Consider the following 56,885-nt stretch of genomic DNA (forward strand, 5'->3'; position numbering starts at 1 on the left):
GCAGGGGCCGTAGTCGATGCCCTCGCCGGACAGCGCCATGTTGTCGGTGTTCATCACGCCGTGGACGAAGCCGGTCAGCATCCATTGCGCGACCAGCTCGGCCTGGGCCCCTGCCACGTGCTCGAGGAGGGCGAGCACCGGGTTCTCGGCGTCGCGGGCGGCAGGGTGGTGGCGATCGATGCTGTGCTCGGCGAGCGCCCGGCGCACGTCGAGGTCGTGGTGCCAGGTGGCGAACTCGAACGTGCCCACGCGCAGATGGCTCGCGGCCACGCGCACCAGCATCGCCCCCGGCTCGGGGGTGACGCCCTGGCGGGGCGCGATGGACTCTCCGGTGGTGAGCACGGCGAGCGCGCGCGTCGTGGGAAGGCCCAGGGCGTGGAGGGATTCGCCGACGACGGCCTCGCGGAGCATCGGGCCGAGCGGGGCCTTGCCGTCCCCGGCGCGCGCGAAGGGCGTGGGTCCGGAGCCCTTGAGATGGAGGTCCCGGCGCCTGCCCGAAGCATCGAGGACGTCGCCGAGCAGCACGGCGCGGCCGTCTCCCAGCTGCGGGTTCGGGGAGCCGAACTGATGACCGGCGTAGGCCTGGGCGGTGGTGAAGGGATGCTCGGGAGCCGGCGCACCGGCGGGCAGGGGCCTTCCGGCCTCATCGAGCTGCCCGGTCAGCAGCCCGATCCCCGCCTCGCCGCGCAGCCAGGCCGGGTCATAGCCGAGGTCTGCGGCGAGGTCCTCGTTCACCCAGGCGATCTCCGGTGACGGCGGCGTCTGCGCCTGCCACGGGACCGACAGGGCGGGCACCGCGGCGGCATAGGCCTGGTGCAGCTGCGGGCCGCGGGGCTGCACGGGCTCCGTGCTCTCCATACCATCGCCTCCTCCCGGTCGACGTCCCCGGCCACGCTACCGCTCCCACCCCCGGCCTTGACAGGAGGGTGATCGAGCGGCGAGGCTTGCCGAACCATTCTGAAACCCGGTTTCACAAGCCTCGCCGGGCCCTCGTCGCAGCCCCGCCCTCGCCGGCGTCGGACCGCGGACGGGTCGGATCACCGAAGGGACGCCGCATGGCACATGCCGACCGCGCCGCGCTCGCGGTGCGCCAGGCCAATTCGCGCGAGTGCCTGCTCGCCCTGCGCGAGGCCGCCGCCCCGCTCGCGCTGGCCGAGATCGCCTCCCGCACGGGCCTGTCCCGCCCCACGGTCGCCAGCGTCCTGCAGGAGCTCGAGGGCGCCGGGTCCGTGCAGCCGGCTGCCCCGGCCGAGCCCGGTCAGCCCGGCCGGCCCGCGCGCCGCTATGCCTTCCGGCCGGCCGCCGCGACCGCCGCCGCGGTCGACATCGGCTCGCACTCGGTCCGCTGCCTGCTGGCAGACGCCTCCGGTCAGATCCTCATGGAGCGCACGGTGGCCGCCGAGGACGGCTCGCGCCTGCCGGCCGCGGTCGAGGCGATCCGTTCCACCGGCCACCGCCCCAGCTCGGTCGCGGTCGCCGTCCCCGGCATCCTCGCCGCCGACGGCCGCCTCGCGCAGAGCCTCGCCCTGCCCGACCTCGTCGGCATCGACGTCGCCGACGAGCTCGAACAGCAGCTGGAGTGCCCGGTGGTGGTCGAGAACGACATCAAGCTCGCCGCGTATGCGGAACGGCATCTCGGCCCGCCGGCGGACAGCATCGCCTTCGTCCAGATCGGGCATCGCATCTCGGTGGCGCTGATCGTCGAGGGAGTGATCCTCCAGGGCAGCCATCGGCTGGCCGGTGAACTCGGCATCCAGCGCGGCATGCGCTGGACCGAGAGCTCCCGCCGCGGCCGGCTGACCTGGTCGACCGGTGAGGACGCCCGGCCCCTGTTCGAGCGCGCCGCGGCGGGAGATGCCGCCGCGGAGCAGGAGATCGACGCCTTCTGCGCCGAGATCGCCCCTCGACTGGTGACCGTTCTGCTCTCGATCGACCCCGAGCTGGTCGTCGTCGGCGGCGGCGTCTCCCGTGCCGGAGACACGCTGCTCGACCCCCTCCGCCGCCACATCCACCACCTGCTCATGGCGCCGGAGCGGCCCGACGTGGTCGCCGCGCGCCTGACCACCGACGGCTCCCTGGTCGGAGCGCTCGGGCGGGCCTTCGAGCACGGCTCGACGCGCCTGGTGGGGGTGCCCGACGTGCCGCCCCCGTGGACCCGCTTCCTCGCCCCAGCTCCTGACACAGCTCCCGCCCCTGCCCCTGCCCCTGCCCCTGCCCCTGCCACTGCCCCGACAGAAGGATGACTCCGTGACCTCCGATCTCACCCTCGGCTTCAGCTCCTACAGCTTCCACGCGAAACTCAGCACCGGGGAGATGACCCTGCCCCAGGTGATCGACTGGGTCGCCGCGAGCGAGGGCGAGCACCTGGAGCTGGCCGCGCTCAGCGACGCCGCAGACTCCCCCATCCCGAGCATCGGGTACGACGGCGCCGCCGTGGATCGGATCCGCACCACCGCGGACGGCGCGGGCGTGACGCTGTCCACCCTGGCGATCGGCGCCGACTTCGTCACCGAGGATCCGGCCGAGCTCGCCACCCGCGTCGCCCGGGTGAAGGCCTACGTCGACCTCGCCGACCGTCTCGGCATCCGCCAGCTGCGCCACGACGTCGCCCCGCACGCCCCGGTTCCGGGCGACGACACGCCCGTCTTCGAGCGGGCTCTCCACTCGATCGTGGCCGCGAGCAAGGAGATCGCGCAGTACGCCGCGGCCAAGGGCATCACCACCAGCCTCGAGAACCACGGCTTCTTCGTGCAGGCCGCCGACCGGGTGCGCCGGATCATCCACGCCGTCGACGAGCCCAACTTCCGCACCACGCTGGATGTGGGCAACTTCGTGTGCGTCGACGAGGCTCCCGAGGTCTCCGTCGCCCAGAACCTGCCCTACGCGATGGTCGTCCACTTCAAGGACTTCTACATCCGCCCGACCGATGCCGATCCCGGCGAGGGCTGGTTCCGCAGCCGCGGCGGCAAGCACCTGCGCGGAGCCGTCGTCGGCAACGGCGACCTCGACCTGCCCGCCATCGCGCGCGCCATCAAGGACTCCGACTACCGCGGCTACGCCTCGATCGAGTTCGAGGGCTGGGAGGACTGCCTGCTCGGCGCCTCCCGCGGGCTCGCCAATGCCCGTCGGCTGCTCGAGAACGCCTGACCTCCTCCCACCCCGCACCACTCATCGGCCCCGGCCAGAAGGACCACCCCACCATGACGAAGTTCCGCATCGGCGTGATCGGCGCCGGCAGCATCGCCCGCTTCCATCTCGACGCGTACGCCGCGAACCCGGACGTCGAACTGATCGCGATCAGCGACGTGAACCTCGAACGCGCTCGCTCCGTCGCCGACCGCTACGGCGCCCCGCGCGCCTACGCCGACCCTCACGAGCTGCTGGCCGACGCCGAGATCGACGGCGTGAGCATCTGCACCTGGAACAACTCCCACGCCACCTGGGCCATCGCCGCGATCGAGGCCGGCAAGCACGTGCTGGTGGAGAAGCCCATCGCCCGCACCCTCGCCGAGGCACTGGAGATCCAGAAGGCCGTCGAGGCCTCCGACCGCGTGGTGCAGGTGGGCTTCGTGCGTCGCCACTCCCCCAACTGCCAGGTGCTGAAGTCCTTCATCGACGCCGGCGAACTGGGCGAGATCTACTACGCCAAGGCCAGCTGCATCCGCCGCATGGGCAACCCCGGCGGCTGGTTCGCGGACAAGGAGATCGCCGGCGGCGGCCCGCTGCTGGACATCGGCATCCACGTGCTGGACCTGTGCTGGTACCTCATGGGCAGCCCCAAGGCGGTCTCCGTCAGCGGCAACACCTACGACCACCTGGGCAACCGGGCCAACATCACCACGATGCCGCGCTACCAGGTCTCCGACTACGACCCGACGAAGAACAGCGTCGAGGACATGGCCAACGCCGTGATCCGCTTCGAGAACGGCTCCTCGCTGCTGCTGGACTGCTCCTACTCGCTGCACGCCACCAAGGACTCCCTGGACGTGTCCGTCTACGGCGACAAGGGCGGCGCCGATCTGGAGCCGGATCTGCACATCGCCACCGAGATGCACGACTCGGTGGTCAACATCGCCCCGCAGATCTCCTCGGGCACGTTCGAGATGGGCCCGGGCTTCGCCCACGAGATCGCGAACTTCGTCGATGCCGGCCTGGGCCGCGCCGAGAGCGTCGCCCCCGCGTGGCACGGCGTGGAGATCGTGCGGATCCTGGAGGCGATCTACGAGTCCGCGCAGTCCGGCCGGGAGGTCTCGCTGGTCTGAGCCGGATTCCGTCGGGTCCCGGCGCACCTGAAGGAGGGCGCCGAGCGGCAGCTGCCGCTCGGTGCCCTCTCTCGTGGCCCGTGCGACGCCCCGACCTCATGAGCGGGCCTGCTCCCAGCCGTTGACAATGTGACCTGCGACACGGAACCTGAGGTGGTGCGGCTCGTCCCCGACGTGACGGAGCGTCGGGAGGCCGCCCACCGGCAAGGAGGCCGTTCATGTCCACCAATCGCGCTGTCGCCTACCAGGGTCCCGGCAAGGTCGAGGTCATCGACACCGAGTACCCCACCTTCGAGCTGAAGGACGGGCCCGGGGTCAACCCCGACAACGTCGGCCGCCAGCTCCCCCATGCGGCGATCCTCAAAGTCGTCACCACCAATATCTGCGGCTCCGATCAGCACATGGTCCGCGGCCGGACCACCGCCCCGGAAGGCCTGGTGCTGGGCCACGAGATCACCGGTGAGGTCGTCGAGACCGGGCCCGGCGTGGAGTTCATCCAGAAGGGCGACCTGGTCTCGGTCCCCTTCAACATCTCCTGCGGGCGCTGCGTGATGTGCAAGACCCAGCGCACCGAGATCTGCCTGAACGTCAATCCCGACCGGCCCGGCAGCGCCTACGGGTATGTCGACATGGGCGGCTGGGTCGGCGGCCAGGCGGAGTACGCACTGGTTCCCTATGCCGACTGGAACCTGCTGAGGTTCCCCGACAAGGACCAGGCGATGGAGAAGATCCTCGACCTGACGATGCTCTCGGACATCTTCCCCACCGGGTACCACGGTGCCGTCACCGCCGGCGTCGGCCCGGGTTCGAGCGTGTACATCGCCGGCGCGGGCCCCGTCGGCACCGCAGCGGCCGTCGGTGCCCAGCTGCTCGGGGCGGCGGTCGTGATCGTCGCCGACATGAACGCGGAGCGACTGGCCAATGCCGCCTCGTTCGGCTGCGAGACCATCGACGTCTCCTCCGAGGATCCGCGCGAGGGGATCGCCCGCGTCCTCGGCCGGGAGGAGGTCGATGCGGGAGTGGACGCCGTGGGATTCGAGGCCCGCGGCCACGGCAAGGACGCCGGCGAGGCCCCGGCGACCGTGCTGAACACACTGATGAATGTGACCCGTGCCGGTGGCAGGCTCGGCATCCCGGGACTGTATGTCACGGGCGACCCCGGCGGCGTGGACGAGGCGGCCCAGGAGGGCTCGCTCTCGCTGCGGCTCGGGCTCGGCTGGGCCAAGGCGCTGTCCTTCACCACCGGCCAGTGCCCGGTGATGAAGTACCACCGTCAGCTCATGGAGGCGATCCTGCACGAGAAGGTGACGATCGCCGACGCCGTCAAGGCCACCGCGATCTCACTGGACGACGCCCCCAAGGGGTACGCCGACTTCGACGCGGGCGCGGCCCGGAAGTACGTCATCGATCCGCACGGGGTCACCGGGAAGGTCGAGTCGATCTGAGGAGTCGTGGGGAAGAACGTCGAGCTGACGTGGGCGGATCGGACTGAAGCGTCGAAAGAGGTTCACCCGCAGTCCACTCGGCGGGGCGACCACGCTCGCTAGCCTCTCGCCATGCCCTCCCCCGAGTCGTACGACGCCCCGCTGCCCTCGTCCCCCGCGTCCTCGTCGGCCCCGTCGTCGAGCGGCCGGTCCTCGCTGGCTCCGTCCTCGCTGCCTCGGTCCTCACGCGCCGGCTCCTCGGCCGTCACGGCGAGGCCGCTCGGCCGCCGCACGGTGCTCGGCGCCGCCGCGGTGTCCGCCGGGGCGGCCGGCTTGGCCTCCGCGGGCCTGACCACGGTCCGAGCCGACGCGGCGGGCCCCGCGCTGCCCGCGACCGGGGCGGGGGCGGAGGGACCGGCCGACGGGGAATCGCAGGTGTTCGCCGCTTTCCTCACCGACGTGCACATCGACTCGATCCCCCAGCAGCAGGAGGAGCACCTGCGCCTCGTGCTGGAGGACATCCGTGCCTCCGGTGCCCCGCTGCTGCTGCACGGCGGCGACCTCACCGAGTTCGGATCGAGCGGCGAGTACGAGACCTACCAGGACCTGCTGGGCCCTGACGCCGCCGAGATCACGCAGCACGTCGCGGGCAACCACGAGCTGCGCTGGGACCCGTCGGCCGGTCAGGAGTACCGCCGGCGGTTCCACGAGGGCTCACGCTCCTTCGATCATCTCGGCGTGCACGTGATCATGCTCGAGGCGGGCGCGCCCCTGCAGGAGGAGGCCCACGTCGATCCGGCCACCCTGGCGTGGCTGCGCGAGGACCTGCAGGCCGCCGGCACGATGCCCAGCATCCTGGTGATGCACTGGCCGCCGGGGGCCGACAACCACTACGTGCGGGCCGGCGATCAGCTGCTCTCGGTGCTCGCTGAGCACCCGGTGCGCCTGGTCCTGGCCGGGCACGTCCACCGCGAGGCCACGGTCACCGACAACGGGACGGTGCTGATCACCGGCCGTGCCATCAAGAACGAGCCCGTCCACTACCTGCTCACGCTGCGCGGCGGTCCCGAGCCGGAGACGCGCGAGATGCTCGTCGAGGCGATCACCCAGCCGGCTCCCGGGGCGGAGGGTGAACGCACCGTGGAGGAGATCGCGTCCATCCCGCTCCACCTCGGCACCGCCCGTGAGTCCGACGCCTTCCTGCAGGACGTCTCGGTGCATGTCTCCGGCGACACCGCGCAGGTCACCGCGCGCCTCGGAGCCCCGCACTCGCTCACCGCGGCGCGGGCACAGCTGCGCGACCAGTCCGTGTACGGCTCGGTCGCCGAAGGCACCTGGAGCGAGCTCGAGCTGCGCGGCCGGCGCGTGCGCGGCGAACTCGACCTCTCGCAGACCCTGCCGGGCCGCTGCACGATGCGGGTGCGCGGTGTGGACGAGGCCGGTGGGCTGTGGGAGGCCTCCGCACCCTTCTCCGTGGAGGGCGGGTCGGTCACCGAGGTGGACGCCCTGGAGCTGGACGGTGCCGTCAGCGGCGCGATCCTGCCGGTGGGCGAGGTCTCTGCGCTGGTCGCGACCGGCTCCGGCACCGTCGCTCGTCTGTCTCTGGACCGCTCGCGCCTGAGCACTGACTGGTCTGTCGGCGTCGGCGGGGTCCACCGCGGCATGGCGCTGTCGGCCGACGGGTCCGTCCTGCACGTGCCCAGCGCGGACCACCACCTGTACGCGCTCTCGGTCACCGACGGCACGGAGCTCTGGCGCGCCGACCTGGGCCTCCCCGTGGCCTCCACCCCGCTGGCCACCGCGGTCGACGGCGCTGCGGCGGTGTTCGTCAGCGCCGGTGACCGGCTCGCCCGCCTGGCGGCGGACGGGAGCACGGTGTGGTCGACCGCGATCCCTCAGCAGTCCAGCGGCCGCCCCGCACTGGTCGGTGACCGCCTCGTGCTCGGCGCTGGCGACGGCACTGCCCGCTGCTACAGCGCCCGGACCGGCGCGGAGATCTGGAGCGCGGAGCTGACCACCCGCACCACCCCGTATCAGCGCCTCCTCTACGGCCCGTGGAACTGCACGGTGCTGGCCGTGGACGAGAGCACCGTCGTGCTCGGGACCGTGACCGACCTGTTCGCGCTCGACGCGGCCACGGGCGAGCAGCGGTGGCGCACGGCCGCCGGTGCCATGTACTCGGCCCCGCAGCTGCTGGAGGACGGACGCATCCTCGCCGTCCAGGAACGCAAGGAACCGTTGCTGATCGACGCGGCCGACGGAGCGGCGACGCCGCTGGATCGGGCGCTGCAGATCTCGCTGGACGCCGATCCGATCCCGGGCCCGTCGGCGGGCACGTGGCTGCAGGTCAGCTTCAGCGCCGTGCTCTCGCTCCTGGACACCGCGGCCGGTACGGTGACGCCGCTGCGCCAGGTGGGCCCCGGCCGGGTCCTGGCCGCCCCCGCACTGCTGGAGGGCCATGGAGTCGTGCTGGTCGGGGACCAGGCAGGCGTCGTGCGGGCGCTCGATGTCCTCGACGTCTCGGCCGTGTGAGCGGCGCGCCCTGAGGCGCCGCCGAGCGCGTAGGGTCACCGTATGAGCGAACGCAGCACCTATCTCCTCGTGGACGGCGAGAACATCGATGCGACCCTCGGTGTCTCCGTCCTGGGGCGTCGCCCCCAGCCCGAGGAGCGGCCGCGGTGGAACAAGCTGCTCCACCACGCCGAGGTCACCTGGGACCAGCCCGCCAAGGGCCTGTTCTTCCTCGCCGTCGGCGACAGCCTGCCCTCGGGGTTCGTCCAGGCGCTGATCGCGCTGGGATACAAGGCGGTTCCGCTGCGCGGGGACGGCAAGGTCGTCGACATCGCGATCCAGCGCACCGCCGAGGCGCTCCAGGACCGTCCGGCCGACGTCATGCTGGTCAGCCACGACAACGACTTCACCCCGCAGATGGAGAACCTGGCCGCGACGCCGGATCGCCGCACGGCGATCATCGGTTTCGGCGAGTTCATGGCCACCGGCCTGCGGGAGATCCCCGGCATCGAGTTCCACGACCTCGAGTACGACGTCGGCGCGTTCACCAGCCGCCTGCCCCGCGTGCGGATCATCGACATCGACGAGTTCGATCCGCTCGAGTTCATCTGAGTTCGGGCCCGGCACTGCCGGGTGCTCTCAGCCGGCTCCGTCCAGTCGAGCGAACTGGTCCGTGGACAGGGGCAGGCCGACGCCCTCCAGCGCCGCCTCGAGCTGTTCCAGCCGACTGCCGCCCAGGATCGGCCGGATGCCGCGGTGGACGAGCCAGGCCAGCACGACCTGCCCACGGCTGGCTCCTGCGTCGGCGGCCACCTCGTCCAGCGCGGCGAGGCGCCGTGCGCTGCCGAGATGCTCGTAGGCCTCCGGGATCGGTTTCGCCGGATTGTCGTATGCCCCGCCGAGCAGCGTGGTGTACCCCCAGACCTCCATCCGGTGCTCGGCGGCGATGTCCATCTGCTCCTCCCCGAGCACACCGAAGGGGTGGATGTTCCCCTCCGGCAGGAGACCCGGGCGGGGTCGGAGATAGCTCGCGTGCAGCTGCAGCGCGTCGACAGGTTTCATGCCCTGGGCGAGCGCTCGCGCCCGGGCACGCTCGACCCGCCAGGCGGGGTGGTTGGAGGCGCCGACGCGACGGACCGACCCGTCGGCCATCAGCTCGCCGAGCGCGTCGACGCTCTCCTCGAGGGGGACGGAGCGGTCCTCCTGGTGCAGCCACAGCAGGTCGACGTGGTCGACCCCGAGACGCTCGAGGCTGCCGGCGAACGCGTCATGGATCGCGCGTCGGCTCAGCCCGGCACGGTGCCGCGGCCAGGAGCCTGCCCACAGCGGTTCGGCGCCGACCTTGGTCGACAGGCGCACGCGTTCGCGCACGCCGGGCCGCGCGGCCAGCCAGCGGCCGAGAACGTGCTCGCTCGCGCCGCCGCGTCCGTCCGGCGAGTCCCAGAAGGCGTAGCAGTCCGCCGTGTCGATCCATTCGCCGCCCTGCTCGACGAACCGGTCCAGCAGGGCGAAGGATTCCTCGTCGCCCACTCGGGTGCCGAAGGCCATGGCTCCGAGCACCAGCGGGGAGACGGGGCGAGCGGAGGGGGTGGGGTGCGTGTGATCGGTTGCAGGGTTCATGGCAGGACCACACACCCTGGAGCGCGCTCCGGGTCAAGGGCTACTGTGTGCGGCATGAGGACGTACTCCACGGCGGAGGCCGCCGAGCGCAGCGGGTTCTCGATCGACACACTGCGCTATTACGAGCGCGAGGGCATCCTCCCTCCCGTCGCGCGCACCCCGGCAGGGCATCGCGCCTATGACGACGGGGATCTCGCCACGCTGGATTTCCTGCACTGCCTGCGCGACTCCGGGATGCCGATCGAGAGGCTGCGCCGTTACGGGGAGCTGTGCCGCGATCCCGCCACCTTTCCCGAGCGGATCGCGCTGCTGCGTGAGCACCAGGCATCGCTCGCGGAGCAGGCCCTGCAGCTTGAGCGGTGGCGCACCCGTCTCGAGGAGAAGCTGCAGTGGTACGAGGAGCAGCCGCAGAGCCACGTCAGCAGGGACGCCGGGAGCACCTGACGAGTAACGGACCTCAGACGGGCACGCTCACTCCGGCCAGCTGCTCGAGCTGCTCCCAGATCGCATAGGCGAGCTGCGGATCGGGGGCAGCGGTGTGAGCCGCCGGGGTCCCCAGCACCGGGAGGCCGCGAAAGCTCCCCGCAGGCCCGTAGTACTGCCCGCCCGCCGCCTCCGGGTCGGCCAGCGCGCGCACTCCCGACCAGGCCGCCGTGTCCTTCCCCTGTGCCCAGGGGGTGAGCGGGTTGCGCTGGTAGCTCACCGAGGAGTCCCGGATCCCCGCGCGCTCCGGTGTCTTGGCATCGACGCCCACCCCGGGCTTGGTGACGATCGAGGCCACGGGCAGCTCCGCGGCCCGAAGTCGCCGGTCCAGCTCGAAGGCGAACACCTCGGTGAGTGTCTTGGCCTTGGTGTAGGCCGCGATGCCCACCCGCGGCGCGGTGCGCGGTGCCGAGACGTCCATGGGGAACCTGGTGACGAAACCGGTGGATGCGTGCACGATGCGCGGGAAGCGATCGGCCGAGGCTCCCTGCCGCACCAGCGCAGGCAGCAGACCCGCGACCAGGGCGAGGTTCGCGACCGTGTGCGCGCCGGTCATCAGCGGCAGCCCGTCCTGCGTCGTGGCGCCGGCGGAGAGCTGCATCGGCCCTCCGTTGAGGAAGATCCCGTCCAGGCGCGGCAGCGACGCGAGCTGCTCGGCCCCCTCGGCCACGGATGCCAGGGACGTGAGATCGACGGCGATGGGGTGCGTCACCGCGTGCGGAGCACGGGCGCGGATCGCCGCCGCGGCCACGTCGAGCTTGGCGCGCGACCGGGAGGCCAGCACGACCTCGGCGCCCGCCGCCGCGAGCTGCTCGGCGGCGAAGTAGCCGATGCCGCCGGTCGCCCCGGTGATGGCGTAGGTGCGACCGCTGAGGTCCGGAAGGTGTGTGGGGTACCAGGGCATGGGAGCTCCTCGATTCGGATAGTTGATCCGCTTCAGCGTACCCCACAAACGGATGGGCTATCCGCATCGCGTAGGATGCCTGCATGCCTGCACTGCGATCGGATGCCGCGAGGTCACGCGCCAAGATTCTGGAAGCCGCCCGCGGCTGCCCCCTCGACGATCTGCGCCTGAACGAGGTTGCGCGAGCCGCGGGAGTCGGGGTGGGGACGGTCTACCGGCACTTCCCCACCGTCACGGCACTCATCGAGGCGCTCTCGTTCGATGCCCTGGAGCAGACCGTGGACCTGGCCCGTACAGCAGCCGAGGAGCCCGACGCGGGCCGGGGATTCGTACGGTTCCTCCGCGGCGCGGTGCGGACGCAGCTCGAGCACGAGGGGCTCCAGCAGATGTGGTTCGCGGACGACGTCTCCGCGGAGGCGCGAGCACTGCGCGCGGAGCTCTTCGACCGTGCCGGCGCGCTGCTCGACGCCGCCGTCGCCGCCGGTGCGGTGCGCCCCGACCTCTCGATCGGCCAGGTCCAGCGGCTGGTCTGCGGCGTGGAGCATGCCGTCCGACTCGGGAACGGCGAGGACCAGGACCTCCTGCTCGACATCATGCTCTCCGGACTGGCACCCCCACGGGACGATCGCCCCGCGCCGTGAGCACCCTGAGGCCCGCGAGATTCGCCAGATCCGTGGGAGCCGTCAGGTGCGGTGAGGCCCGCGAGATCCGCGAGATCCGTGAGATCCGTGAGATCCGTGAGATCCGTGAGCCTGTTGGAATCGCGCGCGCTAAGCAACAGGGTCGCGGATCCAGCGATAGGGGCGGGACACTATGCGGGTGGGGACCGTCCGCCGGTGGGGCGTCTGCGGATGGGGCCCGTCCACGTGTGGGAGCAGTACATGTGGGGCCGCCCGCGGATGGCCCGCGGGTGCGGCTGCCCCCGGACGCGAAAATCCCCGGCCCACCTGGGTGAACCGGGGAAATTCCTGCGGTGCGCGAGGGGGGACTTGAACCCCCACGCTCTTCCGAGCACACGGACCTGAACCGTGCGCGTCTACCAATTCCGCCACTCGCGCGTGCCTTCGGCACCGGGGATCACTCACCGAGACCGAAGATTGCTCTAGGTTACCCCTCGGGTGCCGCCCCGCTCAAAACGACACGGCGCACAGTAACGAACGCCACGCCGCCGGATCGGACGAGGCACGTGCGACGCGCAGGCCCAGGGAGGCCGACCGAGGCCATCCCGGCCCCGGTCATCCGAAGTGGGACCTCAGCGCATCCGCTCCGCCTCGTCGAAGGCGGCCTCCACGTCGTCCGGGTCGATCCGGCGCCGCGCGATGGCGAAGTAGAGGATGGTCGCCACCAGCACCGCCGGGACGCCGACCAGAGCCGCCACCTGCATGCTGGGCCGCACCGCGACCGTGGCGAACACGGCGCCGAGGCCGATCAGTCCCACCACCGCGGTCGCCGTCCCGCCCGGCATGCGGAACGTCGCCCCGGTGGCCCCCGTGCGGCGGAAGGAGATGTAGCTGGCCAGGATCAGTGACCACACCATCAGCACGGCGAAGACGACCAGGCTCATCATGTAGCCGAACACTCCGCCCACACCGCTGAAGGCGAGGGCCGCGGCGGCGATGATGCCGAGCGAGCTGCACGCGATGCCGACGACGGGCACCCGGCTGCGAGTGATCGCCGCGGCGAACCGGGGCGCGAGCCCGTCGGAGGCCAGGGAGTGCAGCATGCGGGAGCCGGCATAGAGGTTCGCGTTGGCCGCCGATAGTGCGGCGATCAGCACCAGCAGGTTGGTGATGTGGGCGGCGCCGGGGATGCCGATGCGGTCGAAGACCATCACGAACGGGGAGGTGGCGACGTCCTCACCGGTGCCGGCGGCCTGCTGCCAGGGCACGAGCGCGACGACGATGCCGATGCAGAGCACGTAGAAGAACGCCAGGCGCACGATGGTGGTGCGGGCGGCGGTGCGGATCGAGCGGGCAGGATCCTTGGCTTCGGCGGCAGTGATGGACAGCAGCTCGATGCCGCCGAAGGAGAACATCACGACCGAGAGGGCGACCCACACGGCGGCCCAGCCCATCGGGGCGAAGCCGCCGTCGGCCGTGAGCTCGCTGAGCCCCGGGGCCGGCGCGCTCGGCATGCCGACGAACACCAGGATCAGGCCGACCAGGATGAATACCACCACGGCGATGACCTTGATCGAAGACAGGAAGAACTCGACCGTCCCGAACGAGCCGACGCTGGCGAGGTTGATCGCGATGATCACCGCGGCGAACAGCAGGATGCCCGCCCAGACGGGGATCGCCGGGACCCAGTACGCGAGGTAGGCGGCACAGGCGACGAGCTCGGCTCCGGTGACCGAGACCGTGACGATCCAGTACAGCCAGCGCGAGAGGTATCCCCAGAACGGGGAGAGGTAGCGCGCCGCGAGCGTGCCGAAGCCGCCGCGCACGGGATGGAGAGAGGCCATCTCCCCCATGGCCAGCGCGATGGTCGCGGCGATCAGGGAACCGATCGCGAAAGAGATGATCACCGCCGGTCCGGCGATGCCGATCGCCTCGCCGGACCCGAGGAAGAGCCCGGTGCCCAGGGCCGAGCCCATGGCGATCATGGCCATCTGGCCATGGCCGAGGGAACGGGCGAGGTGGCCGTCGGTGGAGGAGGCCGGCGAGGCGCCGTCGGTCGCGGGGCCGGGAGAGGAAGCTGGAGAGGTCACCGCACGAGGGTAGCCAGAATCCGGGGTGACTGCGTGCTCACCGGGCGCGCGGCGTGCTCGAAGCCGCCGGGACGTCCCCGAGGACGATCAGGAAGTGCGGCCGCGATAGGCGTCGATGGCGTCCTTGGCCTCCGCCAGTCCGGCGCCGGTCTGCTCGCGGTACACCTTGATGGCCTGGATGATCTTCCCCTCCGCCACGAGTCGGCGGCACTGCTCGGGGATGCTCGGCCCGGCGGTCTCGCGCAGGTGCAGCCGCTCCGTCTCGCTGAGCCCCGCACGTTCAGCCAGATGGCCGACGAGCCCGTCGAGCTCGCGGACCCGTCGCTCGAGCGACTCGATCCGTGCCTGCTGCTGCTTCGCGCGTCCGAACATGGGACGAATCTATCGCGGTCGCACGACGGGGGTCGCACGACGGGGCCTGCCCGCACAGCGCCCGGAGACGAAGATGCCCCGCACCAGAGCGGTGCGGGGCATCCTCAGCGGTCGACGCGGACGTCGAGCGGGTCGTTCAGGCCTTGGCAGACGCCTTGGCGGCGACGACCTGGATGACGAGGTTCGCGAAGATCTCGTCGTGCAGGCGCACCGTGGCCTTGTGCTCGCCGAGCGAGCGGATCGGGGTCGGGAACTCGACGGTGCGACGGTCGATGTCCTTGTCGAAGGTCTCCTTGACGGCCTCGGCGACCTCCTTGGAGGAGACGGCGCCGAACAGGCGGCCGTTCTCGCCGGCGCGCTCGGCGACGACCAGGGGCTTGGACTCGAGGCTGGCCTTGAGAGCCTGGGCCTCCTCCAGGGTCGCGATCGCGCGCTTGCCGCGGGCGGCACGGATCTGGTCGAGCTGACGCTGACCGCCCTTGGTCCACGGGGTCGCGAGACCGCGGGGCAGGAGGAAGTTACGGGCGTAGCCGTCCCGGACATCGACGATGTCCCCGGCGGCTCCGAGGCCCGTGACCTCGTTGGTGAGGATGAGCTTGGTGGTCATGTTCGTCCCTTCCTCGCTCAGCGGCCGGAGGTCGAGTACGGCAGGATCGCGATCTCGCGGGCGTTCTTCACGGCCTTCGCGATCTTGCGCTGTTCCTGGACGGAGACGCCGGTCACCCGACGGGCGCGGATCTTTCCGCGGTCGGAGATGAACTTGCGCAGCAGCGCGGCGTCCTTGTAGTCGACGGTCTCGAGACCGGCGGTCTTCAGGGGGTTCTGCTTCTTCTTCGGCTTGCGAAGAACAGGCTTGGCCATCGTGGTGCTCCTTCTTTCCTGAGGGGAGCCCGGGCATCGACCCGGGATGGAATGGATTCGGTGTGAACGCTGATCGGCACGAGCCGCAGCACCGGGGTGCCGCGCCCGTCGTCCCGATCAGAAGGGCGGGTCGTCGTACCCGCCCTGGTTGCCGCCGGCCCACGGGTCGGCGTCGGGGGCGCCCTGCGGCGCATTGCTGTAACCGCCCTGGCCACCCTGGCCGCCGTAGCCGCCGCCCTGCGGGGCACCGCCCTGGGGGGCGCCACCGCCGAAGCCGCCGCGGCCACCACCGCCGCCTCCGCGCTGGACCTTGTTGGCCTTGGCGGTGGCGTAGCGCAGCGAGGGGCCGATCTCGTCGACGTCCAGCTCGATGCTCGTGCGGTTGTTGCCCTCACGGTCGGTGAAGGAGCGCTGCTTGAGGCGACCCTGCGCGATGACGCGGGTGCCCTTCTCCAGCGACTCCGCGACGTTCTCCGCGGCGTCGCGCCAGATGGAGCAGCGCAGGAACAGAGCCTCGCCGTCCTTCCACTCATTCGCCTGACGGTCGAAGGTGCGGGGGGTGGACGCGATGGTGAACGACGCGACCGCGATGCCGGACTGCGTGAAACGCAGCTCGGGATCAGCGGTGAGGTTGCCGATCACCGTGATGACGGTGTCATTCGCCATGGGTGCTCCTCTGCTCCGGGGTCGGTAAGGGTGGTGCGGGGATCAGTGAGCGCAGATCACTTGCCGTCGAGGCGCATCAGCTTGGTGCGCACGACGGACTCGTTGAGGCCGAGGCGGCGATCGAGCTCCTGAGCGGTCTCGGAGCTGGCCGTGAACGACAGGACGATGTAGATGCCCTCGGACTTCTTGTCGATCTCGTAGGCGAACTTGCGCTTGCCCCAGACGTCGACGTTGTCGATGGTGCCGCCCTCGGTCGGGATGACCTGGACGAGCTTCTCGAAGGTTGCGCTGACGGTCCGCTCATCGATGGACGGGTCGAGGATCACGACCATTTCGTACTTACGCATGTTCTGGTACCCACCTCCTGTGGTCTCTGCGGCCACGGTCTCTCCGTGGCAGGAGGGTTCATGCCGCCCGGAAAGGACATCGGCGATGCACTTCACGGACCGGCACAGACTACCCGCACGCGGGGGTGCGGGCCAGGGATGCTGTGGACGTGCGCGGGGGATCACAGGGCGGGCACGCCGCTGTCCGGGAGCCGGCAGGGGGTTGGCGCGGCGTTGGCAGGGGTTGGCTGGGGGCTGCCAGGTCGGCGGTCCACCGTCGGCAGGCCGCTGGCTGGCCTCGACACGCCCACCATTCCACCGATACGTGGCGACAGTGACACGTATCGGTGGAACGGCCGGGGCCGCGCCGGGATGTCCCCGCTACCAGGGTCCAGCGCGGCGTCCCGGGCAGGCACCGAGAGCCGAGGCCGGAGGGCCGAGCTCAGGCGGCCGAGCGCTGTCCCACCGGGCGGCGGCGCCGCTCGACCTCGGCGAGGGCCGGGGGCACGTAGGCCTGGTCGAGCACGCCGATGTCGGTGCCGGGCGGGACGATCTCGTCGATCCGGTCCAGGACGTCGTCGCTCAGCACGGTATCCAGGCCCTCCAGGAGATCGTCGAGATGGGCCATGGTCCGCGCTCCCACCAGTGCGCTGGTCACGCCCGGGTGCGAGATCGCGAAGGCCATCGCCAGGTGCGGCATCGAGAGCCCTGCCTCGGCCGCCAGCGGGGCGAGCTGCTCGACCACGTCCAGACGCGCCTCGTCGGTGAACGCCCTGGGCAGGAACTTCGCGCGGATCACGTCGGTGTCCTGGCCACGTCGCACCCTGCCGGTGAGCATCCCCTGCCCGAGCGGCCCCCAGGTCAGCACACCCATGCCGCACTCCTGCGCCACCGGCAGCACCTCGCGCTCGATGCCGCGGTTGAGGATTGAGTACGGCGGCTTCTCCGTGCGGGGCCGCTCGAGCCCGCGCCGCTCGGCCGTCCAGTGCGCCTGCACCAGGTCCGAGGCAGGCATGGTCGAGGTGCCGAAGGCGCGGATCTTGCCGGCCCGCACCAGGTCGGTCAGCGCCGAGAGGGTCTCCTCGATGTCGGTGGCGGGGTCGGGACGCTGGAGCTGGTAGACGTCGATGTAGTCGGTCTGCAGGCGGCGCAGGGAGTTCTCGACCGCCCGGGTGATCCAGCGCCGGGAGCCGCCCTGCCGGTTCGGCACGCCGGCCGCGGCCCGGTCGGGGAGGCCGAACTTGGTGGTCAGGACGACGTCGTCGCGTCGGCCCTGGAGCGCCCGGCCGACGACCTCCTCCGAGTCCGCGTAGGCGTCGGCGGTGTCGATGAGGTTGATGCCGGCGTCCAGCGCCTTGTGGATGATGCGGGCGGACTCCTCGGCGTCGTTGCCCATCTGGGTGGCGAACATGAGGGCTCCCAGCCCGTAGGGGCTGACCTTGATGCCTGTCCTGCCGAGAGTGCGGTACTGCATGGTGTCCTCCGAGTGGTGAGGGGTGCGGGTGGCAGGCTCCGGGACGTAGACTGCGCGAAGCGGAAGCCCTTTCCGGAACAATACGGAACGCCTTTCCACTTAGCAAGGGAAGGGCCCCACGGGAGGACCAGATGTCGCGATCGACCACGCCCGCCGCGGGAGCGCCGGACGGTGCCGGGCCGCCTCGGCGTCAGCGCTCGGATGCGAAGCGCAGCGCCGCGGCGCTGCTCGATGCCGCCAAGACGGCGTTCGCCCAGAGCGGGGTCGACGTGCCGGCCAAGCAGATCACCGACCTCGCCGGGGTGGGAGTGGGAACCCTCTACCGGCACTATCCGCGCCGGTCGGACCTCATCGTCGCCGTGCTCCAGCATGAGATCGACGAGTGCGTCACCGCGGCCGACGAGCTCAGCAGCGGCGCCGGACCGCGCGCTGCCCTGGTGGCCTGGATCGGTCGTTTCACGGAGTTCGTCGGCACCAAACAGGGGCTGGCCTCAGCGCTGCACTCCGGCGATCCGGCCTACGAGGGACTGCCGGACCAACTGCTGGAACAGCTGGTCCCGGCGCTCCAGGGCCTGCTGGACCGGGCGGCCGCGGCCGGCGAGGCGCGGGATGACGTCAGCGCCCGCGAGGTGCTGACGGCGATCGCGCTGCTGTCCCAGCCGGTGCCCGGTGGTGCCGACGGTTTCTCCGAGCGGATGATCGCGATCTTCCTGGACGGGCTCTCGGTGACGGGCTGAGCCCGTTCCTCCCACGAGATCGGCTCCGACGCGCGCATCGATTCCACGGATACGTGGCCCCGGCGACACGGAACGGTGGCATGGCCGCGACCGCCCCGGCATGTCACCGCTGCGAGGGGTCCGTCTCGCGGCGGCGCGGGATCACCATCGGGCTCCCGCTCTGGGGGTCGAGCGTGACCTCCGCGCGGAGGGAGAACACCTCCCGGACCAGGTCGGCCCGCAGCACCTGCGCGGGCGGGCCGGTGGCCACGATCCGGCCGGCATCCATCACCACGAGGTGGTCGGCGTAGCGCGCGGCCTGGTTCAGGTCGTGCAGGACGCCGACGACGGTGCGGCCCTGCTCCCGCATGTCCTGGCACAGGTGCAGCACGTCGATCTGATGGGAGATGTCCAGGAACGACGTGGGCTCGTCCAGCAGCACGTACTCGGTGTCCTGGGCGAGGATCATCGCGATCCATGCGCGCTGACGCTGGCCGCCCGAGAGCCCGGCGACCGGATGCTCGGCGATGTCCTCGACCCCGGTGGCGGCCATCGCGGCCGCCACCGCCTCCTCGTCCCCGGGCACCCGCTGCCGCAACGGCGAGTGATACGGGTGCCGTCCGCGTGCGACCAGCGCCCGGACCGTGATGCCGTCGGGGACGACGGGGTCCTGCGGGAGCAGGCCGATGCGCCGGGCGACTGCTCTCGAGCGCCACTGCCCGAGCGGCCGGTCATCGAGCCGGACCGTGCCGGCGCGCGGGCGCAGGGTGCGGGCGAGGGCCTTCAGCATCGTCGACTTCCCGCAGCCGTTGGGGCCGATCACCGCCGTGAACACGCCTCGCGGCACCTCGAAGTCGAGCTGCTCGAGGACGGGCTTCGCGCCGTAGGCGATGGTGGCGGCCTCCAGGCGCAGCGAGGATGCGCCATGGGGATCGGTGCGTCCGGCGCTCATGCGTCGGCCCTCCTCCAGGTGGTGATCAGCAGGTAGCCGAGGTAGATCCCGCCCACACCGGCGGTGATGACGCCGACCGGCAGGTTCTCGACGGGGCCGACGTGCTGGACGGTGAAGTCGGCCAGGACGATGATGAGCGCCCCGACCAGCGCGGAGAGGATGAGGTGCGGCCCGGGGGCGCCGGCCAGCCGGCGGGCGATGTGCGGGGCGGCGAGGGCGACGAAGGCGATCGGTCCCGCGACGGCGACGGCCGCGGCGGCCAGCAGAGCCACCAGGACGATCGCCCAGGTCCGGGTGCGGTGCGCGGAGCCGCCGAGGGCGTCGGCCAGCTGGTCGCCGAGGTCCATCATCCGCAGGTCGTGCGAGAGGACGGCGACCGGCGGGATCAGCACCAGCAGAGCCACGGCGATGAACAGGGCCTGGTCGAGGCTGCGGGAGTTCAGGGTTCCCACCAGGTACCCGGCGAGCTGGGAGGACGCATCGCGCAGCGCCACGGCGACCACGTACTGGGTCACGGCGAGCGCCATCGCGTTGACGCCGATGCCGGTGATGATCACCCGCGCCGGAGAGGTGAAGCCCAGCCCCGTGGAGACGTACACCAGGGTGATGGCGACCCCGGCGCCGAGGACCGCGCCGACGGGGGCGGGCACGAGACCGGGTGCCAGCAGCGTGCCCAGCGCCACGCCGGCCCCGGCGCCGCTGCCCAGCCCGATCACGTCGGGGCTGCCCAGCGGATTGCGGGTGACGGTCTGGAACAGGGCTCCGGCGAGCCCGAACGCGAGGCCCGCGCCGATGCCGACCAGCAGGCGGGGCCCGCGCAGGCGCTCCAGGACGAACATGGCCTTGGTGCCGGCCTCGCCCCGGGCGGCCGCGAACAGATCCGGCGCGGTCACGCCGAGCGGTCCCCAGGCCAGCGTCGCCAAGCCTCCGGCGAGGATCCCGCTGACCAGCAGCACCCCCACCGCCACGGCTCGGGGCAGCTGCGCGCGGCGCGCGGGTGGGCGAGGCGTCGGGGCATGGCCCGCCGGTTCATGGCCCGACGGTTCATGATCTGTCGGGACCTGCCCTGTCGGAGCATGGCCCCTCGTGCCCTGGCCTGCAGGCGCACCGCCGACCAGCGCATGGCTCGTCGGGGCGCTGGGAGTCGTCGCGGGCGTCGTCGGGCCTTCCATCAGGCGTTCACCGTCCCACGGCGCACGGCCAGCAGCAGGAACGGGGCGCCGGCGAAGGCGGTGACCACGCCGACCATCAGCTCGGGATGGGCGAGGCTGCGCGCGAGGACGTCGGACCCCAGCAGCAGCGCCCCGCCGAGGACGAGGCACAGGGGCAGCTGCCACCGGTGCTCGCTGCCCACCATGGCGCGCACGAGATGGGGAACGGCGAGGCCGACGAAGGCGATCGGTCCGACCGCGGCGGTCGCAGCCGCCGCCAGCAGAGTGGCGGCCAGCAGGGCACCGGCGCGCAGCAGGCTCACGGGGGTGCCCAGGGCGGTGGCGACGTCGTCCCCGAGGGCCAGGGTGTTCAGTCCGGGCACGACCATGATCGCGAGCGCCAGGCCGATCACCAGCGCCGGCGCGACTGCGGCGAGCGTGTCGTACGAGGCCCCGGCCAGGGACCCGACCACCCAGTACCGGTAGGAGTCGAACACGGCGGGGCGCGTGAGGATCATGGCCTGGATGTACGCGTACAGCACCGCGGAGATCACCGCGCCGGCGAGGATCAGCGGCACCACCGAGTGAGTGCCGGCCGGGCGGCCCAGCAGGTGGACCACGGCCACGGCGAGCAGGGCGCCGGGCAGCGCGACCCACACCATGGCGGTGCCGCCGGAGAACCCGAGGAACGCGGTGGCGGTGACCACGGCGGCCGAGGCACCCGAGGTGACCCCGAGCAGACCGGGCTCGCCGAGGGGATTGCGGGTGACGCCCTGGATGAGCATGCCCGAGGCGGCGAGAGCCGCACCCACCACGGCGCCGAGCACGGTTCGGGGTTCGCGGGCCGCGACCACCTCCCGCATGTAGTCGCTGCCCTGCCCGCGCAGCACCGCCCACACCGCCTCGAGATCAGTCTCCCGCGTCCCGAGGAACAGGCTCGCCACCGCGGCGAGCGCGAGCAGGACGGTGGCCAGCCCGAGGGCGAGCCACGGCGATATGCGCCTGCGCGCAGGTCGATCGGCCGACGGGAGGCTCGCCCCGTCGCCGGGGTCGTCGGCCCGGGGTCGGCGGGTCGCAAGTGTCCGGCTCACGTGGATGCGGCCCGGCTCAGGCCGAGGCGACCTTGGCGATCGCCTCGTCGATCATCGGGATGTACCGCTCGAGCGCCCAGGGCACCGTCAGCGGCGTGATGATCGAGGAGCCGGTGACGAAGGACTGGTCCGTGGGGGCCACGATCGCGCCGCTGGCGACCGCGGGGATGGACGCGTAGAGCTCCTGCGCCTCCGTCTCCTTGCGGTTGGCCTCGTCGGAGTAGAAGGTGAAGATGAGGTCGGACCCGGCGAGCTTGTCCGCGTTCTCGAGCCCGATCATGGCCGAGTCCGTGCCGGGCACATCCCATTCGTCGAGCTCCTGGTTGACCGGGTCGACGGTGAGGCCGAGACCGCGGACCATGGCGACACGCTGCTCGTTCTCGTAGAACACCCCGAGGGTGCCGGGACCGTCGTTGTAGATGAAGGAGAAGGTGTAGTCCGCGTAGCCGGGCTGGGCGGACTCCTCGAAGGTCGCCGTGATCTCGTCGATCAGGCCCGCGGCGGCCTCGTCCTCACCGAGGGCCTTGCCGATGGTGGTGATCTGCTCCTCCCAGGTGATCACCCAGGGCTGCTCCGCGTAGGCGACGGTGGGGGCGATGTCGGTGAGCACGTCGAACTGCTCCTGGGTGAGCCCGGACCACGGCGCCAGGATCACGTCGGGGCTGAGCTCGAGGATCGCCTCGACGTCGAGCTCGGTGGCGCCGGTGAACTGGGTCGGCAGCTCGCCGCCGGCTTCGGTGACGGCTTCGTGGATCCACGGCAGGTATCCGGTCTCGTCCGCTCCCCACGGGTACTCCTCGACGCCGACGGGGATGATGCCCAGGGCGATCGCGGTCTCGGCGGAGCCCTGGCCGAGCGTCACGATGCGCTCGGGCTTGGCGGTGATCTCCGCGGTTCCCAGGGCGTGCTCGATCGTGACGGGGCTGAAGTCGCCGGCGCCGCCGCCGTCGGAGCCGTTCGAGCCGGATTCCTGCCCGCCGCCGCTGCATGCGGCCAGGGCCAGGGGCGCGGCGAGCGCTCCGGCGATCCACGAACGACGGGTCGGGCGGGCGGGGACGGGGCTCATGGCTCTCCTGCGTACGAGGACGGGACGGGCCACCGGGGACCTCCCAGCGACTTAGGCAAGCCTAGCCTCACGTAATTGACGGGGAAACAGGCGTCCACGAGCGATTCAGTGATCTGGACAACAGCGATCCCCGGCGCCCCGGCACCGTGTACGACCGAGCGGTCCGGGCATCTGCGCCGGTCATAGCTATCTTTGCGGGATGACCAGCACCGAGAGCAGCTCCAGCACCACAGCCGCCGACCGCACCAGCCTGCGTCGCGCGGTGACCACCACGGGGCTGTTCCTGTTCATCCTCGGAGACGTGCTCGGCGCCGGTGTCTACGTGCTGGCCGGAGAGGTGGCCGCCCTGGCCGGCGGAGCGGTCTGGGTCCCGCTGGTCGTCGCACTCCTGATGGCTCTGCTGACCGCCGGCTCGTATGCGGAGCTGGCCACGAAGTATCCGCAGGCCGGCGGTTCCTCCCACTACGCGACCCGGGCGTTCGGTCCGTTCGCCGGCTTCCTGGTGGGCTTCTGCATGCTGGCCGCCGGCGTCGTCTCCGTCGGGGCCCTCTCCCTGGGCTTCGCCGGGGACTATCTCGCGGAGTTCGTCTCCCTGCCGACCTTCCTCGTGGTGATCGTGTTCCTGGCCCTGCTCGCGCTGCTGAACGCCCGCGGCATCTCCGAGTCGCTCGGCGCGAACCGGGTGGCGACGATCATCGAGGTCAGTGGGCTGCTGGCAGTGATCGTGCTGGGCGCGATCGTCGTGGGCCGCGGGGACGGCGACCTGGGGCGGCTCACCGAGCTGGGCACCCCGGAGAACGGGCCGGTCGCCGCGGTGCTGGCCGGCAGCATCCTCGCCTTCTACTCCTACGTCGGCTTCGAGACCAGCGTGAACATCGCCGAGGAGACCAAGGACCCCGCCCGCTCCTACCCGCGCGCACTGTTCGGCGCGCTGATCGTCGCCGGCCTCATCTACGCCCTGGTGGGCGCCGCGGCCGCGGCCGTGGTCCCCACCGCCGAGCTCGCCGACTCCAGCGCTCCGCTGCTGCAGGTGGTCTCCGCCGCCGGCATCATCCCGCCCGTCGTGTTCAGCGTGGTCGCCCTGGTCGCCGTCGCCAACGGCGCGCTGCTGACCGGGATCATGTCCTCCCGCCTGGCTTACGGGATGGCGCGGGACGGGCTGCTGCCGCGGCCCCTGACCCGCGTCCTGCCCCGCCGGCGGACTCCCTGGGTCGCGATCATCGCCACCACCGCACTCTCGCTGCTCCTGGCGCTGACCGGCACCATCGACGTGCTCGCCAGCACCATGGTGCTGCTGCTCCTGGTGGTGTTCGTCGCCGTGAACGCCGCGGTGCTGGTGCTGCGCCGTGACCGGGTCGACCAGCGCCATTTCCGCGTGCCCGCGGTGCTGCCCATCGCCGGCCTGCTCTCGTGCGTGCTGCTGATGACGCAGGTCGAGGCCGCCGTGTGGAAGCTCGGGCTGCCGATCCTGGCGGTCGGGGCGCTGCTCGCACTGTTCGCGGCCTGGCGACGCCGCCGCACGACCACGGCCTGAGCGGCACGACCCGGGAGTCAGCTGCCCACCACCGGCGCTCGTGAGCTGACCACCGGTGGGCGGTCATCCGAGGGCGGCCTGCATGTGACGGGCCACCCTCGAATGACGTCCCGTCTCTGGTCAGAGCCCTGGCAGAGAGGGCCCGCCCTGGTGATCGGGCCTCAGACGCCGGCGGGGAACCGCTCCCACACGCGGTGGTTCTCCAGCAGCCGCTGGACCTCGCCGAACACGGTGGTGGCGTCCTCACCGGTGACCAGACCCGGCGCGCCCGGCGTGCAGCGGGCCTCGAGCGCCTCACGGCCGCGACCCCAGGTGCCGATGGCCTTGGCGTGCCGCCAGCACTCGTCGATCAGCAGGCCCACGCGAGGCTCCACCTCGGTCGCCGGAGCCCCGGCCTTCGGGTCCACCGACGGCTGCGAATCCGGGGCGCTGAGCGGATTGCCGGCCAGCAGCAGGGCGTCGAACTCCACCGAGCGCGCGGTGGCGAAGGTCCTGCCGACGGGCACACCGGCGACCTCGCCGCCGCGCGGCGCGATCACCACGGGCGTCATGGAGGCACCGACGATCGTCTCGTGCAGGTCGAGCAAGCTGTCGTCGGCGTCGGCGGGGTCCACGACGATGCCGATCATGCGGCCCTCGGTGGGCCACTGCCCGCCCAGCTGCGACAGCGGTGAGCTGGCGGTGACCTCGCCGTCGGCCGGGGAGGCGGGAGCGGGCTCGGTCGGCTCCGGGGCCGGCAGGCCGAGCGCCGCCGCGACCCGTGCGCACAGTTCGCTGTCGATGTTCGCCAGGCACTGCAGCTGCCGCTCGCGGATCGTCGGTTCGTAGCACTTGCCGAGCTCGAAGGAGTAGGCGTCGACGATGTGGTCCTGCTCGACGGGGCTCATGCTGCGCCAGAACAGGCGGGCCTGGCTGAAGTGGTCCTCGAAGGATGCCGACAGCTCGCGCTCCTTGACCCCTTCCGGGATCCGCACGGGCACGTCCTCCAGCGCCCCCTCGGCGTGACCGGCGATGAACGGACAGCCGCCGTCCAGGGAGTTCGGCTGGTACGGGGCCACTCCGGCGTGATCGCCCTGCTGCCCGTAGCCGTCCCGCAGCATGTCGTTGACCGGGGCGTGGGCGCGGTTGATCGGGAGCTGCGTGAAGTTCGGCCCGCCCAGGCGAGTCAGCTGCGTGTCGACATACGAGAACAGGCGCACCTGCAGCAGCGGATCGTCGGTGACGTCGATGCCGGGCACCAGGTGGCCGGGATGGAAGGCAACCTGCTCGGTCTCGGCGAAGTAGTTGCTGGGGTTGCGGTTCAGCGTGAGGCGTCCGATGGGCTGGACGGGGGCGAGCTCCTCGGGCACGATCTTCGTCGGATCGAGCAGGTCGATGCCCTCGAAGGTCTGCTCCTCGGTGTCCGGGAACACCTGTATGCCCAGCTCCCACTGCGGGTGCGCTCCGGATTCGATGGCGTCGGCCAGGTCCCGACGGTGGAAGTCCGGATCGGCGCCGCCGAGCAGCTGGGCCTCCTCCCAGGTCAGCGAATGCACCCCCAGCTTCGGCTTCCAGTGGAACTTCACCAGCGACGTCGCGCCTTCGGCGTTGGTGAGGCGGAAGGTGTGGATGCCGAACCCCTCCATCATCCGGTACGAGCGCGGGATGCCGCGGTCACCCATGAACCAGATCGTGTGGTGCTGCGCCTCGGTGTGCAGGGAGACGAAGTCCCAGAAGGTGTCGTGAGCGCTCTGGGCCTGCGGGATCTCCCGGTCCGGATGCGGTTTGACCGCGTGGACGACGTCGGGGAACTTGATGCCGTCCTGGATGAAGAACACCGGGATGTTGTTGGCCACCAGGTCGAACGTGCCCTCGTCGGTGTAGAACTTGGTGGCGAAGCCGCGGGTGTCGCGGGCGGTGTCCATCGAGCCGCGGGATCCGACGACGGTGGAGAACCGTGTGAAGACCTCGGTGGTCTTCCCCTTGGCGAGGAATCCGGCACGGGTGACGGACTCGGCGGTGCCGTAGCCCTCGAACACGCCGTGGGCGGCCGCGCCTCGGGCGTGGACCACTCGCTCGGGGATGCGCTCGTGGTCGAAGTGGGTGATCTTCTCGCGCAGATGATGGTCTTGCAGCAGCACGGGTCCGCGCCGGCCCGCCTTGAGCGAGTGGTCGGTGTCGCGCAGCCTCGCGCCCTGCGACGTGGTCAGGAACTCGCCCTGCTGCGCCCTCGTGGCGGGCTCCGGGCCCGGCTCGGCCCCGGTGGCGGTGCGGGGCTCGACGCCTCGCTGGTCAGGCTTCGGGGGAAGCGGCTCGACCGGTTCCGTGGGCTCCTCGAACGACGGCGGGCGGCTGCTGGGGCGGCCGGGCGGCGGGGTCGGGCTGTTCTTCGTGGGTGCCATGACATGCTCCTTCCACACGGCGGACTTCCGCACGACGGACCGGTACGTGGTGACGCCGCTCACCGTACGGCCGGGACCGGCGGCCGGGAACCCGGGGCTCCCGTGACCACCCGCCCCGCGAATGGACCGACCGGTTCGTCCGGTGATGCCGCGCAGGGCCTCCCGTACCGTGGAGCCTTAACCTGGGGCGTGCCTGCCGGGACCCCACCACCCCAGCGACCAGGGAGCGCCGCATGAACGACCCACGGGATGGACAGGACGAGGGGATCAACGTCCTGATCCTTGCCGACCCCGGCCTGTGCGCCCGCCGGGCGGAGGCCGCCCGCGAGCTGTTCGAGGAGGAGCTGACCCAGGTCTACGGGAACGCGACGGTGACGGTGCAGACCCAGTTCCTGGGCATCAGCGACCACAACACGATCGATATGGGCTCCGTCGATGCCGTGCGCGAGGACTTCGAACCGATCGACGTGGCCCTGATGCTCACCGAGATGCCGCGCCGCTCGGAGGGCCGCCCGCTGATCGCCGAGCTTCATCCGGAGAAGTCCGCGGCCACGCTGTCCTACCCCACGATCGGGCTGTTCGCCCCTCGCCAGCGCCTGGTCAACGCCTTCATGGCCTGCGTGCTGCGCCTGACGGCCGGCGGCACCGAGGAGGACCGGGACCGCGTCGCAGCGAGTTGGAACCAGTGGTCCGAGCCCTCGGAAGGTCCTCCTCGGCTGCGCTCGCGAGCTGTCACCGGAGCCGTCCGCACGGTCACGGGCATGGTGGCCACGAACGCGCCCTGGCGCGCCTTCCCGAAGCTCTCCAGCGCGCTGGCCGCCGCCTCGGGCGCCGGCGCCTTCGGCATCTTCTACAACTCCATCTGGACGATGTCCGCGGCCCTGTCGCCCGTGCGACTGCTCCTGATCGGTCTGCTCGCGATCATCCTGATGACGGGATGGCTGATCTTCCGCAACAGCCTGTGGGAGAGGCCCTCGACCAAGGACCGCACCATGGTCCTGCTCTACTACAACCTCTCCACGGTGCTGACGATCTTCCTCTGCGTGCTCGGCCTGTACCTGTCGCTGGTCGTGCTGATCCTGTGCGCGAGCCTGGTGATCATCAGCCCGGACTTCATGGCGACGATCCTTCAGGAACCGGCGAAGTTCGCCCGCTACGTCGACATCGCCTGGCTCAGCGCCGCGATGGGCGTCGTCGCCGGCGGCCTGGGCTCCGGCTTCGACGACGAGACCGATCTGGAGCAGCTCACGCACAGTCGCCGCGAGCAGTTGCGTCGCCTCTCCCGCGAGGACGAGGAGCACTGACCGGTCCCGACGGAACTGCTCAGGTTCGTGGTCCGGGACGAGGCCGAGGACTGCCGACAGCTCAGCCGAGCCCGGGATTCAGGTGTCGGAGTCCGGAACCCGGTCCAGATCCTTCACCGCCGGCCCTTCCAGCAGCCCGCCGTCGGGGGCGAAACGCGAGCCGTGCAGGGGGCAGTCCCAGGACGGCTCCGCGTCGTTCCAGCGCAGCACGCCGCCCATATGGGTGCAGACGCCGGAGACGGCGCAGGTCCGTCCCTCCACGGTGGAGACCCCCACCGGCCTGCCGCGCCACCGGCCGACGACACCCCGCCCCTCGGGCGGCGTCGCGGCCGCCCCGGTGACGTCCGCCTCGGTCGCGTCCGCCCCGGGCACATCGGCCTCGGTCACGTCGGCCCCGGGGTCGTCCGCCCCAGGCACGTCCGTGGGCTCGACGGCTCGGGCCGGTGCTGCCGGCTGCAACGGGCCCGACGGGCCCGTCGGGAGCTGAGTCAGCTCCGCGCCGACCCAGCCCTGCACGAGCTCCTTGCCCACCTGCGCGCCCATCGACGCCTCGGCGGCCAGGGCGCCGAACCCGCCGCCCGCGGACCGCAGGACCTCGAACCACACGGGGGTGCGCCCCTCGATGACCCCGGTCATGGCCAGAGCCGCCGCGGCGGCATTGGTCATCCCCCACTTGGCGTACCCGGTGGCGGCCAGGATGGTGCCGTCGCTGCCGGGCAGGGCACCGATCAGCGGCAGACCGCTCGCGGATTCGTAGTCCTGCGCCGCCCAGGTGTGGGTGCGCTGCGCCCCGGGGACCAGGCGGAGCGCCCACTCGTCCAGCTCGGCGATCCGGGCCGCGTGGGAGTCGGTGCGGCCGGTGACGTGCCCGTTGCCGCCCACCAGCAGCAATTCCTCGCCGCCGTGGGGCGCCGACCGGATGCTGCGGGTGGGGCCGTCCACGGAGATGTACATGCCCGACGGCACCTGCCTGTGCTCGGGGACCCGGTAGGCCAGGGCGTACGAGCGCTGGGGGACCATCCGCAGCGAGTGGCCGCCGCGGTCCAGGACCGGACTGCCGGTGGCCAGCACGAGACGGTCGGCGCGGACCTCCCCGCCGGTGGTGCTCAGCCTCAGCGGCCCCCGGCGGGAGGCGCCGGTCAGCCGCACCCCCTCGACGATGACGCCGCCGAGCCCGCGCAGCTCCCGCGCGAGCGCGGTGAGCACATCCATCGCGTCGAACTGCGCCTGGTCCGCGAGGGCGACCGCGCCGGCCATCGGCAGCGCCAGCTCGCTGGTCTCCTGCCATTGCAGATCCAGGCCCAGCTCCTGCGCGGTCTCCAGCTCCTCGCGCAGCTGCGCCGTGCCGGCATCGGTGCTCGCGTAGCTGTAGGCGGTGCGGCGCTGGAAGGGCACGTCGTGCTGCGCGCACAGCTCCAGGAGCCAGTTCTGCCCGTCCCGATTCGCCGCCAGGTACGCCGCGGCGGCCTCCAGCGAGGTCCGTCGGCGGATCCGGGACAGTCGGGTGCTCTGCAGCAGCGAGACCTTTCCGGTGGTGTTGCCGGTGGCGACCGCCCCGACCGTGCGGGCCTCCAGCACGATCACCCGCCGCCCGGTGCGGGCGAGGGCCACCGCCGTGGCGAGCCCGGTCAGCCCAGCGCCCGCGACGGCCACGTCGTACGAGATCCCGGCCGGCATGGCCGAGACGGGGACGCGCGAGGGGTCGTGGGTGTCCAGCCAGAGTGAGGTCATGGCGTCTGCTCTCCATCGGTCGCTGATGGGTCGGGATCGGAGCGGGTCCGGGCTGATCGGGGCGGATCGGAGGCTGATCGGAGCGCCCGACGGCGGAACCGACCCGCTGGGCCCACTGTAGGGAGTGAGTGCGTGGCGCGGCCCGACACAGCGGGGATGGACCGACTGGTCGCGCCCCGCCGCGGGCATCACTGTCCTGCCCCGTACGGCACCCCCGCAGGGGCAGCCCACGAGGCGGCCGGCCCGCGCAGTTCGTCGCTCCCGGGCGCCCGGAGAGTACGGAGAAGTCGTCGGCTGATCAGGGAGAACGGTGCTCTTCTCGGACGGACCGGCCGGAGTGGGCGTCGGGCAGCGACCGGCGGATCCCGACGTCTCGTCGGTCATCGCGGGCCCCCTACCACCGCGGATACCGGGCCTGCGCGAGCCGTCTCTCCGGGGCGGCAGACCGCTCGCCGACTTGTCGCACTGCAGAAGCACTTCTACTGTCAGCCGAGAAGCGCTGCCGGGCCGAGCCTCTCCGACTCCGTGCCTCGACCTCAGTGCCTCGGCGCGGGCGAAGCGGGAGGTCACAGCGCTGCCGGAGATCATCTCGCCGGCGCCGCCGCCGGGTCCGTGGGAACGACTTCTTCGAGAGGACGTGACATGACGACAGCCGACCGCACCGCAGTGCCGGTCCCGGCTCCTGCCGCCTCCGGCCCGCCGCGACGCAGACGCCGCCGCTTCACCCGGGAGGCCCTGGCCGGCTACGCGTTCATCTCTCCGTGGATCATCGGGTTCCTCATCTTCACCGTGATCTCGATGAGCTACAGCGCGTTCCTCTCGATGACCGACTACGACCTGGCCACCAACGAGGCTCCGTGGGTGGGAGGCGCCAACTACGCCCAGCTCATCGACGACCCCAAGGTGCTGCAGTCACTGGGCAACACCTTCACCTTCGCGCTGATGTCGGTGCCGCTGGAGACGGCGTTCGCGCTCATGCTGGCGCTGCTGCTGATGTCGATCCCTCGCGGGCAGGGCTTCTTCCGGGTCCTGTACTACCTGCCGAAGATGACTCCTGCCGTCGCGACGGCGGCGGTGTTCCTGCTGCTGCTGAACGGCAACCGCGGAGCCGTCAACCAGTTCCTGGCGATCTTCAACATCCCCGGGCCTCAGTGGCTGATCGATCCCGACTGGATCATCCCCTCGATCGTGCTGATGTCCGCCTGGGCGGTGGCCGGGTCGATGATCATCTACATGGCGGCGCTGCAGGGGGTCCCGACGGATCTCTACGAGGCGGCGGCGCTGGATGGCGCGGGGCCTGTCCGCCGGTTCTGGAAGATCACGATCCCGCTGATCTCACCGACCACGTTCTTCCTCGTCGTCACGAACACCATCACCTCGCTGCAGGTGTTCGATCAGGCGTATCTGCTGTTCTATCGCGACACCAGCAGCTCGGCGCCGTCGGCCTCCCTCTTCTACGGCATCCACCTCTATCAGCAGGCGTTCCAGCAGTTCAACTTCGGGCTCGCCGCCGCCATGGCCTGGGTGCTCTTCGTGATCATCATGATCATCACCCTGATCCAGATCCGGGTCTCCAAGCGCCTCGTCCACTACCAGGGGGAGTAACCGATGACCACCGCGAAGTCCGTCACCGCCGCTCCGATCCCCGGGACCGACGCGGCGCCGGCGCCCGTTCGGGGCCGCGCACGTCCCCGCGCGCCCCGTCCCGAGGTCGCACTGGAGGGGGCCGTCACCGGTCATGCCGACGGTCCGCGCCGTGTGCTGCGCCGCGTGGTCGTCTTCCTGCGCTGGGCGCTGACCCTCGCCATCGGGGCCCTGTTCCTCTACCCGCTGCTGTGGCTGCTCTCGGCCAGCCTGAAGCCTCGCGGGGAGGTCTTCGACAACCGGCTGATCCCGCACACCTGGTCCCCGGAGAACTACACCGAGGTCTGGTCGCAGCTGCCTCTGGCCAGCTGGTTCATGAACTCCGTGTTCATCGCCGTGGCCGGGGCGACGCTGATGACGGTCTCGAGCTCGATGGTCGCCTTCGGCTTCGCCTACTTCCGGTTCCCCGGTCGCAACGTGCTGTTCGGCCTGGTCCTGGCGACGATGATGCTTCCCGGTGCCGTGACCCTGGTGCCCAACTACCTGATCTGGAAGCACCTCGGGTTCCTGGGCACCTCGGTGCCGCTGTGGGGCGGCGCGCTGTTCGGATCGGCGTTCTACATCTTCCTGATGCGCCAGTTCTACCGAGGGATCTCCCGCGAGCTGTTCGAGGCGGCCAGGGTCGATGGCTGCACCTTCTTCGGGCTCTTCCGGCGCATCGCCTTCCCGCTCGCCCTGCCCTCGGCGGTGATCGTGTGGCTGTTCGAGTTCCAGGCCTCGTGGAACAACTTCCAGGGGGCGCTGATCTATCTCAACTTCGGCTCCCCGGAGGACTACACCGTCCCGCTGGGCATCAACTACGCCATGACCCTGTTCTCGCCCACCGCCGGGGGCCACGGCGACTACCAGTACGTCATGGTCGCCTCCGTGGTGGTGACCCTGCCGATGCTGATCCTGTTCGCCGTCGGCCAGCGGTACTTCGTGGGCGGCCTGGCCGGGGTCGGCGTCAAGGGCTGACCCAGGGCTGAGCGGCGGCGGCCCCGCCCGGCCTGGGCGGGCCCGGCCTCGAACGACACCGCCGAGCGGCGCCGCCGAGCGGTGCCGCGAACGGCGGCCGCTCACCGGCTCAGGAGTTGTTCTCGTACTCCTGCTGGGCGGTCGACTGGGCGTCGGCGAGCGCCTGCTCGACGTCCTTCTCCCCGGTCATCGCGGCGGAGACGGCGTCGTTCAGGGCCTGCTGGATCTGCTGGCCCGCCGGGGACGGACCGGTCGAGCGGGGCTCGGCGAGCACGTCGTAGTAGACGCCGATGGCCTGGTCGAAGTCGGCATCACCGGACTCGGCCACGAACTGCTCGCGGATCTGCTGATCGGCCTCCGGAGACCCCGTGAACACACCGGTGTTGATGCCGCCGGCCTCCTCGACCGCGGCCTCACGGGCCTCACCGGCCTTGAGCCAGGCGTCCGTCGAGGTGACCGCGAGGGCCCAGGCCAGGGCCGCATCCGGGTTGGCGGCGCCGGTGGGCACCGCGAAGGCGGAACCGCCGGCGAAGGCGATGGTGGTGCCGTCGGTGCCCAGGATCGGCACGGCGTGCAGCTCGACCGCGTCGGCGAAATCGGTGAGGACGTTGAGGTACCACTGGGCCCAGGACTGGGAGACCACCTGGTCGCTCACGTACTGGTTCTGCTCGCCGAACACGTCCATGGAGTTCTTCAGCGAGGTGACCTCCTCGTATCCTCCCTGGAGGTCGAGGATCTCCTTGATCCAGGTGAGGGCCTCGATGTTCTCGGCGCTGTCGAGGGTGGGGGCGCCGTCCTCGCCGATGCTGCCGCCGCCGAACACCTGCAGCCACATCTCGGTGGAGCCGGGGATGTCGCCGTCGAACCCGAGGGTCACAGGGGCAGAGCCCTCGAGGGCGGTGGCCTTCTCCACGGTCTTGAGGAACGCGTCGGGGTCCGAGGTGTCGAAGTCCTCGGGAGAGACGCCGGCGGCCTCGGCCGCGCGCGCGTTGACCAGGATCGCGCTGGGCTGGAAGAACTGCGGGATCGCGTACCTGGCGTCCTCGTAGGTGACGTCGTGGACGGCGGGCTCGTAGTACTGCTGCACGGGATCCACGCTGTGCGCCTCGAAGCCCTGGTCGAGAGGCAGGATGAGTCCCTGGGCGGCGAAGGTCGCCACCACCGCCCGGTCGAGCTGGATGAGGTCGGGCACCTGCCCGGATGCTGCCTGCGCGGTGAACTTCTGGGGGTCGAAGTTCGTGGTGTCCATGTCGATCTGGAGATCGGGGAGCTGCTCGGCCGCGTAGTCGGCGCGGGACTGGCCGACCTCGTCCGAGGGGTTGAAGCCCATCGTGGACAGGGCACCGGTCGCCTCGGTCGAGAACTCGTGGTCCTGCTCGCCGCCGCCCCCGCCGGACGTCTCGCCGCCGCCGCTGCACGCGGCGAGCCCGAGAACGCCGGTGGCCGCGCCCGCCTGGAGTACTCCTCGTCTGGTCAGCATGGTGCTCTCCTCCCGGGCGCGCGGTGCGCGCCTCTCGCGACGACGGGGCATCGCCCCTGGTCGGAGAATAGAGCCGCGCTCATCCAGCGGCAATGAACCCGTCCGAACGGTCCGGAGGGGCCCACCGGCCTGCTCGGGCCGGCCGGTCGCATCGCCGCGTCGGCCCCGTGTCGGACCGGTCCCGTCCTCCCGTTACGCGGGCCCGACCCGCCGGGCGTGCTCGACGGCGGAGCGGACCCCGCGGTCCCAGACGTCCCCGTGGCCGGGCAGGACCGTGCGCGCGCCCGTGGCCTCCAGGGCGGCCAGCGACTCGAGTGCCTGGGCGCTGTCGGCCGTAGCGGCCCCGGCGACGATGCGCGGGCCCGTGCTTGCGGTGTACGGGTCCAGCGTGACCAGCGCATCGCCGGTGAGGACCACGTCGCGGTCGGGAAGGTGGAGGGCGACGTGCCCGTCCGTGTGCCCCGGGGTCGCGATCACTCGAGGGCGACCCGGCGCGTGGAGGGTGGTATCCGGAGCCAGGGGCAGGGTGTCGCTGACCCCGCGCACCAGGGCGGCACCCGCCAGCATCATCGAGACCAGCATGGGCACGGCGCGGGGGTGTCGGAGCGGGTACACGGCGCTGGGGTTCTCGTGCGCGTAGCGGTAGGGATGCGCGGCCAGCTCCGCATCCCGGGCGTGGGCGTAGATCGGCAGGCCGAGGCGCTGCACGAGCCGGCGAGCGGTGCCGACGTGGTCGAAGTGAGCGTGGGTGAGGACCAGCGCCCGGAGATCCTCGGGACGGTGCCCGAGGGTGCGGATAGCGGATCCCAGCTCGCGCCAGACACCGGGGAGCCCGGCGTCGACGAGGGTCAGGCCGTTCCCGCCCTCGATGAGATAGCAGTTGACGTGAGCGCGACGAATCAGGTGGACGCCGGTCGCCACATCAGGAACAAACATCACGACTCCCTTGCCGAGGGGACCGGGTGAGCGTTGCCGAGTGTACGAGCGGCTCGGCAGGGAGGTCACGGGCCGAGTGGTAGGGAGAGCCGGTGCCACGGCGCCCGTGGGATCCGGCGGCGACCGTCGGCCACCGGATGTTTCGGCCCGCTCAGCCGCCGCCGCCGTCGCTGGGGCCGGCGCCCTGCTGCTGCTCCTGCTCGTTCTGCTCATTGCGGCCGGCGTCGTTCCCCTGGCCCTGATCAGCCTGGTCGCCTTCACCGGCCGGGTCCTCGCCCTGCTCCGGGGTCGGCTCCTCGGACGGCTCCTCACTCGGCTCGGCGGGCTCCTCCGACGGCTCCTCGGAGGGTTCCTCCGACGGCTCGTCGGCGGGCTCCTCGGGCTCCGCCGGCGGCTGCTCACTCGGCTGCGGCTCCGGCGTGCTGCGGGAGCGCTCCTCGTTGTCCAGCTGGACCTCCTCGGGGAAGTCGAGCTTCTCCTGCCCCTCCAGCGAGCTCGACATGATGTCGCCCCAGATCGCGGTGGGGAACGTGCCGCCGGTGATGTTCCGCTCGCCGCCGAACGCCGTCAGCTGCTCCTCGGAGGTTCCGTCCTCGGAGGGCTGGAACATGCCCACCGAGGTGACCAGCTGCGGGGTGAAGCCGACGAACCACGCCGAGCGGAAGCTCTCCGAGGTGCCCGTCTTCCCGGCCACAGGGCGACCATCCATGATCCCTTGCAGGTCACGGGCGGAGCCTTCCGTCGGCGGGCCCTGCAGGGCGACGGTCGCGTTCGTGGCGACCTCCTCGTCGATCACCCGCTTCTCCTCGCTCTGATGCTCATAGCGCGAGGACCCGTCGGGCCGGGTGACGGACTGGACGATGTAGGACTCCCGGACGACGCCGCCGGAGGCGATCGTCCCGTAGACCTCGGCCATCTCCGTGACCGTCGGCGACGCCGAGCCGAGCACGTTGGAGGCCTCGGCACCCAGGCCCGGCGTCTCCTCCGGCAGCCCGAGGGCGACCGCGGTGTCCCGGGTGCGCTCGGGACCCACCTCGATGTTCGCCTCCGCGTAGGCGGTGTTGATCGAGTGCGTCGTGGCCTCGGCCAGCGAGACCCGCCCGTAGGAGTTGTCGCCGAAGTTCTTGACCGTCCAGCCGGGGAACTCCTTCGGGGAGTTGCCGTCCCAGCGGGAGTCCAGCGGGTAGCCGTCCTCGAGCGCCGAGATCAGGGTGAAGGTCTTGAAGATCGATCCGGCCTGCATGCGGGACTGGGTGGCGTCGTTGACGGACTGGGAGACGAAGTCCGGCCCCCCGTACATGCCGCGGATCGCTCCCGAGGAGGGATCCATCGTCACCGTGCCGACGCGGTTCTGCTCGGGGCGGTCCTCCGGCAGGTTCTCGATCGCCTGGACGGTGTTGTTCTGGATCGAGGGATCGATGGTGGAGACGATCTTGTACCCGCCGGTGTTGATCTCCTCCTCGGTGAAGCCCTGCTCGATCAGCTCGTTGCGGACCTGGGCCAGCAGATACCCGTTGGTGCCGCCCAGGGTGTTCTCGCTCTTGGGCTCGATGGTCTCGGGGAACTGCATCGCGTCGGCCTCGGAGGCCGTCATCTGGCCGGTGTTGACCTGCCGGGAGATGACCCGGTTCCACAGCCTCTGGGCGTCCTCGGGATTCTTGGCGGGATCGTAGGTGGAGGGGCCCGGGATCACCGCGACCAGCAGTGCGGCCTCCTCCTCGGTGAGCTCCGAGGCGTCCTTGCCGTAGTACGCCTGCGAGGCCTCCTGGATGCCGTAGGCGCCTCGCCCGAAGTAGATCGTGTTGAGGTATCTGGAGAGGATCTCGTCCTTGCTCAGCTCCTGGTCGATCTTCAGCGCCATCACCATCTCCTTCACCTTGCCGGCGTAGGAGGTGGTGGTGCCGGTGTAGTACCGCTCCACGTACTGCTGGGTGATGGTCGAACCGCCCTGCCGGGCGCCGCCGGAGAGATTGTTGACCATGGCGCGCACGATGCCGCGCGGGGAGACGCCGCGGTTCTCGTAGAAGCTGGAGTCCTCGCTGGCCACGACGGCGTCCTTGACGTTCTGCGGGATCTCCTCGGCATCGAGCTCGGTGCGGTTGACCTCGCTGAACTCGCCCATCTCGGTCTCGCCGTCGGCGAAGTAGACGCGGGTGGTCTGGGACAGCGCGAAGTCGGAGGGCTCCGGCACCTCGGTGTCGTTGTACAGCCATACGGCGAAGCCGAGGCCTGCGAGCACCATCAGCGCCATCGCGCCCACGATCATGCGCAGCGAGGGGATCCAGCGCCACGGGTTCCGCGCACCGGCCCGCGGGTAGTTCAGGAAGTTGGCCGGGACCGGCTTGCGGGGGCCTCCTCCGCCCCGGCCGCCACCGCCCGTACCGCGCGCTCCGGCTCCGGCCGCGGCGGCACTCGTGGCCGCGCCGCGACGAGCGGCCCGGGGTGCGGTGCCCGCGCTCTTGGACGGACGGGCGTGCCGGGCGGCGACCGAGGTGCGACCGCCCTCGCCGGCACCCGAGGCACCGCCGGCCCGGGAGCCGCCGCCTGCGCCCCGGGCGCTGCCGCCTGCGGCGCCGGCGCTCGCGCCTGCCGCTGCGGCCCCTGCCCCGGCGGCGCGGCCACCCGTGGCGGACGAGCTGCGGCCGGTGCGGCTGGTGCCCTTGGGCGCGGGAGTCTTCGGCGCCGGCTTCGCCGGGGTCGCGCGACGGACTCCAGCGGCACGACGGGCACCACCGCTCGTCGGCTTCTTCGATCGGTTCGATCGGTCCGACGAGCCACGGGACGAGCGTCGGGATTCGCTCATGGCTGCTCCTGGTCCTTCGGGGACACGTCCTTCGGGGGCACGGACGCGTGCACGTGCCACCGGGGCACGCAGCTCCCCAGTATGCGCACGCCGCTGCGCCCGACGGAACGGCCCGGCGTCGAAGCACACAGACTATCCACGTCTCGTGCGGCGCCGCTCACACCCAGCCTGCCCGCCTGCACACGTCCCTCACGAGGAGGCCGCCCGGGACGCCGGTCCCGAGGGTGTCACTCCTGGCCGCGGGCGGCCCACCATGCCTTCAGCTCCTCGATGGCACGCTCCTCGCCGAGGGGGCCGTGCTCCATGCGCAGATCCAGCAGATGCTTGTAGGCCTCGCCGACCGCCGGGCCGGGGCTCATCCCGAGGATCTCGATGATCCGGTTGCCGTCCAGGTCGGGCCGGATCCTCCCGATCTCCTCCTGCTCGGCGAGGTGATCGATCCTCGCCTCGAGCTCGTCGTAGGCCAGCGCCAGCTGGCGCGCCTTGCGCCGGTTGCGGGTGGTGACATCGGCCCGGGTGAGGCGGTGGAGGTGCTGGAGCAGATCACCGGCGTCGGTGACGTAGCGCCGCACCGCCGAGTCGGTCCAGGGCGCGTCGGCGTACCCGTGGAAGCGCAGGTGCAGCTCCACCAGCCGGGCCACCTTCTTGGTGGTGTCCTTGTCGAACGTCAGCGCGCGCATCCGCTTCGCGGTCATCTTCGCGCCCACCGTCTCGTGGAACCGGAAGGTGACCGCACCGCCAGGTTCGAACCGGCGGGTGGCGGGCTTGCCCACGTCGTGCATCAGCGCGGCCATGCGCAGCACCAGGTCGGGTGCCTCGCAGGGCCCGCCGGAGCCCCGAGGGCTCTCGAGATCGATCGCCTGGTCCAGCACCGTCAGCGAGTGCTCGTAGACGTCCTTGTGATGGTGGTGCTCATCGATCTCCAGCCGCAGCCCGGGCAGCTCGGGGAGGACATGGTCGGCCAGGCCCAGCTCCACCATCAGCTCGAGGCCACCGCGGGGATGCGCACCGAGCATCAGCTTGACCAGCTCCTCGCGCACGCGTTCGGCCGAGACGATGGACAGACGCTCCGCGAGCGCCTCGATCGCGTCGGCCGTGGAGTCCTCGATGCGGAATCCGAGCTGGGAGACGAAGCGGACCGCGCGCAGCATGCGCAGCGGGTCGTCGGTGAAGGACTGCTCGGGGCCGACGGGGGTGCGCAGCACCGTGCGGGCGAGGTCGCCGAGCCCGTCGAAGGGATCGACCAGCTCCAGCGAGGGGATGCGCACCGCCATCGCGTTGACCGTGAAGTCGCGGCGGGAGAGGTCCCCGGCCAGGGTGTCCCCGAAGGCAACCTGCGGCTTGCGGCTGGCCGGGTCGTAGGACTCGGTGCGGTAGGTGGTGATCTCCACCTTCACGCCCCCGCGGGCACCGCCCAGGGTGCCGAACTCCCGGCCCATGTCCCACACCGCACCGTCATGGGTCCAGCCGCGCAGGATCGCCTCGGTCTCCTCGGGCCGCGCCGAGGTCGTGAAGTCCAGATCGGCACTGGAGCGGCCCAGCACCGCGTCCCGCACCGGCCCGCCGACGAGGGCGAGCTCGAAGCCGGCCGCCTCGAACCGGCGGCCGAGGTCGTGGATCTCCTCGGGCAGCGCGCGGAACATCGAGGCGGACCGGGTGCGCGCGACGTCGAGCCGCTCAGCGGTCTCAGCGGTCTCAGCGGCATCGCCATCGGCGGGGTCCGGCTCGACGGGGTCGACGGGGTTGGTCACTGCTCGTCCTGTCATGGGGTCGGGAAGCGGGTCGACGCGATGTAGAGGTCTCGTGCACCCGCAGCCCCTCTACGGTAGCGGCCGCTTACAGTGTCACCATGCCGTCGTCCCCGCCACTCGTGCGCCCGATTCTCGCGGCGCTGCTGGCGGTCCTGCTGCTCACGTCATCAGCGCTGGTGAGCGGACCGGCGACGCTGCTTCCGGCGGCCGACGCCGCTGGTCCCGCGGGCACCGGCCCCTCTCCCGAGGCGCCACCGGACCCTCCCGGCGACTCGCCGGTGAGCATGGATCTCGTCTCCCTGGATCCCACGTCGCTCGCTCCGGGCGGGATGGTCCAGGCGGAGGTCGAGGTGACGAACACCTCGTCGCAGCCGCTGAGCGACGTCGAGCTCGAGCTGCGCACCCGCACCTCCCGGGTCACCGACCGCGCGATGGTGGCCGACTGGCAGGCCGACTCCTCACCGGATACCACCGGCCCCGCGCTGACGACCTCGCCGGAGGTGCCCCAGCTGGACCCGGGCGAGTCCGCGACCCTGTCCATCGAGGCCACCGCCGAGGAGCTCGCCTACTCCGAGGAGCCCTACTTCTGGGGCACGCGCCGCATCTCGCTGACCGTCGTCGCCGACGAGGAGCCGCTGGCGGCGATCCGCTCCTTCGTCGTGTGGCGGCCCGCCGGCACCGAGGACTCCATCACCCAGTCCGTGCTGCTGCCGGTGGCCGCCCTCGACGCCTCCGCCCCGGTCACCGCTCCTGAGGCGCATGCGCAGTCGGCGGAGTCCGGCCGCCTGGCCTCGCTGGAGCAGCTCGCGCTGCGCGAGGACGTCGACTGGTGGCTGGACCCGGCACTGCTGGATCCGCCGCAGCTGCCCGTCGAGTCCGAGGAGGGCACACCCGCCCCCGACGACGCAGAGGACGAGGAGGAGGCCCCGGAGTCGCCACGGGAGTACGAGGCCCCGGCGCCCGCTTCCGAGATGGCCGACGCGCTGGGCCAGGGCGTGGGCGACCGCACCGTGCTGGGCATGCCCTACGCGCGCGCCGACCTGGTCAGCCTGCGCGAGGCGGGAGCCGACGGCGTGCGCAGTGCCGCCGAGGAGAGCGCCCGCAGCACGTGGGAGGAGGCGGACATCGCGCCCCGCGCCTCGGCGATGCGCCTGGAGGGGCCGAACACAGACGCCGCCGGCCTGCAGCGCCTGGCCGACGCGGGCGCCACCACCGCGATCGTGCCGTCGACCTCGCTGCGCGCGGATGCCGGCTCGAGCGTGACACCAAGCTCCGTCGGCGTCGTCGAATCCACCGCCGAAGGGGGCGCCGGTTCCGGATCGGAGCTGCCCGTGCTCGCTCCGGATCCCGTGCTGTCCTCCGAATTCTCCCAACTCACCAGCGACTCCGATACGGAGCAGACGCGCCAGCGCCTGCTCGCCGAGACGGCCACCATCGCCTCCGAGTACACCGACGCCCCTCGCCACCTCCTGATCGCTCCGGATCCCGAGGCATCGCTGGATGCCGCGGCCGCCGAAAGCGCCCTGGACGCGCTGGCCGCGGCGCCCTGGGTGGAGCCCGGACGCACCGGCGACCTGCTCGATGCTGCCGACCATCGCTCCTGGACGACCGACCCCCAGAGCGAATCGGGGGAGCCGCTGGCCCTGGGCCGGCTCAGCATGCGCGACGTCCGGCCCTCGGGCCCCGGGCAGAACGGCCGCTGGGGCCACCTGGACGAGGCCGAGTCCCCCCAGCTCCTGGACCCCGACGCGCTGGCGGACCTGGAGGGCACCTGGAACCGGCTGGATGCCCTCGGTGCCGCCATGGAGGACGACACCCCGCTGGAGGCGCCCCGGCTCGAGGTGCTGGCGGGCACGTCGGTGCGATGGCGCGGCTCACCCGAGGTGCCTGCCGAGCGCGCCCAGGACGCCGCCGCAGTCTCCGATGAGCTGCAGGAGAAGATCCAGGTGGTTCCCGCCTCGGGGTACAACCTGATCTCCGATTCCGTCGGTGTGCCCATCACCATCACCAATCAGCTCGACACCCCCATCAGGGTCCGCACGGCCGTCTCCTCGGACCGTCCGCTGGTGCGCATCGGTGAGGCGCCCGTCGTGGAGGTCCCCGCCCAGGGACAGGTCGACGCCACCGTCCCCGTCGAGGCGATCGCCAACGGCACCGTCACCCTGACCACCGTGCTGACCGCCGAGGACGGCCAGCGGTTGACCGAACCGGTCGATGTCCCGCTGACGGTGAACCCGGCGTGGGAGAACTGGACCACGTTGCTGCTGGTGATCGCCATGGGGGTGCTGATGGTCGTCGGCGTGGCCCGGGCCCGGCGCACCGGCTCCGCCACCCGGGCTCCCGCCGTGCACGGCCCCGAGGATCCCGTCGAGCTCTCCCGTACCGGCCGCTCCATGCTCGACACGACGGCGACCGAGGCGGTGGTTGCCGAGGACGACGAGGCCGAGCAGCACAGCGAGGACGAGGAGCGGGACCCGCCCGGGGACTCCGGCCCCCCGGGCGCCGCCGGCGAGCCCCGCCGGGGGCGCCGGAGCGGGCCCGCCACCCATCGCCGTCCCATGAACGACCACGAGCACCACCACGGAGAGGAGGAGACCTGATGAGCACGTCCCTCCGCGTCCAGCATGTCCCGCGCCACCGCCGAGTCGGGGCCGTCCCCTCCAGCAGCACGAAGCTGCTGCAGGCCAGTGTGCTGATGGCCTCCGGCTCGGTGGTCTCGCGCATGCTCGGCTTCGTGCGGAACTTCCTGTTCGGCACCATCTTCACCGGCTCCATGTCTGCCGTCGCCAACGCCTTCAGCGCTGCGAACGTCCTGCCCAACACCATCTGGCTGCTCGTCGGGGGCGGCACCCTGAACGCGATCCTGGTGCCGGCGATCGTGCGCGCCGTCAAGCGTCCCGATCGCGGCAGCGACTACATCTCCCGGCTGATGACGCTGGTGGCCGCCGTCGCCCTGGGGATCACGGCCATCTGCACCCTGCTGGTGCCGCTGCTGCTGACCGTCACCAGCGGCGTGCTGCCCCCGGCGACGTTCGCGCTCGCGGTGCAGCTGGGCTACTGGATGATGCCGCAGATCTTCTTCTCGGCGCTGTACGTCATGTGCGGCCAGCTGCTGAATGCGCACGACTCCTTCGGTCCGTACCAGTGGGCACCCGTGCTCAACAACCTCGTCGCCATCCTCGGCGCCGCGATGTTCCTGGGCGTGTGGGGGAAGGTCGGCTCCCCGGACGAATGGACCATGCCGATGGTCATCGCGATGGCCGCGATCAACGTCGGCGGATCCGCGGCACAGGTGCTGTTCCTGTTCTGGTACGTCAAGAAGCTCGACCTGCGGCTGCGCCCGCGCTGGGGCTTCCGCGGGCTGGGGCTGGGCAAGCTGAGCCGGATCGGGCTGTGGACGCTGGCCATGCTGGGTCTGGGTCAGCTGGGCATCTGGTCCTCGCGATGGGCCACCGGCGACGCGGTGCGGATGACGGAGCAGCTGGCGGACCAGCCGGACCTCGCGGCCCGGTACCCGGCGCTGCTGACCATGGAGTGGGCCTACCTCGCGTTCATGCTGCCGCAGGGCATCATCGCCGTCACCCTGGTCACGGCCACGTTCCCGTCGCTCTCACGGCACGCGGCCGAGGGCGAGCACGCCGGGGCGCTGGACCGCTATGCCGAGACCAACCGGCTGCTGGCGGTGCCGATGGTGCTGTGCACGGCCGTGTTCATCGCCCTGTCGGGGCCGATCATGTGGGTGATCGGCGGCGGCACCGGGGAGATCGGGGCCCGCGCCAACGGCACGGTGCTGATCGGCTACATCCTGGGCCTGGTGCCGTTCGCGTCGCTCTACCTCATCAAGCGCGTCTTCTACGCCTACGAGGACGCACGCACGCCGTTCCTCACGCAGATCCCGATCACGGTGATCTCCTTGCTCTCGGTGCCGATCATCCTCACGACGGTGGACCCGAAGTGGGCGGCATTCTCCGCCGCGGCCTTCACGAGCTTCGGGAACCTGATCGCCTGGATCCTGGCCGCCTGGCAGCTGCGCCGCCACGCGCGCGCCGTGGGCACCACGCCGCCGCAGCTCGCCGTGGGCGCGAGGGTGCTGGGCAAGCTGCTCAGCGCCGCCGTGGTCAGCTGGGCGGTCGGCACGGGACTGGTCGCCCTGGCCGGGGACCTGTTCTGGGTCCACCGGGTCCTGGCAGCGGGGCTCGGCGCGATCGTCGCGGCCGTCATGACGGCCGTGTTCGTGGCCCTGGCGTGGCTGATGAACGTGGCCGAGGTGCGGATGCTCGTGGGCTACGCCCAGCGAGCGACCAATAAGCTGGCCCGCCGTGGTCCGAGAGTGAGCTCGTAGCATGGAAGGCGCTCGTGACGGGCGCACGCCCGCAGGACGAGGAGAAGGACGGTCCGTGAACACGACTGAGCAACAGGACGCGCTGCGTTCCCGGTGGACCCTGGAGGGGACGATCCCTCTGGCCGGTGTCGCCGACGGCGCCGCGTGGCATCGCGCCCGATCGGTGGCCACCGGTGAGAGCGTCACCCTGTTCATCGTGCGCGGCCCGGCCGCTCTCGAGGCCGCCGACGCCGTCCGCCGCGCCTATCTGGTCGAGGACCCGCACCTGGTTCCCGTGCGCGACATCGTGGTGCTCGAGGGCTCGGACGAGAACCCTGGCGATGCCGGCCCCGCCCGCGCCGCCGAGGGTACCGGTGGAGTCGACGGGGAGGCGCGGACCGGGGAGGGGCCGACCGGGGAGGGGCCGATGACGATCGTCGAGTACCCGCCGCCACCCGCGCCGCCGCTCGCTGCCCTGCTGGGCAAGGGGCCGCTGCACCCGGAGACGGCCCGCTCGATCATCGGCGAGGCCGCGACCGGCCTGGAGGTCGCCCGCCGCCGCGGGGTGCGCCACCAGTTCCTGGATTCCAACCGCGTGTTCGTCGACACGGCCTCGGGCGAGGTCTCGGTGCTCGGCGTGGGCGTGGAGGCGGCTGCGCACACCAACCTCGACCGCTCGCGCGAGGTCGCCTCCTTCCAGGACACCGCGGCCCTGGTCGCGCTGCTGTATCGCGCGCTCACCGGCCGCAGTCCGCAGCACGACGCCTCGGGAACCGTGCCGCGACCCTCGTCGATCGTGGACACCGAGATCCCGGCGGATCTCGACCTGCTGTGCGACCTGGTGCTGAACGAGACGGCCGACGACATCCCCGAGACCACCCGCGGGCTGATCGCCGCCCTCGAGCCGTGGCAGTCCATCCCGGTCACGCTCGAGGCGTACCCGCGCGGGAGCCGCCCGGCCGGCCCCTCGCAGCAGCACGGGGAGCCGGGCAGGACGGACGAGCGAGGCGAGCCGGACAAACCGTCCGTGACGGACGAGCGGGGCGAGCCGGTCGAGCCGTCCCACCCGGTCGAACCGTCCGAACCGGTCGAGCCGGACGAGGACACGGTCGTCCGCCCGGCCGGCCCTGGCACGGAGGCCCACTCCGCTGCCGGTCCCACCACCGCTGGAGCGCTGGCAGCGGCCGGCGCCGTCGGTGCGGCGACCTCTCAGACGACTCCGCCCGGCTCGACGCCCGGCCCCGTGCCACCGGTGGATACCGCGCGCGACCAGGCCCCGAGCGCCGCAGCATCCGCGCCGGCAGCTGAGCCTGCGGTGGCAGCGGCCCGCGGGGCCGCGCCGGGCCCTGCAGGTGCTGCGAAGCCGGAGGACACGACCAAGCCGGTGGACACAGCGGAGCCTGCGAAGACCGAGGAGACCGCTCAGACGTCGGCCGAGGCCCGAGGGCTGGTGGAGGATCTCCACCTGGACGAGAAGCGGTCCAGCAGTCCGTTCCCCGGTCAGCTCGACATCACGCCGCCGCGTCCCACCACCCCTGCCGCTCCCGAGCCGCAGGAGGCGCCGGCGGCGTCGGACCGCACGCAGCCGTCGGAGCCGTCGCACTCCGCCCACGCCCCGCAGTCCGGCTCCCCGGAGCAGTCATCGGCCCCTGCCGCAGCGGGAGCGGGCGCCGTCGCCGCCGGAGGTGTGGCCGCCGGCTCGCAATCGGTCGACCCGGGCATCCCCGCGCGCACCGCAGGCACCCAGTGGCCGCTGACTCCGGTCCACGACGCCGAAGCCGCCGATCCGCTCTCGCCGTCACAGGCTCCGGAACACAGCACGGCACCTCCCGAGCAGCCGCGTCGGACCTCGCCCGAGCATCCCGACGCGAGCGGTGTGTCCGATACGCAGACCCCGCAGCAGGATGAGGACGCAGCGGCTGACGAGGCGGCGACTCCCACCTCGGCCGGCCCGGTCCATCACACACCCAGCGCCGGGTCACCGGCACCGATGGCGGTCTCGGGACGCACCGAGTCCCTGGCGCCGGTGGTCAGCGACGGCCCCATCGTGGTGCGCGGTCGCGATCGCTCCGCCCTGGAGGATCCGCCCGAGGAGGCCACGGTGCCGTCGGGCCGCGGCACGCTGTTCCGCGACGTGGTCGGCATCGCTGTCGACGCCGACGACCCCGAAACCTACGCACTGGGCCCGACGCAGGCCGAGGAACGCTCCCGGCAGTCGCAGTGGATCCTCATCGGCGGCGTGCTGGTGGTCATCGTGGCCCTGGTGTTCGCGCTGACCACCGTCACGTCCGGGCTGCGCGAACGCATGGCCAACCCGCTGGACACCTCGCCCGTCGCCTCACCCACGGAGACCGAGACGGACGAGGCGCCGGTCGAGCCCACCCAGGACACCGAGGAACCCGAGCTGCCCGCCGCGCAGATCGGCGACATCGAGCTGTTCGCGCAGGGCACTGATCAGCCGCCGGACAACGCCGACCAGCAGGAGCGGATCACCGACGGGGACCCCGGCACCTTCTGGTCCACCAAGTACTACGCGAGCCCCGACTACGGCGGCCTGAAGGACGGCGTCGGCGTCCGGGTGAATCTGGTGGAGCAGTCGAAGCTCTCGGCGGTGACCGTCACCACCGCCCGCAACAGCGGCGGGACGCTGGAGCTGCGCGCCGTCAACGACGACGGCTCCCCGGGGGACGTCCTGGCCAGCGGCGAGTTCGCCGGAGACGGTGAGGTCCGTCTGGAGCCGGGCGAGCCCGTGGAGACGGACCAGGTCATCCTGTGGCCCAGCGACCTGCCGCCCGACAGCGAGGAGTCCGGCAAGTTCCGGGCCCGCATCGCGGAGATCCGCGTCGAATGAGACGGCTCGGGTTCCGTTCCTCGTCGCGGCGTCACCGGGGCGGGAGCGGTCCGCGCCGCACGTCGGTACTGGGCATCCCGGTCCAGCTGATCCTGGTCGCGATGGTGATCGCCGCTCTCCTGGGAGCACTGCTGGCGGCCGCTCTCGAGCAGTCCACCGCCAGTCGCACCCATTCCGGGTCCTCCGCGGTCGATGCGCCCACGGGCGCCGGGAAGAATTCGTCCGGTCTCCCCGTTATCACGGAGACAACTCTCGGCACCGAGGTCCAGAGGCTCGTCGACGCCGGCATGATCCAGCCGCCGACCAGCTTCGACGCCACCGAGTGCCTGCGGGAACAAGGAATCCAGGACTCGATCCTGATCATGGAGGAGGTGGCGTGGGGCACCGACGAGACGCACGGCTGGCTGCTCGTCCACGGTCCGATGGACCGCGAGACGCTGCGCGCCAACGGCGGCACCGTCTCGGCGACCGTCGTCCTGCCCAACTGCGGATCGGCCGACGGAGGCGACGTGGACCCGCAGCAGTCACGACTGTGGTCCGGAAGCGTGATGATCGGCTCCCTCTGACGTCACCGACGCACCTCGGTCACGACCGGCCACCGGCGTCTCGCCCTCCTCTGCTCCATACTTGATCGCGGTGCTCCCGCTGACCGACCACGACGCATCCCACGGAAGGACATCACCCATGTCGCAGCCCATCCAGGCCCTCAACATCCTCGGGGGCGCCGCCGCCTCGGCGGACACCGCACCGGCGGCCGCACCCGAGCCCACGGGTGACGAGACCATCCACGAGGTGGTCATCGTCGGTTCGGGGCCTGCCGGCTACACCGCCGCGATCTACACCGCGCGCGCCGAGATGAAGCCCATCGTCATCGCGGGCGCGCTCGACGCCGGTGGCGCCCTGATGACCACGACGGACGTCGAGAACTACCCCGGCTTCGTCGACGGCATCCAGGGCCCCGAGCTCATGACCACGATGCAGGAACAGGCTGAGCGCTTCGGTGCCGAGATCGTCTACGAGGACGCCGTCGACCTCCAGGTCGAGGGAGACGTCAAGACGGTCACCCTCGACGACGGCACCGTGTACCGGTCCCGGTCCCTGATCATCTCCACGGGCTCTGCGTACCGCGAACTCGGCGTCGACGGGGAGAAGAAGCTCTCCGGCAAGGGCGTCAGCTGGTGCGCGACCTGCGATGGGTTCTTCTTCAAGGATCAGGACATCGTGGTGATCGGTGGCGGCGACAGCGCCGTGGAGGAGGCGACGTTCCTGACCCGCTTCGGCAAGTCCGTCACCCTGGTCCATCGCCGTGATCAGCTGCGCGCCTCGAAGATCATGGCCCGCCGCGCCGAAGCCGATCCCAAACTCCAGTTCGCGTGGAACAGCGAAGTGGTCAGCATCAACGGGGGCGACAAGGTCGAGTCCGTGACGCTGCGGGACACCGTCACCGGCGAGGAGCGCACCATGGCGACCTCCGCGGTGTTCGAAGCGATCGGCCACCTTCCCCGCACGGAGCTTTTGCGCGGAAAGCTGGAACTCGACGAGCAGGGTTACATCGTGTGCGAGGGCCGTTCCACGTACACGTCCGTCCCGGGGGTGTTCGCGGCGGGGGACGTCGTGGACCACACCTACCGCCAGGCCATCACCGCGGCCGGGACCGGATGCCAGGCGGCGCTGGACGCGGAGCGGTGGTTGACCGATCGCGACGCTCTGGCCGATGCGGAGGCGAAGACGGCGGACCCGGAGGAGACCGTCGTGGTGACTGCCGAGGCGCAGCCCGCCGCTGGCTGAGGTGCCGTGATCGCCCGCACCCATGGTTCACGCACCGTCTCAGGCCGTCGTACTGGTCACGTCTGACTGGGCCGGCCCGGCGAGGCCGGCCCCGACGGTGCTGCGCGAGCTCTCACGACGCTGGGGCAGCACCGTTGCCACGCTCATCATCGACGACCCGCACGAGGACGTGCTGGATCGTCTTGAGGTCGACGTGCTCCCGACGTGGCTGGGGTTCGAGCGGGGGGAGGTTCCCGACGACGGGGTGGCCGGCACGGACGTTCACGCGACGGGTTCCGCGCTCTTGGTCGTCGAGGAACTACGCGGCCTCGGCATGACGGGAGAGGATCTCGTTCTCGCCGGGCCGTGGCGGCTGGTCCACCGCCGCCGCGGTGCGCTTCCGAAGCACGTGGTCGCCTCCGAGTTCGGCCCGCGCTCGGGGCGGGCCGACGCGTAGCTCTGGAGGGGGAGGCGCCACCGGAAGCTCTCCGCGCAGTGGCTGTCAAGTTGTCCGAGAACCACCGCAGTGGCGTGCGCGAATAGGTTGTGCACAGGGTTATCCACACGGCTGTCCACAGGCGCCGGGCGCGTGGTCCACACCGTTGTCCACAACGTGGTGTGGACAAGTCCGGGGTCTCGGTCCGTCCTCAAGGAGAGCGATCGCGGGGCTGACCTGCACAGATGGTCGCTCTAGTGATGTACTTCACTCGTTCCCGGCAGTGTTATCTCCACGCGGACCAACTGTGCTGGAACCCGCTTGGCGCACTTTTCCACATCGTTACGCACACTGTGCACGGTACTCACGTGGATCGGTCCACTGCAGAGCGCGTCAACATCGCACTACTCGGCTACCGACGGAGCCCGCAGCCGTCTACGGGCGTAACTTCCCCGTAGTTTCACGTGGTCCGGGCTCTTGGTTGGCGTGCTCTGGCGTGAGCCCAGCGCCGGGAGTTGAGAGTGCCGAGCGCGCTCGGTCCGCTTCCTTGCCACCCGCCGTCCACCTCGCGTTAACCGCCGGCCCGATTGCAATGTCAGGCACGTACTGTCGGTTCGCCGTGAAACGTCTCGCCTGGGGATGGCGCCGGTCCCGCTGGGTCGTCCTTCCTCGACACCCGCCGCCGACGATATGAGCTCCCAGGTTTCGCGTGAAACCATGCGGAGTCATGCCGACCCGGGCCATCGTGGCGGGCGGAGGCTGGTCTGAATGCGTGCCCATCTGAAAGCGTACCCACGCCCCGGTTGTACCCTCGGGCGCGCAGCCCGAGTTGCACGTGAAACGGAAATAAACGGCGGTAGGAGTCTTTGCGCGTCGGACGCCCACGCTGCACGCCAACGCGAGGACCATTCGCCGCAGCGTATTTCCCGTGAAACTAGGGCAGTTTGTTCCTGTGCGAGCCAGTTGCCGACCGAGCCCGAGGCCTGCTCTGACACATCGACGGCGCATTAGCCCGATACAACACGCACCAATCCGCGGCGATCTCCCCACCGCGCACTCCGCTCCCGCCACACATGGGCCCCTGGCGGCTTCACGTGAAACGGAGAGCCCTGCGTCCTCATGGGAGGGGCCGTCCAGCCTGGGACGCCCGCGGTTCCTCGCGCCAGTCACAGAGCGTTTCACGTGTAACGAGACCTCGAGACCGGTAGGAACTAGGGCGGCGAGGGCCGCTGGCGTTCCGAATCGTCTGGTGGTCGGGTGCCTCATAGCTGCCGACGCCTGGGGCAAATTCGAGAACATCCGGGCATAGGTCGGCAGCTTCCCGTGAAACCTTGCCTGAGAAGGCACAGTTGCCTCCCTCCCTACTACGTGGCCACGCAGCGCGGTGGTGGTGGGAGCTCACTGCGGGTCCCAGAACGACTTCCAGCCGACGACCCGGACAGGTGGAGCGACAGGCGCCGACCGAGGGGTCCAACCAGGACTGTTGCCACTGCCTTGCCGGGTTCACGTGAAACGTAACGCTCGGCGGGGCAAACTGCGTCGCAGGCTCACCCGCCAACATGCCGCACCCGCACTCACTACGACGGTCGGTCTCGTCATGGGCGAGGCGAAGAGCCTTCACGTCCGCAGGATCGGTACCCATGCAGGCCAGTGAGGTCAGACCGATCGTGTCGGACGTCGCGGGTTGCCAGAATGCGATCGGTGGACAATTCACCCGTCGAGACCCGTATCGCGGCCGCGAGCCGCATCGAACTGCAGCCCGGACCCCCTGAGCCCGCCCGAGACGGGTTTCACGGGAAACTGACTATGCGGGGAAGCTGCTGACTGAAGCGGCCGCCCACGTGGATGCAAGGTCGTCGACTATCCGCCACGAAGGAAAGCCACCGCGATGCCCTCGACACGGCCTGCGGCCGATCCCGGTTTCACGTGAACCCACCTGCGAATCACACATGGCGCATCCCGGGCTGAGATCGGCAGAGTTTCACGTGAACCGGCGCGTGCCGGCAAGCAAAGTGCGGCCCTGACCGCGATCGCGCCCCGTGATTGGCGCGCCGGGCTCTTCTGGAGCTTGTCAGCCTACTCAGCGTCCCCGTCTCCCCGTCGGCTGTGGTTTCACAGGAAACGCTCCGAACTCCCTATCAGCTGGGCCCGGTCAGGCGGCCCGCAGCGGCTGCAACGACGCAACGACGCAACGACGCAACGACGCAACGACCGAGTTTCACGGGAAACCCCGAGTGGCACCCTAGTCGCCGTCGGGCCGTCTACTCGTCCTGAGGTACGGATGCGCTCCGTCCTCGCCACGCCACTGACAACAGTACGTTTCACGGGGAACCCAGCGTGACCCTTCGCGACAGCAAAGCGATAAGGCGTTGCTGACCCAAACCCGCCGGCCCGGAGGCTGGGCTTCCAGCGCACCCGCGCCTGACGTTCCACGGGAAACGAGGGAACCGACGATCGCCCGACGGCTCGCCGGCGCGGGGGACCATCCACATTCACCCAAGCAATGTCGCCACCTTGCCTCGGCACCCCTCACCGACGGGCACTATCCACAAAATCATGCACATCGGTGGAAAAGCCAGAAGGGCGCCGCGGACTGCAAAAGGGAGACCGCGGCCCGCGGTACCGCACATGCTCACCGGCGCGCCTGTCCGGGCCGGGGGGTAAGGATCGAGGCGATGGCGAGTTATGCTGACATGCAGAGGCGCTCGCGTCAGCTCCCTGCGGACCATCCCCGGCAGACCGTCTACTTCCGGGCGCAGCAAGAGACTCGCCCGTGGTCGGGGCCCTCCCGACACCAGGCCGAGCCCAGCTGGCACGGGCGCCCTTGAGCTCTAGTCACCTTGTCCGAGGCGCTCATCGCGGATACGACGCCCCGCCCCCGGCCACGGGCAGCGACCATGCACAAGGGGGCCGGCATCACTGCCGACCCCCTCCATGCATTAGTCCAGCGGATTCAGCTCTCGGGCTGGTCCTCCGAGTCCGCGTGCCCGCCTGCTCCGGCTCCGATGTTCTCGACCAGACGTTCCAGGTCATCGAGGTTGGTGAACTCGAGCGTGATCTTGCCCTTGCGCTTGCCGACGTCGATTCGCACCTGGGTCTCCAGGCGGTTCGACAGTCGGCTGGTCAGATCGACCACGTGCGGGTCGTACGTGCTGCGGCGGGGCGTGCGGGTGGTCGCCTGCTGCTGCCCGCCACGGGCCACCAAGCGTTCCACGGCACGAACGGAGAGCCCTTCACTGACGATTCGCTGCGCCAGCTCCTCCATCAGTGAGGGGTCGTCCAGCGACAGGAGCGCGCGGGCGTGACCGGCGCTCAGCGCCCCGCTGGCGAGCCGTCGCTGCACGAGGGCGGGCAGGCGCAACAGACGCATCGTGTTGGTGATCTGAGGCCGTGAGCGACCGATACGCTCGCCGAGCTCATCCTGGGTGCACCCGAAGTCCTCGAGGAGCTGCTGGTAGGCATTGGCCTCTTCCAGCGGATTCAGCTGCGTGCGGTGAAGGTTCTCCAGGAGCGCGTCCCGCAGGAGATCGTCATCGCTGGTCTCCCGGATGATCGCGGGGATAGAGGTGAGTCCCGCACGCTGAGCGGCGCGCCAGCGCCGCTCACCCATGACGAGTTCGAACGACTCCCCATCCTCCGTGACCGGAATCGGGCGCACTACCACGGGCTGGAGGACGCCGACCTCGCGCAACGAGTACGCCAGCTCATCCAGCTCGTCATCGTCGAACATCGTGCGGGGGTTGCGCGGGTTCTCCCGGATCTCGTGGATCGGGACCTCCGCGAACTCCGCACCGGGCACGCTGAGCAGACCCTGACGGTCCTCCTCCGCCGACGGCCCCTGCGCCGCTTCCGGTTCAGCGCCCTCGGCGGCCGGCTCCACGCTGCTCTCGCGCCGCGTCTCCGCGGAGTCGCCCTCCCCGCCATCCCGGCCTCCGGGCGCGCCGTCCTGGCTCTCGCGGACGTCCTCCGGTGATTCCGGCGCGGTCCCATCGACCGCCCCGGCCCCATCGGTGTCGGTGTCGGCGAGCGTGCCCGGCGCAGTCCCCGCCGAGGAGCCGGCAGCCGACTCCTGGCCCGCGGCGGCCTCGGCAGCCTGCGCAGGAGTCAGCTCCACGGCCTCGACGTCGACCGCGGGGCTGTCTTCAGCGGTCGTGGAACGACCCGGGGCGGGCCGCGGGGAAGCGCTTGCCGCTACCGGGTCCGCTTCCTTCGTCGTCGCAGGAGCAGTGGCCGTACCGCTTGCGGCGGCGCTGGCGGAGGAGCCGCGGGAGCGCTTCGAAGTGGTCCCGGTGGAGGCTTTCCGGCTCGATGTCGTGCGGGCGGACGTGCCCGTGCCGCCAGCAGTGCCACGAGATGACGCCGACGAGCTCTCCGTGCTGCTGTCTGCGCTCTGCGCGGCAGACTCCTTGTCGGCGACAGTCTCCTTGTCGCCGGCAGGCTTCTTGGCAGCGGCGGGCTTCTTGGCGGCGACCGGCTTCTTGGCGGCGGTGGTCTTCTTGCCGGCAGCGGGCTTCCTGCCGCCGCTCGATCTCGAGCCGGATGCCGTGCCGGCCGTGCTCGCAGCACCGTCGGGAGCCTGGTCGGCCTGGTCGGACTGCCCGGCCTGGCCGCCGGCCGGGGCTCGCGACGTCGACCGCTTCGCGGCGGAAGCGCCCCGGGAGCCGGCGGAGCGGGATGACGATGTCGACCCGCGGCCGCGGCGCTCGGCAGCGGCGCGCGCCATCGCGTCGGCCAGGTCCTGGCGATCGGCCCGCTCACGCGCGGGGCGGTCCTCGTCGTCCGACGCCTTCTCGCCGGAGAAGAACATGTCCACCGGGCGCTCACTGGCCCCCTGGTCCTCGGCCTCCGACGGCGGGCGCGTGCGAGTACGAAGCTCCTGCTCAGGTGCGGGTGTGGCGCCCGCTCCCGGGATCAGGGCGCCGAGTCCTCGACCCAGTCCTCGCTTCTGCGTCATGGCCGTTGTCCTTCCGGAAAATGTCGTCCACCGTGGGTGGGACCAGGAACGCTCGCGGTCTCACCGCGGCGTCGTTCCGAGGTCGGTGTCATGGAGCGGGGCGAATGGTCAGTTCGTGCGCCGCTGCTCGATACGCGAGAGCGCCGCTGGAACCCGGATCGTACGTCAGCACCGTCTGGCCGTAGCTCGGCGCCTCGGAGATCCGCACGGAACGCGGGATCGTCGTCTCCAGGGTCTGCTCCGGGAAGTGGTCCCGGACGTCCTGGGCGACCTGTGCGGCGAGCCGGGTTCGGGCGTCGTACATGGTCAGCATGATCGAGGAGACCACCAGCTCGGGGTTCAGGTGCTGGCGGATCAGATCGATGTTGTTCAGCAGCAACGTCAGGCCCTCGAGCGCGTAGTACTCGGCCTGGATGGGGATCAGCACTTCGCGGGCCGCGACCAGCGCATTCACGGTCAGCAGGCCCAGCGAGGGCGGGCAGTCGATCAGCACGTAATCCAGCCGGGGCAGGCCCTGCTCCTCCCGGAAGGCCAGATAGTCCCGGATGGCGTTGCGCAGCCGGTTCTCACGGGCCACCAGAGCGACCAGTTCGATCTCGGCGCCGGAGAGGTTGATCGTCGCCGGGGCGCAGTGGAGGCCGGCCATGTCCGGGACGTCCTGGACCACGTCCTGCATCGCCGCCGACTCCACCAGCACCTCGTACATGCTGGGCACCTCGGCGTGGTGCTCGATGTTCAGAGCGGTCGAGGTATTGCCCTGCGGGTCGGAGTCGATGACCAGCACCTGCAGGCCGCCCATGGACAGAGCCGCCGCCAGATTCACGGCGGTCGACGTCTTGCCGACGCCGCCCTTCTGGTTGGCAATGGTGATCACGCGCGTGCTCGCCGGCGCCTCGAACTCGAGGCCCTCGAGCTCCTTGCGGCGAGCGTGATCCCGGGCGAGCTCGCGCATCAGCGGAGTGTCCTCCATCGGCCCACGGCCCGGAGAGGAATCTTCGCGCTGGTCAGCCACGTGGATCTCCCTTCCTGCTCGCCGGCACCCGGCGACGCACTTGGACCACTGTAGTGGGAACCTCGACCTCACCGACCCCGTACTGGGAGATCTGGGCATCGGTGCCGCCGAGCCGGCGCAGCAACTTCTGGGCGGCGTCCAGCTCGTCGGCGGCCGAACTGCCCTTCATCGCCAGCAGCTGGCCGCCCTCGCCGACCAGCGGCAGCGTCCAGCGTGCGAGCTTGTCCAGGGCGGCGACCGCCCGGGCGGTGACGACGTCGAAGCTGCGCGCACCGTGCAGATCCTCCGCGCGGGCGCGCACGACCTCCAGCCCCAGGCCGAGCTCCGCCTCGATCTCCTCGAGCCACGTCGCCCGGCGCTGCATGGTCTCGATGAGCGTGACCCTCACTCCCGGCCGCGCGATCGCAAGCACCACACCGGGCAGTCCCGCACCGGATCCGACGTCGGCCAGCGTCGAGGCGTCGGGGTCGATCGCGTCGGCCATCAGCGCACAGTTGAGGATGTGCCGCTCCCACAGCCGCTCCACCTCGCGCGGGCCGATGAGTCCGCGTTCGGGGCCCTGCTCGGCGAGCATGCCGGTGAAGCGCTCCGCCAGCTCGAGACGGTCCGCGAACAGACGCTCGGCCGACGGGCGCAGCGAGTCGGGCAGGGACAGCATCGGGCGCCTCAGGATCCGGGGTAGATCACGACATGGCGGCTCTTGCCGTCCCCGTCGGACTCCGACCGCAGGCCCTCGCGCTTGGCGACGTCGTGGACGACCTTGCGCTCGAACGGGTTCATCGGTCGCATCGGGACCGGGGCACCGGTCTCCTTCGCCTCGGCGGCCGCCTGGGCGGCGAGGTCCTCGAGGCTGTCCTTGTGCTCGGCGCGGAAGCCGCCGATGTCGAGCATGAGCCGGGAGCGGTTGCCGGTGCGGGTCTGCACGGCCAGCCGCGCGAGCTCCTGCAAAGCGTCGAGCACCTCGCCCTTGGGCCGGTTCACCTTCTCCAGCTGGTGGGCGCCGCGGATCTCGACCGAGGCGCGATCCCCGTCCACGTCGATGTCGATGTCGCCATCGAGATCGGCGATGTCCAGCAGCTCCTCGAGGTAGTCGGCGGCGATATCGCCCTCCTCCTCGAGCCGGCGCAGCCGCTCCTGGGAGGACTCCGTCGGATCGGCCTCGTCCTCCCCGCCGTCCTCCAGGTCGCCGGAGGCACCACGGTCCTCCTCGTCGGCCGACTCGGCAGGTCGGGCCACCTCGGGGCCGGACTGCCCGGCATGCCCGGACTCAGCGGCGGGCTCCGGGGCGGACCGGGCAGAGGCCTCGGACGCGGCGGACTGCTCGGGCGCGGTCACCGGCCGGTCGTCGGCCTCGCCGGCGGTCGGGACATCAGGCGTGGTGTCGTTCATTCGGTCCTCCGAGGAATGCTGGGATGAGTCGGGTGCGCTCCCGGGAGCGTCCGTGCTCCCGGGGTGCGAGGTCACTTCTTGCGCTTGGACTTCTTCTTCGCGCTCTTGTTCAGCGGGGACGTCGACGGGGGCGGCGTCGGGGTCTCGCCGGCCGCCTCCTGGGCCTTGCGCCGCTCCTCGGCGGCCTTCGCACGGGCCGCGCGGGCGCGCTCGAGCTTCTCCTGGTCAGTGAGCTTCTTGCCGCCGCGGTTCTTGCTCACCGGCTGCACGCGGATCTGCGGATCGGGCTCGGGTTCGCTGACCTTCTTGGGCGGGGTGAAGTCGAGCGGCTCGAGGCCCTTGCGCTCGCGCTTGGCGTTGATGCGCGACTGGCGCTCCTTCTCCGCGTCCGATCCCGGGGTGGGGGTGGCGCGGATGACGATGTACTGCTGGCCGAAGGTCCACACGTTGGTGGTCAGCCAGTAGATGAGCACACCGATCGGCATGCCCGGCCCCGTGATCACGTAGATGAACGGGAGCATGTACAGCATCATCTTCTGCGTGTTCGCCATGGGGCCCTCGAGGGCCGCCTTCGGCATGTTCTTCATGGTCAGTTCCTTCTGGGTGAAGAAGGTGACTGCACACATGCACGCGATGATGATGGCGGCGACGATCCGGGTGGTCATGCCACCCTCGCCCGCGTTGAGGAACGAATCGGCGATGGTGACGTCGCCGAAGATGGTGGAGTTGCTGGCACTGCGAGCCAGGTCCGAGGTCAGCGGTCCGAAGCGTTCACCGTCGGCCGCATCGGGGAGCTTGACGTAGAGCACACGGAAGAGGCCGAAGAAGATCGGCATCTGCAGGAGCATCGGCAGGCACGAGGAGAACGGGCTGGCGCCGGCATCCTTGTACAGCGCCATCGTCTCCTCCGCCATCTTCTGGCGGGAGGCCTGGTCCGTCTTGCCCTTGTACTTCTTCTGGACCTCTTTGAGCTCGGGCGAGACCATCTGCATCGCGCGCGAGGCCCGGATCTGCCGGACGAACAGCGGGATGATCAGGGTGCGCA

Annotated in this window: 44 protein-coding genes and 1 tRNA gene (2 of these 45 only partly in view); 19 read left to right on the plus strand and 26 right to left on the minus strand. The window is 71.1% G+C overall.

Going from position 1 to position 56,885, the window contains the following annotated elements; genetic code table 11:
- Nucleotides 1–858, minus strand: partial view of a YdiU family protein gene (locus ACFQS2_RS00655; RefSeq protein WP_377017844.1) — the 5' portion only. Its footprint begins 663 nt before the window's first position; 858 of the gene's 1,521 nt are visible here — the first part of the coding sequence; the start codon lies at nucleotides 856–858; its stop codon lies beyond the left edge, outside the window.
- Nucleotides 859–1,055: 197 nt separating this feature from the next.
- On the opposite strand from ACFQS2_RS00655, the gene ACFQS2_RS00660 reads away from it, so the two are divergent.
- The 6 genes from ACFQS2_RS00660 (at nucleotide 1,056) to ACFQS2_RS00685 (ending at nucleotide 8,809) form a co-directional block, all read left to right on the plus strand.
- Nucleotides 1,056–2,243, plus strand: coding sequence for an ROK family protein (locus tag ACFQS2_RS00660; protein ID WP_377792359.1), 1,188 nt, complete (start codon nucleotides 1,056–1,058; stop codon nucleotides 2,241–2,243).
- Between the two features lie 4 nt (nucleotides 2,244–2,247).
- Nucleotides 2,248–3,147: a sugar phosphate isomerase/epimerase family protein gene (locus tag ACFQS2_RS00665; protein WP_377792360.1), complete on the plus strand. Its 900-nt coding sequence runs from the start codon at nucleotides 2,248–2,250 to the stop codon at nucleotides 3,145–3,147.
- A gap of 53 nt (nucleotides 3,148–3,200) precedes the next feature.
- Nucleotides 3,201–4,262: a Gfo/Idh/MocA family protein gene (locus ACFQS2_RS00670; protein ID WP_377017851.1), complete on the plus strand. Its 1,062-nt coding sequence runs from the start codon at nucleotides 3,201–3,203 to the stop codon at nucleotides 4,260–4,262.
- 218 nt (nucleotides 4,263–4,480) lie between these two features.
- Nucleotides 4,481–5,707: a formaldehyde dehydrogenase, glutathione-independent gene (gene fdhA / locus ACFQS2_RS00675; RefSeq protein WP_377792361.1), complete on the plus strand. Its 1,227-nt coding sequence runs from the start codon at nucleotides 4,481–4,483 to the stop codon at nucleotides 5,705–5,707.
- A gap of 111 nt (nucleotides 5,708–5,818) precedes the next feature.
- A complete protein-coding gene (locus tag ACFQS2_RS00680; RefSeq protein ID WP_377792362.1) occupies nucleotides 5,819–8,218 on the plus strand; it encodes a PQQ-binding-like beta-propeller repeat protein in 2,400 nt (799 codons plus the stop codon).
- Between the two features lie 42 nt (nucleotides 8,219–8,260).
- Nucleotides 8,261–8,809, plus strand: coding sequence for an NYN domain-containing protein (locus ACFQS2_RS00685; RefSeq protein WP_377017857.1), 549 nt, complete (start codon nucleotides 8,261–8,263; stop codon nucleotides 8,807–8,809).
- A gap of 27 nt (nucleotides 8,810–8,836) precedes the next feature.
- Here the strand turns inward: ACFQS2_RS00685 and ACFQS2_RS00690 are convergent, their stop codons facing one another.
- Nucleotides 8,837–9,817: an aldo/keto reductase gene (locus ACFQS2_RS00690; RefSeq protein ID WP_377017859.1), complete on the minus strand. Its 981-nt coding sequence runs from the start codon at nucleotides 9,815–9,817 to the stop codon at nucleotides 8,837–8,839.
- Between the two features lie 54 nt (nucleotides 9,818–9,871).
- Between ACFQS2_RS00690 and ACFQS2_RS00695 the strand changes: the two genes are divergently transcribed.
- Nucleotides 9,872–10,261, plus strand: a complete 390-nt coding sequence (locus tag ACFQS2_RS00695) for a MerR family transcriptional regulator (RefSeq protein ID WP_377792363.1) — start codon at nucleotides 9,872–9,874, stop codon at nucleotides 10,259–10,261.
- A 13-nt stretch (nucleotides 10,262–10,274) separates the two neighbouring features.
- On the opposite strand, the gene ACFQS2_RS00700 is transcribed toward ACFQS2_RS00695, so the two are convergent.
- Nucleotides 10,275–11,204 carry an SDR family NAD(P)-dependent oxidoreductase gene (locus ACFQS2_RS00700; RefSeq protein WP_377792364.1) on the minus strand — a complete coding sequence of 310 codons (930 nt, stop codon included), beginning with the start codon at nucleotides 11,202–11,204 and terminating at the stop codon, nucleotides 10,275–10,277.
- An 83-nt stretch (nucleotides 11,205–11,287) separates the two neighbouring features.
- Between ACFQS2_RS00700 and ACFQS2_RS00705 the strand changes: the two genes are divergently transcribed.
- On the plus strand, nucleotides 11,288–11,845 hold the full coding sequence (locus tag ACFQS2_RS00705; protein ID WP_377792365.1) for a TetR/AcrR family transcriptional regulator: 558 nt from the start codon (nucleotides 11,288–11,290) through the stop codon (nucleotides 11,843–11,845).
- 333 nt (nucleotides 11,846–12,178) lie between these two features.
- Here ACFQS2_RS00705 and ACFQS2_RS00710 read toward each other — a convergent pair.
- The 8 genes from ACFQS2_RS00710 to ACFQS2_RS00745 form a co-directional block, all read right to left on the minus strand.
- A tRNA-Leu gene (locus tag ACFQS2_RS00710) sits at nucleotides 12,179–12,262 on the minus strand.
- 194 nt (nucleotides 12,263–12,456) lie between these two features.
- Entirely contained in the window at nucleotides 12,457–13,815 is a 1,359-nt protein-coding gene (locus ACFQS2_RS00715) for an amino acid permease (protein WP_377018130.1), read from the minus strand.
- Between the two features lie 186 nt (nucleotides 13,816–14,001).
- Entirely contained in the window at nucleotides 14,002–14,286 is a 285-nt protein-coding gene (locus ACFQS2_RS00720) for a hypothetical protein (RefSeq protein ID WP_377017867.1), read from the minus strand.
- Nucleotides 14,287–14,422: 136 nt separating this feature from the next.
- On the minus strand, nucleotides 14,423–14,893 hold the full coding sequence (gene rplI / locus ACFQS2_RS00725; RefSeq protein WP_377017869.1) for a 50S ribosomal protein L9: 471 nt from the start codon (nucleotides 14,891–14,893) through the stop codon (nucleotides 14,423–14,425).
- 17 nt (nucleotides 14,894–14,910) lie between these two features.
- Nucleotides 14,911–15,147 carry a 30S ribosomal protein S18 gene (gene rpsR / locus ACFQS2_RS00730; protein WP_377017871.1) on the minus strand — a complete coding sequence of 79 codons (237 nt, stop codon included), beginning with the start codon at nucleotides 15,145–15,147 and terminating at the stop codon, nucleotides 14,911–14,913.
- A 117-nt stretch (nucleotides 15,148–15,264) separates the two neighbouring features.
- On the minus strand, nucleotides 15,265–15,813 hold the full coding sequence (locus ACFQS2_RS00735) for a single-stranded DNA-binding protein (protein WP_377017873.1): 549 nt from the start codon (nucleotides 15,811–15,813) through the stop codon (nucleotides 15,265–15,267).
- A 56-nt stretch (nucleotides 15,814–15,869) separates the two neighbouring features.
- Nucleotides 15,870–16,160 (minus strand): 30S ribosomal protein S6, encoded by a 291-nt coding sequence (gene rpsF / locus ACFQS2_RS00740; RefSeq protein WP_377017875.1) that lies wholly within the window; start codon nucleotides 16,158–16,160, stop codon nucleotides 15,870–15,872.
- Nucleotides 16,161–16,581: 421 nt separating this feature from the next.
- Nucleotides 16,582–17,613, minus strand: a complete 1,032-nt coding sequence (locus ACFQS2_RS00745; protein ID WP_377792366.1) for an aldo/keto reductase — start codon at nucleotides 17,611–17,613, stop codon at nucleotides 16,582–16,584.
- A gap of 131 nt (nucleotides 17,614–17,744) precedes the next feature.
- Between ACFQS2_RS00745 and ACFQS2_RS00750 the strand changes: the two genes are divergently transcribed.
- Nucleotides 17,745–18,350 (plus strand): TetR/AcrR family transcriptional regulator, encoded by a 606-nt coding sequence (locus tag ACFQS2_RS00750; RefSeq protein ID WP_377792367.1) that lies wholly within the window; start codon nucleotides 17,745–17,747, stop codon nucleotides 18,348–18,350.
- Nucleotides 18,351–18,453: 103 nt separating this feature from the next.
- Here ACFQS2_RS00750 and ACFQS2_RS00755 read toward each other — a convergent pair whose 3' ends face one another.
- The 4 genes from ACFQS2_RS00755 to ACFQS2_RS00770 form a co-directional block, all read right to left on the minus strand.
- Complete coding sequence (locus ACFQS2_RS00755; RefSeq protein ID WP_377792368.1) at nucleotides 18,454–19,281, minus strand: ABC transporter ATP-binding protein; 828 nt, start codon at nucleotides 19,279–19,281, stop codon at nucleotides 18,454–18,456.
- Complete coding sequence (locus tag ACFQS2_RS00760) at nucleotides 19,278–20,249, minus strand: FecCD family ABC transporter permease (RefSeq protein WP_377792369.1); 972 nt, start codon at nucleotides 20,247–20,249, stop codon at nucleotides 19,278–19,280. Before ACFQS2_RS00760 ends, ACFQS2_RS00755 begins: the two co-directional genes overlap by 4 nt.
- A gap of 203 nt (nucleotides 20,250–20,452) precedes the next feature.
- The gene (locus ACFQS2_RS00765) at nucleotides 20,453–21,523 is read right to left on the minus strand and encodes a FecCD family ABC transporter permease (RefSeq protein ID WP_377792370.1); all 1,071 of its coding nucleotides are present in this window, start codon (nucleotides 21,521–21,523) and stop codon (nucleotides 20,453–20,455) included.
- Between the two features lie 16 nt (nucleotides 21,524–21,539).
- Complete coding sequence (locus tag ACFQS2_RS00770) at nucleotides 21,540–22,589, minus strand: iron-siderophore ABC transporter substrate-binding protein (protein WP_377792371.1); 1,050 nt, start codon at nucleotides 22,587–22,589, stop codon at nucleotides 21,540–21,542.
- Nucleotides 22,590–22,788: 199 nt separating this feature from the next.
- Between ACFQS2_RS00770 and ACFQS2_RS00775 the strand changes: the two genes are divergently transcribed.
- A complete protein-coding gene (locus tag ACFQS2_RS00775; protein ID WP_377792372.1) occupies nucleotides 22,789–24,123 on the plus strand; it encodes an APC family permease in 1,335 nt (444 codons plus the stop codon).
- A 161-nt stretch (nucleotides 24,124–24,284) separates the two neighbouring features.
- Here the strand turns inward: ACFQS2_RS00775 and ACFQS2_RS00780 are convergent, their stop codons facing one another.
- Complete coding sequence (locus ACFQS2_RS00780) at nucleotides 24,285–26,504, minus strand: catalase (protein ID WP_377792373.1); 2,220 nt, start codon at nucleotides 26,502–26,504, stop codon at nucleotides 24,285–24,287.
- 233 nt (nucleotides 26,505–26,737) lie between these two features.
- Between ACFQS2_RS00780 and ACFQS2_RS00785 the strand changes: the two genes are divergently transcribed.
- Entirely contained in the window at nucleotides 26,738–27,808 is a 1,071-nt protein-coding gene (locus tag ACFQS2_RS00785; RefSeq protein WP_377792374.1) for a hypothetical protein, read from the plus strand.
- Nucleotides 27,809–27,886: 78 nt separating this feature from the next.
- On the opposite strand, the gene ACFQS2_RS00790 is transcribed toward ACFQS2_RS00785, so the two are convergent.
- Entirely contained in the window at nucleotides 27,887–29,539 is a 1,653-nt protein-coding gene (locus tag ACFQS2_RS00790) for an FAD-dependent oxidoreductase (RefSeq protein WP_377792375.1), read from the minus strand.
- A gap of 642 nt (nucleotides 29,540–30,181) precedes the next feature.
- Between ACFQS2_RS00790 and ACFQS2_RS00795 the strand changes: the two genes are divergently transcribed.
- Both ACFQS2_RS00795 and ACFQS2_RS00800 read left to right on the plus strand, forming a co-directional pair.
- The gene (locus ACFQS2_RS00795) at nucleotides 30,182–31,144 is read left to right on the plus strand and encodes a carbohydrate ABC transporter permease (protein ID WP_377017897.1); all 963 of its coding nucleotides are present in this window, start codon (nucleotides 30,182–30,184) and stop codon (nucleotides 31,142–31,144) included.
- A 3-nt stretch (nucleotides 31,145–31,147) separates the two neighbouring features.
- A complete protein-coding gene (locus tag ACFQS2_RS00800) occupies nucleotides 31,148–32,140 on the plus strand; it encodes a carbohydrate ABC transporter permease (RefSeq protein ID WP_377792376.1) in 993 nt (330 codons plus the stop codon).
- A gap of 109 nt (nucleotides 32,141–32,249) precedes the next feature.
- Here the strand turns inward: ACFQS2_RS00800 and ACFQS2_RS00805 are convergent, their stop codons facing one another.
- The 4 genes from ACFQS2_RS00805 to ACFQS2_RS00820 all read right to left on the minus strand — a co-directional run bounded on the left by ACFQS2_RS00805 (nucleotide 32,250) and on the right by ACFQS2_RS00820 (nucleotide 39,002).
- Nucleotides 32,250–33,620: an ABC transporter substrate-binding protein gene (locus ACFQS2_RS00805; protein WP_377792377.1), complete on the minus strand. Its 1,371-nt coding sequence runs from the start codon at nucleotides 33,618–33,620 to the stop codon at nucleotides 32,250–32,252.
- A gap of 192 nt (nucleotides 33,621–33,812) precedes the next feature.
- A complete protein-coding gene (locus ACFQS2_RS00810) occupies nucleotides 33,813–34,556 on the minus strand; it encodes an MBL fold metallo-hydrolase (protein ID WP_377792378.1) in 744 nt (247 codons plus the stop codon).
- 151 nt (nucleotides 34,557–34,707) lie between these two features.
- Nucleotides 34,708–37,359 (minus strand): transglycosylase domain-containing protein, encoded by a 2,652-nt coding sequence (locus tag ACFQS2_RS00815; RefSeq protein WP_377792379.1) that lies wholly within the window; start codon nucleotides 37,357–37,359, stop codon nucleotides 34,708–34,710.
- A gap of 227 nt (nucleotides 37,360–37,586) precedes the next feature.
- A complete protein-coding gene (locus tag ACFQS2_RS00820; RefSeq protein ID WP_377792620.1) occupies nucleotides 37,587–39,002 on the minus strand; it encodes a CCA tRNA nucleotidyltransferase in 1,416 nt (471 codons plus the stop codon).
- Nucleotides 39,003–39,208: 206 nt separating this feature from the next.
- Here ACFQS2_RS00820 and ACFQS2_RS00825 point away from each other — a divergent pair, with 206 nt between their 5' ends.
- From ACFQS2_RS00825 to ACFQS2_RS00850, 6 genes are all read left to right on the plus strand, one after another.
- Nucleotides 39,209–41,710 (plus strand): DUF6049 family protein, encoded by a 2,502-nt coding sequence (locus ACFQS2_RS00825; protein WP_377792380.1) that lies wholly within the window; start codon nucleotides 39,209–39,211, stop codon nucleotides 41,708–41,710.
- Nucleotides 41,710–43,452, plus strand: coding sequence for a murein biosynthesis integral membrane protein MurJ (gene murJ / locus ACFQS2_RS00830; protein WP_377792381.1), 1,743 nt, complete (start codon nucleotides 41,710–41,712; stop codon nucleotides 43,450–43,452). Before ACFQS2_RS00825 ends, murJ begins: the two co-directional genes overlap by 1 nt.
- Before the next feature lie 55 nt (nucleotides 43,453–43,507).
- Complete coding sequence (locus ACFQS2_RS00835; protein ID WP_377792382.1) at nucleotides 43,508–46,282, plus strand: hypothetical protein; 2,775 nt, start codon at nucleotides 43,508–43,510, stop codon at nucleotides 46,280–46,282.
- Nucleotides 46,279–46,848, plus strand: a complete 570-nt coding sequence (locus tag ACFQS2_RS00840; RefSeq protein ID WP_377792383.1) for a hypothetical protein — start codon at nucleotides 46,279–46,281, stop codon at nucleotides 46,846–46,848. The genes ACFQS2_RS00835 and ACFQS2_RS00840 overlap by 4 nt, the downstream gene beginning before the upstream one ends.
- Nucleotides 46,849–46,966: 118 nt before the next feature.
- Nucleotides 46,967–48,070, plus strand: coding sequence for a thioredoxin-disulfide reductase (gene trxB / locus ACFQS2_RS00845; protein WP_377792384.1), 1,104 nt, complete (start codon nucleotides 46,967–46,969; stop codon nucleotides 48,068–48,070).
- A gap of 22 nt (nucleotides 48,071–48,092) precedes the next feature.
- Entirely contained in the window at nucleotides 48,093–48,506 is a 414-nt protein-coding gene (locus ACFQS2_RS00850) for a hypothetical protein (protein WP_377792385.1), read from the plus strand.
- Between the two features lie 2,932 nt (nucleotides 48,507–51,438).
- Here ACFQS2_RS00850 and ACFQS2_RS00855 read toward each other — a convergent pair.
- The 5 genes from ACFQS2_RS00855 to yidC all read right to left on the minus strand — a co-directional run.
- A complete protein-coding gene (locus ACFQS2_RS00855; protein WP_377792386.1) occupies nucleotides 51,439–53,439 on the minus strand; it encodes a ParB/RepB/Spo0J family partition protein in 2,001 nt (666 codons plus the stop codon).
- Nucleotides 53,440–53,527: 88 nt separating this feature from the next.
- On the minus strand, nucleotides 53,528–54,409 hold the full coding sequence (locus ACFQS2_RS00860; protein ID WP_377018131.1) for a ParA family protein: 882 nt from the start codon (nucleotides 54,407–54,409) through the stop codon (nucleotides 53,528–53,530).
- A gap of 34 nt (nucleotides 54,410–54,443) precedes the next feature.
- Complete coding sequence (rsmG, locus tag ACFQS2_RS00865; protein ID WP_377792387.1) at nucleotides 54,444–55,109, minus strand: 16S rRNA (guanine(527)-N(7))-methyltransferase RsmG; 666 nt, start codon at nucleotides 55,107–55,109, stop codon at nucleotides 54,444–54,446.
- A gap of 8 nt (nucleotides 55,110–55,117) precedes the next feature.
- Nucleotides 55,118–55,840 (minus strand): protein jag, encoded by a 723-nt coding sequence (locus ACFQS2_RS00870; RefSeq protein WP_377792388.1) that lies wholly within the window; start codon nucleotides 55,838–55,840, stop codon nucleotides 55,118–55,120.
- Nucleotides 55,841–55,911: 71 nt separating this feature from the next.
- Nucleotides 55,912–56,885 carry the 3' portion of a membrane protein insertase YidC gene (gene yidC, locus ACFQS2_RS00875; protein ID WP_377792389.1) on the minus strand. It continues 133 nt past the right edge of the window, so 974 of the gene's 1,107 nt are visible here — the last part of the coding sequence; its start codon lies beyond the right edge, outside the window — the gene reads right to left on this strand; the stop codon is at nucleotides 55,912–55,914.

It is taken from the genome of Brachybacterium sp. GCM10030267 (assembly GCF_042666875.1).
GTDB lineage: Bacteria > Actinomycetota > Actinomycetes > Actinomycetales > Dermabacteraceae > Brachybacterium.

What these genes read in the sequence shown, in the direction of transcription:
- ACFQS2_RS00660 (WP_377792359.1), top strand. Translation starts at nt 1,056, where the DNA reads ATGGCACATGCCGACCGCGCCGCGCTCGCGGTGCGCCAGGCCAATTCG.
- ACFQS2_RS00670 (WP_377017851.1), top strand. Translation starts at nt 3,201, where the DNA reads ATGACGAAGTTCCGCATCGGCGTGATCGGCGCCGGCAGCATCGCCCGC.
- fdhA (WP_377792361.1), top strand. Translation starts at nt 4,481, where the DNA reads ATGTCCACCAATCGCGCTGTCGCCTACCAGGGTCCCGGCAAGGTCGAG.
- ACFQS2_RS00680 (WP_377792362.1), top strand. Translation starts at nt 5,819, where the DNA reads ATGCCCTCCCCCGAGTCGTACGACGCCCCGCTGCCCTCGTCCCCCGCG.
- ACFQS2_RS00685 (WP_377017857.1), top strand. Translation starts at nt 8,261, where the DNA reads ATGAGCGAACGCAGCACCTATCTCCTCGTGGACGGCGAGAACATCGAT.
- ACFQS2_RS00690 (WP_377017859.1), bottom strand. Translation starts at nt 9,817, where the DNA reads ATGAACCCTGCAACCGATCACACGCACCCCACCCCCTCCGCTCGCCCC.
- ACFQS2_RS00695 (WP_377792363.1), top strand. Translation starts at nt 9,872, where the DNA reads ATGAGGACGTACTCCACGGCGGAGGCCGCCGAGCGCAGCGGGTTCTCG.
- ACFQS2_RS00700 (WP_377792364.1), bottom strand. Translation starts at nt 11,204, where the DNA reads ATGCCCTGGTACCCCACACACCTTCCGGACCTCAGCGGTCGCACCTAC.
- ACFQS2_RS00705 (WP_377792365.1), top strand. Translation starts at nt 11,288, where the DNA reads ATGCCTGCACTGCGATCGGATGCCGCGAGGTCACGCGCCAAGATTCTG.
- ACFQS2_RS00715 (WP_377018130.1), bottom strand. Translation starts at nt 13,815, where the DNA reads ATGGCCATGATCGCCATGGGCTCGGCCCTGGGCACCGGGCTCTTCCTC.
- ACFQS2_RS00720 (WP_377017867.1), bottom strand. Translation starts at nt 14,286, where the DNA reads ATGTTCGGACGCGCGAAGCAGCAGCAGGCACGGATCGAGTCGCTCGAG.
- rplI (WP_377017869.1), bottom strand. Translation starts at nt 14,893, where the DNA reads ATGACCACCAAGCTCATCCTCACCAACGAGGTCACGGGCCTCGGAGCC.
- rpsR (WP_377017871.1), bottom strand. Translation starts at nt 15,147, where the DNA reads ATGGCCAAGCCTGTTCTTCGCAAGCCGAAGAAGAAGCAGAACCCCCTG.
- ACFQS2_RS00735 (WP_377017873.1), bottom strand. Translation starts at nt 15,813, where the DNA reads ATGGCGAATGACACCGTCATCACGGTGATCGGCAACCTCACCGCTGAT.
- rpsF (WP_377017875.1), bottom strand. Translation starts at nt 16,160, where the DNA reads ATGCGTAAGTACGAAATGGTCGTGATCCTCGACCCGTCCATCGATGAG.
- ACFQS2_RS00745 (WP_377792366.1), bottom strand. Translation starts at nt 17,613, where the DNA reads ATGCAGTACCGCACTCTCGGCAGGACAGGCATCAAGGTCAGCCCCTAC.
- ACFQS2_RS00750 (WP_377792367.1), top strand. Translation starts at nt 17,745, where the DNA reads ATGTCGCGATCGACCACGCCCGCCGCGGGAGCGCCGGACGGTGCCGGG.
- ACFQS2_RS00755 (WP_377792368.1), bottom strand. Translation starts at nt 19,281, where the DNA reads ATGAGCGCCGGACGCACCGATCCCCATGGCGCATCCTCGCTGCGCCTG.
- ACFQS2_RS00770 (WP_377792371.1), bottom strand. Translation starts at nt 22,589, where the DNA reads ATGAGCCCCGTCCCCGCCCGCCCGACCCGTCGTTCGTGGATCGCCGGA.
- ACFQS2_RS00775 (WP_377792372.1), top strand. Translation starts at nt 22,789, where the DNA reads ATGACCAGCACCGAGAGCAGCTCCAGCACCACAGCCGCCGACCGCACC.
- ACFQS2_RS00780 (WP_377792373.1), bottom strand. Translation starts at nt 26,504, where the DNA reads ATGGCACCCACGAAGAACAGCCCGACCCCGCCGCCCGGCCGCCCCAGC.
- ACFQS2_RS00785 (WP_377792374.1), top strand. Translation starts at nt 26,738, where the DNA reads ATGAACGACCCACGGGATGGACAGGACGAGGGGATCAACGTCCTGATC.
- ACFQS2_RS00790 (WP_377792375.1), bottom strand. Translation starts at nt 29,539, where the DNA reads ATGACCTCACTCTGGCTGGACACCCACGACCCCTCGCGCGTCCCCGTC.
- ACFQS2_RS00795 (WP_377017897.1), top strand. Translation starts at nt 30,182, where the DNA reads ATGACGACAGCCGACCGCACCGCAGTGCCGGTCCCGGCTCCTGCCGCC.
- ACFQS2_RS00800 (WP_377792376.1), top strand. Translation starts at nt 31,148, where the DNA reads ATGACCACCGCGAAGTCCGTCACCGCCGCTCCGATCCCCGGGACCGAC.
- ACFQS2_RS00805 (WP_377792377.1), bottom strand. Translation starts at nt 33,620, where the DNA reads ATGCTGACCAGACGAGGAGTACTCCAGGCGGGCGCGGCCACCGGCGTT.
- ACFQS2_RS00810 (WP_377792378.1), bottom strand. Translation starts at nt 34,556, where the DNA reads ATGTTTGTTCCTGATGTGGCGACCGGCGTCCACCTGATTCGTCGCGCT.
- ACFQS2_RS00815 (WP_377792379.1), bottom strand. Translation starts at nt 37,359, where the DNA reads ATGAGCGAATCCCGACGCTCGTCCCGTGGCTCGTCGGACCGATCGAAC.
- ACFQS2_RS00820 (WP_377792620.1), bottom strand. Translation starts at nt 39,002, where the DNA reads ATGTTCCGCGCGCTGCCCGAGGAGATCCACGACCTCGGCCGCCGGTTC.
- ACFQS2_RS00825 (WP_377792380.1), top strand. Translation starts at nt 39,209, where the DNA reads ATGCCGTCGTCCCCGCCACTCGTGCGCCCGATTCTCGCGGCGCTGCTG.
- murJ (WP_377792381.1), top strand. Translation starts at nt 41,710, where the DNA reads ATGAGCACGTCCCTCCGCGTCCAGCATGTCCCGCGCCACCGCCGAGTC.
- ACFQS2_RS00840 (WP_377792383.1), top strand. Translation starts at nt 46,279, where the DNA reads ATGAGACGGCTCGGGTTCCGTTCCTCGTCGCGGCGTCACCGGGGCGGG.
- trxB (WP_377792384.1), top strand. Translation starts at nt 46,967, where the DNA reads ATGTCGCAGCCCATCCAGGCCCTCAACATCCTCGGGGGCGCCGCCGCC.
- ACFQS2_RS00850 (WP_377792385.1), top strand. Translation starts at nt 48,093, where the DNA reads ATGGTTCACGCACCGTCTCAGGCCGTCGTACTGGTCACGTCTGACTGG.
- ACFQS2_RS00855 (WP_377792386.1), bottom strand. Translation starts at nt 53,439, where the DNA reads ATGACGCAGAAGCGAGGACTGGGTCGAGGACTCGGCGCCCTGATCCCG.
- ACFQS2_RS00860 (WP_377018131.1), bottom strand. Translation starts at nt 54,409, where the DNA reads ATGGAGGACACTCCGCTGATGCGCGAGCTCGCCCGGGATCACGCTCGC.
- rsmG (WP_377792387.1), bottom strand. Translation starts at nt 55,109, where the DNA reads ATGCTGTCCCTGCCCGACTCGCTGCGCCCGTCGGCCGAGCGTCTGTTC.
- ACFQS2_RS00870 (WP_377792388.1), bottom strand. Translation starts at nt 55,840, where the DNA reads ATGAACGACACCACGCCTGATGTCCCGACCGCCGGCGAGGCCGACGAC.